General features: G+C 72.2%; 50 protein-coding genes and 2 pseudogenes (1 of these 52 only partly in view). 37 read left to right on the top strand and 15 right to left on the bottom strand.

What is annotated here, in order from left to right; translation table 11 throughout:
- Positions 1 to 4 precede the first annotated feature (4 nt).
- From ACFZDI_RS33855 to ACFZDI_RS33840, 4 genes are all read left to right on the top strand, one after another.
- The gene (locus tag ACFZDI_RS33855; RefSeq protein WP_234847132.1) at positions 5 to 1,036 is read left to right on the top strand and encodes an HAD hydrolase-like protein; all 1,032 of its coding nucleotides are present in this window, start codon (positions 5 to 7) and stop codon (positions 1,034 to 1,036) included.
- Positions 1,037 to 1,119: 83 nt separating this feature from the next.
- Entirely contained in the window at positions 1,120 to 2,163 is a 1,044-nt protein-coding gene (locus tag ACFZDI_RS33850) for an iron chelate uptake ABC transporter family permease subunit (RefSeq protein ID WP_361117476.1), read from the top strand.
- Complete coding sequence (locus ACFZDI_RS33845; protein ID WP_234847130.1) at positions 2,160 to 3,197, top strand: iron chelate uptake ABC transporter family permease subunit; 1,038 nt, start codon at positions 2,160 to 2,162, stop codon at positions 3,195 to 3,197. The genes ACFZDI_RS33850 and ACFZDI_RS33845 overlap by 4 nt, the downstream gene beginning before the upstream one ends.
- On the top strand, positions 3,194 to 4,117 hold the full coding sequence (locus ACFZDI_RS33840; RefSeq protein ID WP_391255927.1) for an ATP-binding cassette domain-containing protein: 924 nt from the start codon (positions 3,194 to 3,196) through the stop codon (positions 4,115 to 4,117). The genes ACFZDI_RS33845 and ACFZDI_RS33840 overlap by 4 nt, the downstream gene beginning before the upstream one ends.
- Here ACFZDI_RS33840 and ACFZDI_RS33835 read toward each other — a convergent pair.
- Positions 4,101 to 4,448, bottom strand: a complete 348-nt coding sequence (locus ACFZDI_RS33835) for an SCP2 sterol-binding domain-containing protein (protein ID WP_234847128.1) — start codon at positions 4,446 to 4,448, stop codon at positions 4,101 to 4,103. The genes ACFZDI_RS33840 and ACFZDI_RS33835 overlap by 17 nt on opposite strands.
- Positions 4,449 to 4,490: 42 nt before the next feature.
- On the opposite strand from ACFZDI_RS33835, the gene ACFZDI_RS33830 reads away from it, so the two are divergent.
- The 5 genes from ACFZDI_RS33830 (at position 4,491) to ACFZDI_RS33810 (ending at position 9,829) form a co-directional block, all read left to right on the top strand.
- A complete protein-coding gene (locus ACFZDI_RS33830) occupies positions 4,491 to 4,766 on the top strand; it encodes a hypothetical protein (protein WP_234847127.1) in 276 nt (91 codons plus the stop codon).
- A gap of 7 nt (positions 4,767 to 4,773) precedes the next feature.
- Positions 4,774 to 5,589: a TlyA family RNA methyltransferase gene (locus tag ACFZDI_RS33825; protein ID WP_344369900.1), complete on the top strand. Its 816-nt coding sequence runs from the start codon at positions 4,774 to 4,776 to the stop codon at positions 5,587 to 5,589.
- Positions 5,586 to 6,491, top strand: a complete 906-nt coding sequence (locus tag ACFZDI_RS33820; RefSeq protein ID WP_053672290.1) for an NAD kinase — start codon at positions 5,586 to 5,588, stop codon at positions 6,489 to 6,491. The genes ACFZDI_RS33825 and ACFZDI_RS33820 overlap by 4 nt, the downstream gene beginning before the upstream one ends.
- A 157-nt stretch (positions 6,492 to 6,648) precedes the next feature.
- Positions 6,649 to 8,367: a DNA repair protein RecN gene (recN, locus tag ACFZDI_RS33815; RefSeq protein ID WP_391255968.1), complete on the top strand. Its 1,719-nt coding sequence runs from the start codon at positions 6,649 to 6,651 to the stop codon at positions 8,365 to 8,367.
- Between the two features lie 319 nt (positions 8,368 to 8,686).
- Entirely contained in the window at positions 8,687 to 9,829 is a 1,143-nt protein-coding gene (locus ACFZDI_RS33810) for a glycosyltransferase (RefSeq protein WP_391255921.1), read from the top strand.
- A 4-nt stretch (positions 9,830 to 9,833) separates the two neighbouring features.
- On the opposite strand, the gene ACFZDI_RS33805 is transcribed toward ACFZDI_RS33810, so the two are convergent.
- Positions 9,834 to 11,480, bottom strand: a complete 1,647-nt coding sequence (locus ACFZDI_RS33805; RefSeq protein WP_234847124.1) for a PucR family transcriptional regulator — start codon at positions 11,478 to 11,480, stop codon at positions 9,834 to 9,836.
- Positions 11,481 to 11,605: 125 nt separating this feature from the next.
- On the opposite strand from ACFZDI_RS33805, the gene ACFZDI_RS33800 reads away from it, so the two are divergent.
- Positions 11,606 to 12,562: an LLM class F420-dependent oxidoreductase gene (locus ACFZDI_RS33800; RefSeq protein ID WP_391255919.1), complete on the top strand. Its 957-nt coding sequence runs from the start codon at positions 11,606 to 11,608 to the stop codon at positions 12,560 to 12,562.
- 381 nt (positions 12,563 to 12,943) lie between these two features.
- Here the strand turns inward: ACFZDI_RS33800 and ACFZDI_RS33795 are convergent, their stop codons facing one another.
- On the bottom strand, positions 12,944 to 14,746 hold the full coding sequence (locus ACFZDI_RS33795; protein WP_234847136.1) for a glycoside hydrolase family 15 protein: 1,803 nt from the start codon (positions 14,744 to 14,746) through the stop codon (positions 12,944 to 12,946).
- 527 nt (positions 14,747 to 15,273) lie between these two features.
- Here ACFZDI_RS33795 and ACFZDI_RS33790 point away from each other — a divergent pair.
- The 11 genes from ACFZDI_RS33790 to ACFZDI_RS33740 all read left to right on the top strand — a co-directional run bounded on the left by ACFZDI_RS33790 (position 15,274) and on the right by ACFZDI_RS33740 (position 28,347).
- Positions 15,274 to 16,932, top strand: a complete 1,659-nt coding sequence (locus ACFZDI_RS33790) for a CTP synthase (protein ID WP_234847135.1) — start codon at positions 15,274 to 15,276, stop codon at positions 16,930 to 16,932.
- Between the two features lie 94 nt (positions 16,933 to 17,026).
- Entirely contained in the window at positions 17,027 to 17,653 is a 627-nt protein-coding gene (locus tag ACFZDI_RS33785; RefSeq protein ID WP_234847122.1) for an NUDIX hydrolase, read from the top strand.
- Positions 17,654 to 18,016: 363 nt separating this feature from the next.
- Complete coding sequence (locus ACFZDI_RS33780; protein ID WP_391255916.1) at positions 18,017 to 20,056, top strand: tetratricopeptide repeat protein; 2,040 nt, start codon at positions 18,017 to 18,019, stop codon at positions 20,054 to 20,056.
- A 137-nt stretch (positions 20,057 to 20,193) separates the two neighbouring features.
- On the top strand, positions 20,194 to 21,318 hold the full coding sequence (gene ald / locus ACFZDI_RS33775) for an alanine dehydrogenase (RefSeq protein WP_391255913.1): 1,125 nt from the start codon (positions 20,194 to 20,196) through the stop codon (positions 21,316 to 21,318).
- A gap of 425 nt (positions 21,319 to 21,743) precedes the next feature.
- Entirely contained in the window at positions 21,744 to 22,871 is a 1,128-nt protein-coding gene (locus tag ACFZDI_RS33770; RefSeq protein WP_078625596.1) for a ParA family protein, read from the top strand.
- Entirely contained in the window at positions 22,856 to 23,440 is a 585-nt protein-coding gene (locus tag ACFZDI_RS33765; RefSeq protein WP_234847120.1) for a hypothetical protein, read from the top strand. The genes ACFZDI_RS33770 and ACFZDI_RS33765 overlap by 16 nt, the downstream gene beginning before the upstream one ends.
- An 18-nt stretch (positions 23,441 to 23,458) precedes the next feature.
- Complete coding sequence (locus ACFZDI_RS33760) at positions 23,459 to 24,748, top strand: segregation/condensation protein A (protein ID WP_391255910.1); 1,290 nt, start codon at positions 23,459 to 23,461, stop codon at positions 24,746 to 24,748.
- On the top strand, positions 24,745 to 25,431 hold the full coding sequence (scpB, locus tag ACFZDI_RS33755; RefSeq protein ID WP_234847118.1) for an SMC-Scp complex subunit ScpB: 687 nt from the start codon (positions 24,745 to 24,747) through the stop codon (positions 25,429 to 25,431). Before ACFZDI_RS33760 ends, scpB begins: the two co-directional genes overlap by 4 nt.
- A complete protein-coding gene (locus tag ACFZDI_RS33750; RefSeq protein WP_234847117.1) occupies positions 25,431 to 26,549 on the top strand; it encodes a pseudouridine synthase in 1,119 nt (372 codons plus the stop codon). Before scpB ends, ACFZDI_RS33750 begins: the two co-directional genes overlap by 1 nt.
- A gap of 53 nt (positions 26,550 to 26,602) precedes the next feature.
- Positions 26,603 to 27,331 carry an NUDIX domain-containing protein gene (locus ACFZDI_RS33745; RefSeq protein ID WP_391255906.1) on the top strand — a complete coding sequence of 243 codons (729 nt, stop codon included), beginning with the start codon at positions 26,603 to 26,605 and terminating at the stop codon, positions 27,329 to 27,331.
- Positions 27,328 to 28,347, top strand: a complete 1,020-nt coding sequence (locus ACFZDI_RS33740) for an ADP-ribosylglycohydrolase family protein (protein WP_391255904.1) — start codon at positions 27,328 to 27,330, stop codon at positions 28,345 to 28,347. Before ACFZDI_RS33745 ends, ACFZDI_RS33740 begins: the two co-directional genes overlap by 4 nt.
- 24 nt (positions 28,348 to 28,371) lie before the next feature.
- Here the strand turns inward: ACFZDI_RS33740 and ACFZDI_RS33735 are convergent, their stop codons facing one another.
- Positions 28,372 to 28,812 carry a Rieske (2Fe-2S) protein gene (locus tag ACFZDI_RS33735; RefSeq protein ID WP_234847114.1) on the bottom strand — a complete coding sequence of 147 codons (441 nt, stop codon included), beginning with the start codon at positions 28,810 to 28,812 and terminating at the stop codon, positions 28,372 to 28,374.
- Between the two features lie 177 nt (positions 28,813 to 28,989).
- Here ACFZDI_RS33735 and aroH point away from each other — a divergent pair, with 177 nt between their 5' ends.
- The 5 genes from aroH (at position 28,990) to der (ending at position 33,451) form a co-directional block, all read left to right on the top strand.
- A complete protein-coding gene (gene aroH, locus ACFZDI_RS33730; RefSeq protein WP_234847113.1) occupies positions 28,990 to 29,352 on the top strand; it encodes a chorismate mutase in 363 nt (120 codons plus the stop codon).
- Entirely contained in the window at positions 29,349 to 30,434 is a 1,086-nt protein-coding gene (locus ACFZDI_RS33725) for a prephenate dehydrogenase (protein WP_234847112.1), read from the top strand. Before aroH ends, ACFZDI_RS33725 begins: the two co-directional genes overlap by 4 nt.
- Positions 30,435 to 30,570: 136 nt before the next feature.
- Positions 30,571 to 31,233 (top strand): (d)CMP kinase, encoded by a 663-nt coding sequence (cmk, locus tag ACFZDI_RS33720; protein ID WP_372486612.1) that lies wholly within the window; start codon positions 30,571 to 30,573, stop codon positions 31,231 to 31,233.
- Positions 31,230 to 31,877 (top strand): 1-acyl-sn-glycerol-3-phosphate acyltransferase, encoded by a 648-nt coding sequence (locus tag ACFZDI_RS33715; protein ID WP_234847110.1) that lies wholly within the window; start codon positions 31,230 to 31,232, stop codon positions 31,875 to 31,877. The genes cmk and ACFZDI_RS33715 overlap by 4 nt, the downstream gene beginning before the upstream one ends.
- Before the next feature lie 80 nt (positions 31,878 to 31,957).
- A complete protein-coding gene (der, locus tag ACFZDI_RS33710) occupies positions 31,958 to 33,451 on the top strand; it encodes a ribosome biogenesis GTPase Der (protein ID WP_234847109.1) in 1,494 nt (497 codons plus the stop codon).
- A 61-nt stretch (positions 33,452 to 33,512) separates the two neighbouring features.
- On the opposite strand, the gene ACFZDI_RS33705 is transcribed toward der, so the two are convergent.
- On the bottom strand, positions 33,513 to 33,947 hold the full coding sequence (locus ACFZDI_RS33705) for a hypothetical protein (RefSeq protein WP_234847108.1): 435 nt from the start codon (positions 33,945 to 33,947) through the stop codon (positions 33,513 to 33,515).
- A gap of 85 nt (positions 33,948 to 34,032) precedes the next feature.
- The gene (locus ACFZDI_RS33700; RefSeq protein WP_391255897.1) at positions 34,033 to 34,815 is read right to left on the bottom strand and encodes a hypothetical protein; all 783 of its coding nucleotides are present in this window, start codon (positions 34,813 to 34,815) and stop codon (positions 34,033 to 34,035) included.
- A 543-nt stretch (positions 34,816 to 35,358) separates the two neighbouring features.
- Here ACFZDI_RS33700 and ACFZDI_RS33695 point away from each other — a divergent pair.
- A complete protein-coding gene (locus ACFZDI_RS33695) occupies positions 35,359 to 36,012 on the top strand; it encodes a transglycosylase family protein (protein WP_361117420.1) in 654 nt (217 codons plus the stop codon).
- 72 nt (positions 36,013 to 36,084) lie between these two features.
- Here the strand turns inward: ACFZDI_RS33695 and ACFZDI_RS33690 are convergent, their stop codons facing one another.
- From ACFZDI_RS33690 to ACFZDI_RS33680, 3 genes are read right to left on the bottom strand one after another with little or no spacing between them, the layout of a single operon-like run.
- Positions 36,085 to 36,726, bottom strand: a complete 642-nt coding sequence (locus ACFZDI_RS33690; RefSeq protein ID WP_391255895.1) for an ATP-binding cassette domain-containing protein — start codon at positions 36,724 to 36,726, stop codon at positions 36,085 to 36,087.
- Positions 36,723 to 39,650, bottom strand: a complete 2,928-nt coding sequence (locus tag ACFZDI_RS33685) for an ATP-binding cassette domain-containing protein (RefSeq protein ID WP_391255892.1) — start codon at positions 39,648 to 39,650, stop codon at positions 36,723 to 36,725. Before ACFZDI_RS33685 ends, ACFZDI_RS33690 begins: the two co-directional genes overlap by 4 nt.
- Positions 39,650 to 40,129, bottom strand: a complete 480-nt coding sequence (locus ACFZDI_RS33680; protein ID WP_234847103.1) for a hypothetical protein — start codon at positions 40,127 to 40,129, stop codon at positions 39,650 to 39,652. Before ACFZDI_RS33680 ends, ACFZDI_RS33685 begins: the two co-directional genes overlap by 1 nt.
- Before the next feature lie 145 nt (positions 40,130 to 40,274).
- Between ACFZDI_RS33680 and ACFZDI_RS33675 the strand changes: the two genes are divergently transcribed.
- The 3 genes from ACFZDI_RS33675 to ACFZDI_RS33665 are packed head-to-tail and all read left to right on the top strand — an operon-like array spanning position 40,275 to position 43,182.
- Complete coding sequence (locus tag ACFZDI_RS33675; protein ID WP_234847102.1) at positions 40,275 to 40,838, top strand: hypothetical protein; 564 nt, start codon at positions 40,275 to 40,277, stop codon at positions 40,836 to 40,838.
- Positions 40,813 to 42,102, top strand: a complete 1,290-nt coding sequence (locus tag ACFZDI_RS33670) for an ABC transporter substrate-binding protein (RefSeq protein ID WP_391255887.1) — start codon at positions 40,813 to 40,815, stop codon at positions 42,100 to 42,102. The genes ACFZDI_RS33675 and ACFZDI_RS33670 overlap by 26 nt, the downstream gene beginning before the upstream one ends.
- A 39-nt stretch (positions 42,103 to 42,141) precedes the next feature.
- Entirely contained in the window at positions 42,142 to 43,182 is a 1,041-nt protein-coding gene (locus tag ACFZDI_RS33665) for a YafY family protein (protein WP_308287408.1), read from the top strand.
- On the opposite strand, the pseudogene ctaD reads toward ACFZDI_RS33665, so the two are convergent.
- Positions 43,076 to 44,752: pseudogene (ctaD, locus tag ACFZDI_RS33660) on the bottom strand (cytochrome c oxidase subunit I); the annotation flags it as partial. The gene ACFZDI_RS33665 and the pseudogene ctaD sit on opposite strands and share 107 nt — an antisense overlap.
- A 463-nt stretch (positions 44,753 to 45,215) precedes the next feature.
- On the opposite strand from ctaD, the gene ACFZDI_RS33655 reads away from it, so the two are divergent.
- Entirely contained in the window at positions 45,216 to 45,431 is a 216-nt protein-coding gene (locus tag ACFZDI_RS33655; RefSeq protein WP_361117399.1) for an I78 family peptidase inhibitor, read from the top strand.
- Positions 45,432 to 45,507: 76 nt separating this feature from the next.
- On the opposite strand, the gene ACFZDI_RS33650 is transcribed toward ACFZDI_RS33655, so the two are convergent.
- Together ACFZDI_RS33650 and ACFZDI_RS33645 are read right to left on the bottom strand one after the other, a co-directional pair.
- Positions 45,508 to 46,503 carry a phosphatase PAP2 family protein gene (locus ACFZDI_RS33650; protein ID WP_234847098.1) on the bottom strand — a complete coding sequence of 332 codons (996 nt, stop codon included), beginning with the start codon at positions 46,501 to 46,503 and terminating at the stop codon, positions 45,508 to 45,510.
- A gap of 227 nt (positions 46,504 to 46,730) precedes the next feature.
- A complete protein-coding gene (locus ACFZDI_RS33645; protein ID WP_391255882.1) occupies positions 46,731 to 47,957 on the bottom strand; it encodes a hypothetical protein in 1,227 nt (408 codons plus the stop codon).
- A 264-nt stretch (positions 47,958 to 48,221) separates the two neighbouring features.
- Between ACFZDI_RS33645 and ACFZDI_RS33640 the strand changes: the two genes are divergently transcribed.
- Positions 48,222 to 49,823: an MFS transporter gene (locus ACFZDI_RS33640; RefSeq protein WP_234847096.1), complete on the top strand. Its 1,602-nt coding sequence runs from the start codon at positions 48,222 to 48,224 to the stop codon at positions 49,821 to 49,823.
- A 111-nt stretch (positions 49,824 to 49,934) separates the two neighbouring features.
- Complete coding sequence (locus tag ACFZDI_RS33635) at positions 49,935 to 51,125, top strand: acyl-CoA dehydrogenase family protein (protein ID WP_234847095.1); 1,191 nt, start codon at positions 49,935 to 49,937, stop codon at positions 51,123 to 51,125.
- Positions 51,126 to 51,174: 49 nt separating this feature from the next.
- Here the strand turns inward: ACFZDI_RS33635 and ACFZDI_RS33630 are convergent, their stop codons facing one another.
- On the bottom strand, positions 51,175 to 51,615 hold the full coding sequence (locus tag ACFZDI_RS33630) for a cell division protein SepF (RefSeq protein WP_234847094.1): 441 nt from the start codon (positions 51,613 to 51,615) through the stop codon (positions 51,175 to 51,177).
- A 288-nt stretch (positions 51,616 to 51,903) separates the two neighbouring features.
- Between ACFZDI_RS33630 and ACFZDI_RS33625 the strand changes: the two genes are divergently transcribed.
- From ACFZDI_RS33625 to ACFZDI_RS33615, 3 genes are all read left to right on the top strand, one after another.
- Positions 51,904 to 53,157, top strand: a complete 1,254-nt coding sequence (locus tag ACFZDI_RS33625) for a DUF5685 family protein (RefSeq protein ID WP_391255878.1) — start codon at positions 51,904 to 51,906, stop codon at positions 53,155 to 53,157.
- 411 nt (positions 53,158 to 53,568) lie between these two features.
- The gene (locus tag ACFZDI_RS33620) at positions 53,569 to 54,474 is read left to right on the top strand and encodes a trypsin-like serine protease (protein WP_391255875.1); all 906 of its coding nucleotides are present in this window, start codon (positions 53,569 to 53,571) and stop codon (positions 54,472 to 54,474) included.
- A 403-nt stretch (positions 54,475 to 54,877) separates the two neighbouring features.
- A complete protein-coding gene (locus tag ACFZDI_RS33615; protein WP_391255873.1) occupies positions 54,878 to 55,960 on the top strand; it encodes an alpha-lytic protease prodomain-containing protein in 1,083 nt (360 codons plus the stop codon).
- Positions 55,961 to 56,133: 173 nt separating this feature from the next.
- On the opposite strand, the gene ACFZDI_RS33610 is transcribed toward ACFZDI_RS33615, so the two are convergent.
- Both ACFZDI_RS33610 and ACFZDI_RS33605 read right to left on the bottom strand, forming a co-directional pair.
- A complete protein-coding gene (locus tag ACFZDI_RS33610) occupies positions 56,134 to 56,265 on the bottom strand; it encodes an MOSC domain-containing protein (protein ID WP_372486647.1) in 132 nt (43 codons plus the stop codon).
- Positions 56,225 to 56,428 (bottom strand): annotated as a pseudogene (locus ACFZDI_RS33605) (MOSC N-terminal beta barrel domain-containing protein); the annotation flags it as partial. The pseudogene ACFZDI_RS33605 and the gene ACFZDI_RS33610, both read right to left, overlap by 41 nt.
- Positions 56,429 to 56,637: 209 nt before the next feature.
- Here ACFZDI_RS33605 and ACFZDI_RS33600 point away from each other — a divergent pair.
- Positions 56,638 to 56,828: the 5' end (the start) of a DNA polymerase III subunit alpha gene (locus ACFZDI_RS33600; protein WP_391255870.1), read on the top strand. The gene runs 3,274 nt beyond the window's last position; only the first 191 of its 3,465 coding nucleotides appear in the window; its start codon is at positions 56,638 to 56,640; its stop codon lies off the right edge, out of view.

Genomic DNA, 56,828 nt, shown 5'->3' with positions numbered 1-56,828 from the left:
CGCGATGAGCCGAAGCGTCAGGACGAGGCCCGAGGGCAGTGGGCAGGCCCTGAGCGAGGCGTACGACACGGCGCTGCTCGATCTCGACGGTGTCGTGTACGCGGGCGGGAGCGCGATCGCGCACGCGGTCGAGTCGCTGGCCACGGCCCGGGAGGGCGGGATGCACCTGGCGTACGTGACGAACAACGCGCTGCGGACCCCGGACACCGTGGCGGCGCATCTGACCGAGCTGGGGATACCGACGGGCGCGGAGGACGTGATCACCTCGGCGCAGGCCGTCGCGCGGCTGATCAGCGAGCAGGTGCCACAGGGCGCCCGGGTGCTGGTGATCGGCGGTGAGGGGCTGCGGGTCGCGCTGCGCGAGCGCGGGCTGGTGCCCGTGGAGTCGGCGGACGACGATCCGGCGGCGGTGGTGCAGGGATTCGGCGGGCCCGATCTGCCGTGGGGCCGGTTCGCCGAGGCGTCCTACGCGGTGGCGCGGGGCGTGCCGTGGTTCGCGTCCAACACCGACCTGACGATTCCGAGCGGGCGGGGGATCGCGCCGGGCAACGGGGCCGCGGTGGAGGTCGTCCGGATCGCCACGGGTGCCGAGCCGCAGGTCGCGGGCAAGCCGCTGCCGCCGATGCACCGCGAGACCATCCTGCGGACCGGGGCGCGGCGGCCGCTGGTGGTCGGGGACCGGCTGGACACGGACATCGAGGGCGCGTTCAACGGCGAGGTCGACTCGCTGCTCGTCCTGACCGGCGTGACCGACGGTCCGCAGCTGCTGGCCGCGCCGCCGCAGCACCGGCCGACGTATGTGGACGCCGATCTGCGCGGGATGCTCGGGAGCCAGCCGGAGGTCGCCGACGCGGGCGAGGGCGCGTTCCGGTGCGGTGGCTGGACGGCGACGGCCGGTGCGGACCGGCTGGAGCTCGACGGGGAGGGTGAGGCCCTGGACGGGCTGCGCGCGCTGTGTGCCGTGGCGTGGACGGCGGCCGGTGAGGGTGTGTGCGAGCTGGACGGGGAGAAGGCACTGGCGCGGCTGGGCATCTGAGCCCCCGTCAGTGCCCGGGCGGGGCCGGGCCGGGGCGGGCATCCGCATCGTGCTCGAATGCGAGGGTAGGCTAACCTAACTGCGTGTTGGTCGAGAGTCCCCCCGAACCGAGCGCGGAGACCGCCCCCGCGCCCCCCAGCCGACGGGCGGTGCGCGCCTTCGGGCTGCTCCTGTCCGTGGCGATCCTGGTGCTCGTCGCGCTGGCGAGTATCGCGATCGGGGCGAAAGAGCTGACCTTCGGGCAGGTCTGGCACGGCCTGTTCGAGGACTCGGGGACCTACGGCGACGTCGTCGTGGCGGAGCGGGTGTCGCGGACGCTGCTCGGGCTGCTCGCCGGCGCCGCTCTCGGTCTGGCCGGGGCGGTGCTGCAGGCCCTCACCCGCAACCCGCTGGCCGACCCCGGACTGCTCGGCATCAACGCGGGAGCGTCCGCCGCGGTCGTCACGGCCATCACGTACTTCGGGGTCACCTCGCTCAGCGGCTACGTCTGGTTCGCGTTCTTCGGCGCGGCCGCGGTCGGGGCGCTGGTCTGGTTCCTCGGCGGCAGCAGGGGCGCCACGCCGGTGCGGCTCGCGCTCGCCGGCACGGCCATCAGCGCCGCGCTGTACGGCTACCTCCAGGCCGTGATGATCATGGACGAGGCGGCGCTCGGCAAGATGCGCTTCTGGACGGTCGGTTCGCTGTCCTCGGCCACGAACTCGACCATCACGCAGGTCTTGCCTTTCCTGCTGGCCGGCACGCTTCTGGCCCTCGCCCTGGCGCGGCCGCTCAACGCCATGGCCATGGGCGACGACACCGCCAAGGCCCTTGGCGCCGACCTCAACCGCACGCGGGCGCTGTCCATGCTGGCCGCGACCGTGCTGTGCGGGGCCGCGACCGCCGCCTGCGGGCCGATCGTGTTCGTGGGGCTGATGGTGCCGCACGTGGTGCGTTCGTTCACCGGGCCCGACCTGCGCTGGATCCTGCCGTACGCGGCGATCCTGTCGCCCGTGCTGCTGCTCGGCGCCGACGTCCTCGGCCGGATCGTGGCCCGGCCCTCGGAGCTTCAGGTGGGCATCGTCACCGCGATCCTCGGCGGACCGGTGTTCATCTTTCTCGTACGACGGCGGAGGACGGCACAGCTGTGAGGACCACCAACCGTGCCGTGCGGACCGGCGGGTTCTCGATACGCCTGGACGTGCGGGCCGTCACCGTCGTGCTTCTGCTGCTCGTCGCGGCGCTCGTGGCGAGTGTCGTGCTCATCGGCACCGGCGACTTCCCGATCCCGGCCGCCGACGTGCTGCGGACGCTGGCCGGCGAGGGCAATCCGGGCCAGGAGTTCATCGTCAACGAGCTGCGGCTGCCGCGGGTCCTGGTCGGGCTGCTGGTCGGCGCCTCGCTCGGACTCGGCGGCGCGCTGTTCCAGGCCATCTCCCGTAATCCGCTGGGCAGTCCGGACGTGCTCGGCCTCGGGCAGGGGGCGACGGCCGGCGCGCTCGCGGTGATCGTGCTGACCTCCGGCAGTGCGAACCAGGTCGCCGCCGGGGCGCTGGTGGGCGGCCTGGTGACCGGGCTCGCCATCTACGTGCTGGCCTGGAAGCGCGGCGTGCACGGCTACCGGCTGGTCCTGGTCGGCATCGGTGTCTCCGCGATCGTCACGGCGGTCAACGGCTTTCTGCTGACCAAGTCCGACATCGTGGATGCGGCCCGCGCGGTGGTGTGGATGACCGGGTCCCTCGACGGCCGCGACTGGGCCCAGGTGTGGCCGCTGCTCGCACTGACCGCCGTGCTGGTGCCGCTCGTCCTGGCCAACGCACGCGGGCTGCGGATGATGGAGATGGGCGACGACGTGTCGTACGCCCTCGGGGTGCGGGTGGAGCGGGTACGTCTGCTGCTCATGGTCGCGGCCGTGCTGCTCACCGCATCGGCCACCGCCGCGGCCGGGCCGGTGAGCTTCGTGGCGCTCACCGCGCCGCAGTTGGCCCGGCGTCTGACCCGCTCGCCCGGGCCGAACCTGCTGGCCTCGCTGTGCATGGGCGCCGCCCTGCTGGTCGTCGCCGACTGGGTCTCGCAGCGGGCGTTCGGTGCCGAACAGTTGCCCGTGGGCGTGGTGACCGGTGTGCTCGGCGGGGTCTACCTGCTGTGGCTGCTGGTCAGCGAGCGCAGGGCGGGCCGGATATGAGGGCGGCCCGGAACCCCGAGAACAGCACCAGCAGCGGACTGAACAACCAAGGGAGCACCGTGAACCGCCTGTCCGCCGAGAACGTCACCCTCGCCTACGACCAGCGGGTCATCGCCGAGCAGCTGTCGGTGGAGATTCCCGACCGGTCGTTCACGGTGATCGTCGGTCCCAACGCCTGTGGCAAGTCGACGCTGCTGCGGGCGCTGTCGCGGATGCTCAAGCCGAGCGAGGGCCGGGTCCTGCTCGACGGGAACGTCATCCAGTCGATGCCCGCGAAGAAGGTCGCGAGGACCCTCGGGCTGCTGCCCCAGTCATCCATCGCGCCCGACGGCATCACCGTCGCCGACCTGGTCGGCCGCGGCCGCTACCCGCACCAGGGCCTCCTGCGCCAGTGGTCGGCCTACGACGAGCGGGTCGTCCAGGAGTCCATGCGGCAGACCGGCGTCGCCGAGCTCGGCGACCGCTACGTGGACGAGCTCTCCGGCGGCCAGCGCCAGCGCGTGTGGATCGCCATGGCCCTCGCCCAGCAGACGCCGCTGCTGCTGCTCGACGAGCCGACGACGTACCTGGACATCCAGCACCAGATCGACGTGCTGGACCTGTGCGCGGAGCTGCACGAGGAGCAGGGCCGCACGCTCGTCGCCGTGCTGCACGACCTGAACCACGCCGCCCGCTACGCCACCCACCTCATCGCGCTGCGCGAGGGCCGGGTCGTCGCCGAGGGCGCTCCGAAGGACGTCGTCACGGCGGAGCTGGTCGAGGAGGTCTTCGGGCTGCGCTGTCAGGTCATCGACGACCCGGAGACGGGCACACCGCTGGTCGTGCCGGCGGCCCGCAAGACCCGCGTCCCCAGCACGGCAGGGCAGGGCACGGCAGGGCAGGGCACGGCCGGGAAGGCCGCGGCTACAGGAGCTTCCTGAGCTGGAACAGGTCCCGCACACCGGCGTGCAGCTTGACCCGGCCCGAGCCCCAGGCCTTGGCGAAGTTCAGCTCGCCGCCCACCAGGGCGACCAGGTCGTCGCCGGTCATGGCGAGTCTGATCTCGGCCCTTCCGGGCGGCGGTCCCTGCACGGTGTCGTGCACCTCGATCCGCCCGCCCCGCATGCGGCCGACGAAGGTGACGTCGAGGTCCGTGATGTGGCAGCTCACCGAGCGGTCCAGAGCCGCGGCGTCGCGGACGTCCCCTTCGGCGCGCTGCATGTTGTCCGAGAGCTTGTCGAGTGCGCTGCGGCACTCCTCGATCGTGGCCATCGCGGTCGACGGTACCGCAGCGGTTCGCGGTAGCGTCGGGGCATGGACGACGCAGTTCCCGAGGCCCCTCCGGCGGCGGAGGAGGAGCCAGCGTACGACCCCGCCGCCCCCGCGCCCCTGAACGTGCCCCGCACACCCACCGGCGACGCCGGTGTGGACGCCGCCCTGGACCGGCTCGGCGACGCCGACCACCTCGCCACGGACGGGCATGTCGAGGTGTACGAGGATGTACACCGGGGGCTGCGTGACGCGCTCACCGCGCTCGACGTACGCCCGGGACCTCCGGTGCCCCCGATGCCGCACGCACCTAGGAGCTGAACCGAACGTGGCAGGAGTCGCACGTCGCCGTCTGGACGCGGAGCTGGTCCGCCGCAAGCTCGCGCGCTCGCGTGAGCACGCCGCGCAGCTGATCGCCGCCGGTCGGGTCTCCGTCGGCAGGACCGTCGCGACCAAACCCGCCACGCAGGTGGAGACCGCGGCCGCGATCGTGGTCGCCCAGGACGACGACGACCCCGACTACGTCTCGCGCGGCGGCCACAAGCTGGCCGGCGCGCTCGCCGTCTTCGGGCCGCAGGGGCTGGCCGTCGAAGGGCGCAGGGCGCTCGACGCGGGCGCCTCCACCGGCGGTTTCACCGACGTGCTGCTGCGCGCGGGCGCGGCCCACGTCGTCGCCGTGGACGTCGGATACGGACAACTCGCGTGGTCCCTGCAGAAGGATGAACGCGTCACCGTCAAGGACCGTACGAACGTACGCGAGTTGACGCTTGAAGCGATCGATGGGGAGCCAGTGGATCTTGTCGTGGGGGATCTGTCCTTCATCCCGCTCGGGCTGGTCCTGCCCGCCCTGGTGCGGTGCGTGAAGCCGGACGCCGATCTGGTGATGATGGTCAAGCCACAGTTCGAGGTGGGCAAGGAGCGCCTCGGCAGCGGGGGAGTGGTACGCAGCACCCGGCTGCGGGCCGAAGCGGTCCGCGGGGTGGCCGAGAAGGCCTGGGGGCTGGGGCTCGGGGTGCGGGGCGTGACGGCCAGTCCGCTGCCCGGGCCGTCGGGGAATGTCGAATACTTCTTGTGGCTGCGGTCCGGGGCTCCGGAACTGGACCCGGCCGAGGCAGACCGTGCAGTGGCGGAGGGGCCGCGTTGACCGAGAACCGAGCTCGTACTGTTTTCCTGCTCGCCCACACGGGGCGGCCCGCCGCCGTGCGCAGTGCCGAGCTGGTGGTGAAGGGGCTGTTGCGCTCCGGGCTGGGCGTGCGCGTCCTGGAGGCCGAGGCGCGCGACCTGCCGTTGCCGTCGGAGGTGGAGCTGGTCAAGGAGGCCACCCCGCAGTGCCTCGACGGATGTGAGCTGCTGATCGTGCTGGGCGGCGACGGCACGCTGCTGCGCGGCGCCGAGTTCGCCCGGGCCTCGGGCGTGCCGATGCTCGGCGTCAACCTCGGGCGTGTCGGGTTCCTCGCGGAGGCCGAGCGGGACGACCTCGACAAGGTCGTCGACCGGGTGGTGACCAAGGCGTACGAGGTCGAGGAACGGATGACCGTCGACGTCGTCGTGCACCAGAACGGCGACATCGTGCACACGGACTGGGCGCTGAACGAGGCGGCCGTGCAGAAGGTGTCCGCCGAGCGGATGCTGGAGATCGTCCTGGAGATCGACGGCCGGCCGGTCACGGGCTTCGGCTGCGACGGGATCGTGTGCGCCACGCCCACGGGGTCGACGGCGTACGCCTTCTCGGCGGGCGGGCCGGTGGTGTGGCCGGAGGTCGAGGCGCTGCTGATGGTGCCGATCTCCGCGCACGCGCTGTTCGCCAAGCCGCTCGTGACCTCGCCGGATTCCGTGTTGGCCGTGGAGGTTCTGCCGCACATTCCGCCCGGGGTGCTGTGGTGTGACGGGCGGCGGACGGTGGAGTTGCCGGCCGGGGCTCGGGTGGAGGTGCGGCGGGGAGCGGTGCCGGTGCGGCTGGCCCGGTTGCACCACGCGTCCTTCACGGACCGTTTGGTGGCGAAGTTCGCGCTGCCCGTTTCCGGGTGGCGGGGGGCTCCTCACTAGTGTGGTGTTCGCCGTTCGGCGGGTGCGGGTCTGCTGTGGATCGTCGCGCAGTTCCCCGCGCCCCCAAGGGGGCGATCACCACACTCGTGGGTGACAGGGGCAGGCCGGTCGCAATTGCTCGCCCCGACCTCGTAAGGTCGTGTCCGTGTTGGAGGAGATGCGGATACGGTCGCTGGGCGTGATCGACGACGCTGTCGTCGAGCTGTCGCCCGGGTTCACCGCGGTCACCGGTGAGACGGGTGCGGGCAAGACCATGGTGGTCACCAGCCTGGGGTTGCTGCTGGGCGGGCGGGCCGACCCGGCGCTCGTGCGGATCGGCGCCGGCAAGGCCGTCGTGGAGGGGCGCATCACCGTCCCCCGGGACGCCTCGGTCGCCGTACGCGCCGAGGAGGCCGGGGCCGAGCTCGACGACGGGGCCCTGCTGATCAGCCGTACCGTCTCCGCCGAGGGGCGCTCCCGGGCGCACCTGGGCGGACGCAGCGTGCCCGTGGGTGTCCTGGCCGAGCTCGCCGACGAACTGGTGGCCGTGCACGGTCAGACCGACCAGCAGGGGTTGCTCAAGCTGTCCCGGCAGCGGCAGGCGCTCGACCGGTACGCGGGCGACGCGGTCGCCGGGCCGCTGGCCAAGTACGGCGAGGCGTACAAGCGGCTGCGGGCCGTGGCCGCCGAGCTGGACGAGATCACCACCCGGGCGCGGGAACGGGCCCAGGAGGCCGACCTGCTGCGCTTCGGGCTCGACGAGATCGCCGCCGTCGAACCCCGCGCCGGTGAGGACGCGGAACTGGCCGAGGAGGCCGAGCGGCTCGGGCACGCCGAGGCGCTGGCATCGGCCGCAGCGGCCGCGCACGCCGCCCTCGCGGGCAATCCGGAGGACCCGGAGGGCGTCGACGCCGGGACGCTCGTCGCGGGCGCCCAGCGGGCCCTGGACGCCGTACGGTCGCACGACTCGGCGCTGGCCGCGCTCGCCGACCGCGTCGGGGAGATCGGGATCCTGCTGCGGGACGCGGCGGGCGACCTGGCCGGGTACGCCGACGACTTGGACGCCGACCCGCTGCGGCTCGCGGCCGTCGAGGAGCGGCGCGCCGCGCTCACCGGGCTGACGCGCAAGTACGGCGAGGACATCGCCGCCGTGCTGGCCTGGGCCGAGCAGAGCGCCGCGCGGCTCACCGAACTCGAGGGCGACGACGAGCGGATCGGGGAGCTGACGGCCGAGCGGGACGCCCTGCGGTCCGAACTGGGCGGGCTGGCGCAGGCCCTGACGGACGCCCGGACGGAGGCCGCCGAGCGGTTCGCCGCCGCCGTGACCGCCGAGCTGGCCTCGCTCGCCATGCCGCACGCGCGCGTGTCCTTCGACATCCGGCAGACCGAGGACCCCGACGGCGTCGAGGTCGGCGGCCGTCCGGTCGCCTACGGTCCCGCGGGCGCCGACGAGGTCGAGCTGCTGCTGGCCCCGCACCCGGGCGCGCCGCCCCGGCCGATCGCCAAGGGCGCGTCCGGCGGTGAGCTGTCACGGGTGATGCTGGCCGTGGAGGTCGTCTTCGCGGGGACGGACCCGGTGCCGACGTACCTGTTCGACGAGGTCGACGCGGGCGTCGGCGGCAAAGCGGCCGTCGAGATCGGCCGTCGGCTCGCCCGCCTGGCCAAGTCCGCCCAGGTGGTGGTCGTGACGCACCTGCCGCAGGTCGCCGCCTTCGCCGACCGCCAGCTGCTGGTCGAGAAGACCAACGACGGGTCCGTGACCCGCTCCGGCGTCAAGGTCCTCGAGGGCGAGGACCGGGTCCGTGAGCTGTCCCGCATGCTCGCCGGCCAGGAGGACTCCGAGACGGCCCGCGCACACGCGGAGGAGCTGCTGGCAGCGGCCCGCGCGGACGGCTGACGCGCCCGGAAGGGCGGGTGCCGTCGCGGCACTCGCCCTCCGGCAGCGCCGCGCATCCCGGCGCACGCCACTGAGACCGGCGGGGATCGGTGGATGGGAACGGCTTCTTCGGGGTGAAGCGGGCGTCGGATGTGCGATGACTTCACTGCAAGGTCTTGTTCACTCGTGTGGGTGACCTGCTTCTGTCGGGCCCCCGTGCGCCCCGGCGCCCCCGCCCTTCCGGTGTTCCCGGAACCCCCCTATGTCCTGGCATCCTTGGCGGAGTACGTGTGCGAGAACCGTGTCGTGACCGCCCGACCCGAACCAGGAGCCCGGCCACGTGACCCCCGTGAGCAGCCACTCACCGCATGGCCAGTCGCCGCTGCGCACCGTGCAGGTGCTGGGCGGAGGCAATGCCGCCAGCAGTGCGCATGTGCGCTCGCTGGCCGCGGGGCTCGTCGCGCGGGGCGTGAAAGTCACGGTGTGCGCCCCCTACGAGGCCGACCGCGCCTATGACTTCAGCGGTGTCGGCGCCGATCACGTGCACGTGCCGCGCAGCAGTGACCCGGTGTCGGTGGCGGCTCTGCGCGCGGCCTGCGCCCACGCCGACCTGGTGCACGCGCACGGACTGCACGCCTCCTTCCGCGCCGTGCTCGCCCTCAGCGGCCGGCGCATGCGCACACCGCTGGTCGTGACCTGGCACGACCGGGCACACGCCGACGGGGCCCGTGCCCACATGCTGCGGGTGCTGGAACGCAGGGTCGTGAAGGCGGCCACCGTGGTGCTCGGGACGACCTCGCCGCTCGTCGACCGCGCACGGCTCACCGGCGCGCGGGACGCCCGGCTCGCCGCCGTCGCGCTGCCCGGCCCCACGAGGCCCGTCGAACCCGACGACCCCGACCGGCTCCGGGCCAAGGTGCGCGCCGAACTCGGCGCCATAGGACGGCCGTTGCTGATGGCCGTCGGCTCCCTGGAACGACACCGTGGTTACGACGTCCTGCTGGACGCCGCGCGCACCTGGCGCCGGCTCGATCCCGTACCCCTGGTTGTGATCGCCGGGGAGGGACCGCTGCGCGGTGAACTCCAGGTCCGTATCGAGGAGGAGGGCCTGCCCGTCCGGCTCATCGGGCGGCGCGACGATGTCACCGACCTGCTCGCCGCCGCCGACCTGGCCCTGCTGCCGAGCCGCTGGGAGGCTCGCTCCGTCCTCGCCCAGGAGGCCCTCCACGCGCGCGTGCCGCTCGTCGCGACCGACGTCGGCGGCATCCCCGAACTCGTCGGCGACGCGGCCGAACTCGTCCCGTACGGCGACACGAAGGCCCTCGCCGACGCCGTCGTAGGGCTGCTCGGCGACCGGGCGCGCCGGGACCTGCTGACGGCCCGGGGCACCCGGCAGGCCGCCACCTGGCCGACCGAGGACGAGACGGTCGCCCAAGTGCTGAGCGTGTACGACGAGCTGACCCAGCCCCGCCCCCTCGTCTAGAGCTCTACGGGACGTGCCTGCGCGCCCGCAGGGCCAGGCTCAGCGCCAGCACCGTCTGTGGGTCGTCGAGGTCCGTGCCCAGCAACTCCCCGATGCGCGCCAGGCGGTTGTACAGGGTCTGCCGGTTCAGGTGCAGCTCCCGGGCCGTCTCCGCCTTGCGCCCCGCATGGGCGAGGTAGGTCGTCAACGTGGGCAGCAGCGGCGGCCGGGAACGCCGGTCGTGCTCCAGCAGCGGGCCGACGGCCCGGTCCACGAACGCCGCCAGGTCCGGGTGGTCGCGCAGCCGCCACAGCAGCAGGTCGATGTCGAGACGGCGGGCGTCGTACCAGGGCCGGTCCGCGAGGCCCTGGGCCGCCGTGGCCGTCTCGGCCGCGTGCCGCAGGCCCGAGGCGGCGGCCTGCCAGCCACCGGCCATCCCCACGACCACCACGGGCGGCTGCCCGCCCGGCCGCGGCATCCCGGCCCGTTCCACACCGGCGCGCAGGGCCGCCGCGACCCGGTCCGCGACCGCAGCCCGATCCGACTCCGCTCGCAGGCCCAGCAGCACCAGCACCCGGCCCTCCACCGGCCGTACGCCGAGCAGGACCGGCACGCCGACCGCCGCCAGCTCCTCCGAGATGGACCGGGCCGGCACGCTCCAGCCGCCCCCGCTCGGTGCCAGGGCTTCCCCGAGCCGCATGACCACCGGCAGCAGCGGCCCCTCGCCCGGCCGGAAACCCAGCACCCGGGCCTGCGCCGGGGCGTCCTCGGGCGTGATGCGGCCCTCGGCCAGGTCGGTGAGGAAGTCGCCCCGCCCGCGCGCCGCCAGCTCCTCCTCCTGGCGGGCCTGCATCAGCACCACGGCCAGGATGCCCGCGGCCCGCTCGGCCGCCATCCGGTGCACCGGCGCCATGGACGTGCGCACCGGAAGCAGGACCAGACGCGCCCGGACGCCCCCACTGCCGGGCCCGCCGCCCGGCACGTCCACCAGGACCGACCCCGCGAGCGGCGGCTCGTCCTTGTGCTGGCCGCGCAGCCCCTCCCACACCTGGAGCGGGTCCGCGCCCTCGGGACCGGCCCCCGCTGCGTACAGCAACTGGCCGTCCGCCGTCTCCAGGAACACGGGGTTGGCGGCGAAGTCGGACAGGATGCCGAGCACCTGGGGCACCCCGCCGCCGCCCAGCACGGCCTGCGTGCACCGCCGGTGCACCTCCTCCGCCCGCTGCAGCAGCGCGTAGTGGCCGTTGACGATCTCGGTGTGCACCTCCTCCGTGACCGTGACGAACGCCACCTCGCGGTGCAGTTGGACCAGCGGCAGCCCGGCCGCGCGCGCCGTGTCGACGAGGGCCGCGGGCAGCCGGGCGAAGCGCGGGCCGAGCTCCACGACCAGGGCCGCGATGCCACGCTCGGCCAGGGTGCGGACGAACGCCCGCTGTTCGGCGGGGCGCGTGCCCAGGCCATAGCCCGTGGTCAGCAGCAGTTCACCGCCCTTGAGCAGCGAGGCGATGTGCGGCACCTCTCCGGCGTGCACCCAGCGCACGGTCCGCCCGAGCCGCTCGCCGCCCGCCAGCACCTCGGGGAGCCCGCTGCGCAGCCCCGGCAGCTCCAGCGCCCGCCGCACGGTGATCCCGGCGCCCTGGGTGTCGTGCGCGCTGTCCGTCCCGCTGTCCATGTGCCGGACGCTACCCGTGAGGGTGCCTCCCGGACATCTCCGGAGGGGCACCGGGACGATCATCGCCCGCATCACGCCCGGGATCTCCCGGATTACGGCGTGATCGACCGGGTACGGGCGCGGTCATGGACATGAGCGTGGTCGCCGTGGGGCGGGAGGACGACGGTCCGGTCGAGGAGCCGTTGCGGGTCGCGGTGCTCGCCGACCGGCTCGGGTACCGGGAGGTGTGGGCGGGCGAGGGACCCACGTGGGACTCGTTCGTCCTGGCGGCGGCGATCGGTGCGGCCACCGAGCAGGTCGCGCTGACCGCCGGGCCCGTGCCGGTGTCGGTGCGCGACCCTCTGACCATCGTCCGGGGCGCCGCGTCCACGGCGGCCGTGACCGGCCGGCCCGTGGGCGTGGCCCTGGGCACCTCCAGCAAGCGCGTCGTCGAGGGCGTGCACGGCCGGCCGCGCACGCGGCCCGCCGCCGCACTGGAGGAGTCGGCGGCGGCCGTGCGGGCGCTGATGCACAGTGTGCCGGGGGAGCCGATCGTGCCCGGCAGCGGCTTCCCGCGCCGGCTGCCGCCGCCCGGCGGCCCGGTCACGGTCGCCGCGTTCGGGGAGCGCGCGGTCGCCACGGCCGTCGCGCACGCCGACCGGATGCTGCTCGACATCGTCTCGCCCGAGCAGGTCCGGATGTTGCGGGCCCGGATGCTCGCCGCGGCCGAGAAGGCAGGCCGTACCCCGCCCCGGCTGGCCGCCTGGCTGCCCGCCGCCGTGGACCCGGAGCCGGAGTCGCTCACCCAGGTCCTGCGCAGCGTCGTCGGCTACCTCGCCGTGCCGGGCTACAGCGACATGTTCATCGACGCGGGGTTCGCCGAGGTAGTCGAGCTGGCCGCCAAGGGCGCCGACCCGGACACCCTGCTACGGGCCCTGCCGCCCGAGGCCGCCGGCACGGTCGCCCTGGTCGGCGACCCGGACACCGTCCGCGCCCGCACAGCCGCCTACGCCGAGGCCGGACTCGACGAGATAGCCCTCGTCCCGGCCACGGCGGGCGACCCGGCGGGAGAACGCACGCTGACGGCGCTCAGGCCGGCATGACTGGCCGACATTGCGTGAGGGGCCGAAGAGAGCCCTCAGGCCCGACGTGAGGCGCCCGAGCCGAAAGGGCCCTCGGCCCGTGTCATGTCAGGGCGGAACGGACCCGTCGGGCAGAGGTGGTGCCATCGTCGGAGCGACCTCTCAGGCCCGCGTGACGCGAGCCGAGCGGAAGCCGTCCGGGCGGTCGACGCCGTTGCCGAGAAGACAGCCCGGGCTTCGTCCTAGCCCGGATCCCCGGGGACGAGGACGTCCCCGGTCAGTTCCTCGTGGAGCGCGGTGAGGGCCGCGCCCGCCTTTGAGAGGGAAGCCATGACCGCCCCCTTTCACAAAGGGGCAATCTCGTGCCATCCAGCCTGGGCGGGAGCGGCACGACGGGCCCGCTCAGCCGCCGTAGGCGCCCGAAGCGGTCAGACGCAGCGCCGTGTCGATCAGCGGCACGTGGCTGAACGCCTGCGGGAAGTTGCCGACCTGGCGCTGCAGGCGCGGGTCCCACTCCTCGGCCAGCAGACCGAGGTCGTTGCGCAGGGACAGCAGCTTCTCGAACAGCTTGCGGGCCTCGTCCACGCGGCCGATCATCGCCAGGTCGTCGGCCATCCAGAACGAGCAGGCCAGGAACGCGCCCTCGTCGCCGGGCAGACCGTCGACGTTCTCGTCGCCGCTGGTGGTCGGGTAGCGCAGGATGAACCCGTCCGACGTGGACAGCTCACGCTGGATCGCCTCGATCGTGCCGATGACCCGCTTGTCGTCCGGCGGCAGGAAGCCCACCTGCGGGATCAGCAGCAGGGAGGCGTCCAGCTCCTTCGAGCCGTACGACTGCGTGAAGGTGTTGCGCTCCTTGTCGTACCCCTTCTCGCACACGTCGCGGTGGATGTCCTCGCGCAGTTCCTTCCAGCGCTCCAGCGGTCCGTCCGCGTCGCCGGACTCGATCAGCTTGATCGTGCGGTCGACCGCGACCCAGGCCATCACCTTGGAGTGCACGAAGTGGCGGCGCGGGCCCCGCACCTCCCAGATGCCCTCGTCCGGTTCCTGCCAGTGGTCCTCCAGGTAGCGGATCAGCTTCAGCTGGAGGAGGGAGGCGTAGTCGTTGCGGGCGAGACCCGTCATGTGGGCCAGGTGCAGGGCTTCGGTGACCTCGCCGTAGACGTCCAGCTGGAGCTGGTGCGCGGCGCCGTTGCCGACCCGGACCGGGGTGGAGTTCTCGTAGCCCGGCAGCCAGTCCAGCTCCGCCTCGCCGAGCTCGCGCTCACCGGCGATGCCGTACATGATCTGCAGGTTCTCCGGGTCGCCGGCCACCGCCCGCAGCAGCCACTCGCGCCAGGCGCGGGCCTCCTCGCGGTAGCCGGTGCGCAGCAGCGAGGACAGGGTGATGGCCGCGTCGCGCAGCCAGGTGTAGCGGTAGTCCCAGTTGCGGACGCCGCCGATGTCCTCCGGCAGGGAGGTGGTCGGCGCGGCGACGATGCCGCCGGTCGGGGCGTACGTCAGGGCCTTCAGCGTGATCAGCGAGCGGACCACGGCCTCCCGGTAGGGGCCGTGGTACGTACAGTGGTCGACCCACTCGCGCCAGAAGTCCTCCGTCGCCTCCAGGGACTGCTCCGGCTCGGGCAGCGGCGGCGGCTCCTTGTGCGAGGGCTGCCAGGAGATCGTGAACGCGATCCGGTCACCCGGGGCGACCGTGAAGTCCGCGTAGGTCGTCAGCGACTTGCCGTAGGTCTCCGCGGATGTGTCGAACCACACGGAGTCGGGACCCGCGACGGCCACCGTGCGCCCCTCGTGCTTGTGCACCCACGGCACCACCCGTCCGTAGGAGAACCGCATCCTGAGCGCCGAACGCATCGGCACGCGGCCCGAGACGCCCTCCACGATCCGGATCAGCTGCGGGGCGCCGTCACGCGGCGGCATGAAATCGGTCACCCGGACCGTGCCCCGCTGGGTGTCCCACTCGGACTCAAGGATCAGCGAGTCGCCCCGGTAGCTGCGCCGCGCCGCGGTGGGGGGCTGCTGGTCGGAGGCGTACGCGGGCCCGAGCCGCCAGAAGCCGTGCTCCTCGTTGCCCAGCAGGCCGGCGAAGATGGCGTGCGAGTCGAAGCGGGGCAGGCACAGCCAGTCGACTGTGCCGTCCCGGCAGACCAGGGCAGCGGTCTGCATGTCTCCGATGAGTGCGTAGTCTTCGATGCGCCCGGCCACGTGCAACTCCAGTCGAACGGCCACGTCACCCCACGAGGGGGCTGTCGCTAGTGCGGTCAAGGGGGGTTTCAGCAGGTCTTGCAATGCGTCATTCAGCGATGAAGCAAAACAGGTCGCCCAGCCGTGATGCAAAGCGCCAATTCTTGCTCAACGAACTGACGAGCTCACGTTGTTCCGGTGCTTACGGGCGGGGGGTGGTGCCGTGGGGCCGGACGGGCTCGGCAGCGAGTGTCCGAGCAGGATACGACGCACGCCGATGATCCGCGTGCCCGTGGCGGCAAGGCGGGTACGCCGAACGAGTGAGCAACGGGTGAGGGACCGGTGACCGGGACCGCCTCCGTGTCGGGATGTGTGCGGAGCGTGGCCGGAAGCCGTCGCCCCGCGGCGCTGATACGCTGGTAGCCCGTGGACCGGTGGGCCCCTTCCCGACAGGAAACCCCCGAACCGCAGCGACGGCACCCCGGAGCATTCCGGCGGGCAGCCGCACCGCACCCCCAGACCGCGACCACGGGAGCCCCGTCTTGGCCATGCCGCCCGCCGCATTTCGTAATTCGACGACCAAGCACATCTTCGTCACCGGGGGTGTCGCCTCCTCGCTCGGCAAGGGCCTGACGGCCTCCAGCCTCGGCATGCTGCTCAAGGCCCGCGGTCTGCGCGTCGTGATGCAGAAGCTCGACCCGTACCTCAACGTCGACCCGGGCACGATGAACCCCTTCCAGCACGGTGAGGTGTTCGTCACCAACGACGGCGCCGAGACCGACCTGGACATCGGCCACTACGAGCGATTCCTCGACCGTGACCTCGACGGCTCCGCCAACGTCACCACCGGCCAGGTGTACAACACCGTGATCGCCAAGGAGCGGCGCGGCGAGTACCTGGGTGACACCGTGCAGGTCATCCCGCACATCACCAACGAGATCAAGCACCGCATCCGCCGCATGGCGACGGACGAGGTCGACGTGGTGATCACCGAGGTCGGCGGCACCGTCGGCGACATCGAGTCGCTGCCGTTCCTGGAGACCGTCCGCCAGGTCCGTCACGAGGTCGGTCGTGACAACGTCTTCGTCGTCCACATCTCGCTCCTGCCGTACATCGGCCCGTCGGGTGAACTGAAGACGAAGCCCACCCAGCACTCGGTTGCGGCCCTGCGCAACATCGGTATCCAGCCGGACGCGATCGTGCTGCGCTGCGACCGCGAGGTGCCCACCGCGATCAAGCGGAAGATCTCGCTGATGTGCGACGTCGACGAGGCCGCCGTCGTGGCCTGTCCCGACGCCCGTTCGATCTACGACATCCCGAAGACCGTGCACGGCGAGGGGCTGGACGCCTACGTCGTCCGCAAGCTGGACCTGCCGTTCCGCGACGTCGACTGGACGACCTGGGACGACCTGCTCGACCGCGTCCACAACCCGGACCACGAGATCACCCTCGCGCTGGTCGGCAAGTACATCGACCTGCCCGACGCCTACCTGTCGGTCACCGAGGCCCTGCGCGCCGGCGGCTTCGCCAACCGGGCCCGCGTCAAGATCAAGTGGGTCACCTCCGACGACTGCAAGACCCCCGCGGGCGCGGCCCAGCAGCTCGGCGACGTCGACGGCATCTGCATCCCCGGCGGCTTCGGCGACCGCGGTGTGCTCGGCAAGGTCGGCGCGATCAAGTACGCCCGCGAGAACAAGATCCCGCTGCTCGGCCTCTGCCTCGGCCTGCAGTGCATCGTGATCGAGGCCGCGCGCAACCTGGCCGACATCACCGACGCCAACTCCACCGAGTTCGACCCGGCCACCGGCCACCCGGTCATCTCCACCATGGCCGAGCAGCTCGACATCGTCGCCGGCGAGGGTGACATGGGCGGCACCATGCGGCTCGGCATGTACCCGGCGAAGCTGGCCGAGGGCTCGATCGTGCGCGAGGTGTACGACGGCAAGGAGTACGTCGAGGAGCGGCACCGGCATCGCTACGAGGTGAACAACGCCTACCGCGCCGAGCTGGAGAAGAAGGCGGGCATCCTGTTCTCCGGCACCTCTCCGGACGGCAAGCTCGTCGAGTACGTCGAGTACCCGCGCGACGTCCACCCGTACCTGGTCGCCACGCAGGCCCACCCGGAGCTGCGCTCGCGCCCGACGCGTCCGCACCCGCTGTTCGCCGGGCTCGTCAAGGCCTCGGTCGAGCGGAAGACTTCGAAGTAACACACCAGTTGTACGGTGGCCGGGGTGCATCCCTTCAAAGGGTGTGCACCCCGGTTTCGTTTCAGCAGGTCGCACGGCACGTGGAAGGACAGGCATGACGATCAAGGACATCCCGGAGGAGTGGGAGATCCGGGCGACGGAGACCCCCTTCACGGGCAACAAGACCTCCGTGCGCACCGACGAGGTGGTCATGCCCGACGGCACCGTGGTCGGCCGTGACTACCAGGTCCACCCCGGCTCCGTGGCCGTCCTCGCCCTCGACGAGTCCGACCGCGTGCTGGTGCTGCGCCAGTACCGCCATCCGGTGCGCCACAAGCTGTGGGAGATCCCGGCCGGGCTGCTCGACGTCCCCGGCGAGAATCCGCTGCACGCCGCGCAGCGGGAGCTGTACGAGGAGGCGCACGTCAAGGCCGAGGACTGGCGGGTGCTGACCGACGTCTACACCACGCCCGGTGGCTGCGACGAGGCCGTGCGGATCTTCCTCGCGCGGGACCTGTCCGAGGCCGAGGGCGAGCGCTTCGCGGTCGCCGAGGAAGAGGCCGACATGGAGCTCGACCGGGTGCCGGTCCAGGACCTCGTGCGGGGTGTGCTGGCCGGTGAGCTCCACAACAATTGCCTCGTCGTGGGCGTGCTGTCCCTGGTCGCCGCGCGCGACGGAGACGGTCTGGACGCGCTGCGTCCGGCTCAGGCGCCGTGGCCGGCGCGTCCGTTCGAGGCGTAGCGCTGCGCGGGTGCCGTGCCCTGGGGGTGCCGCGGAGGTCGTCGGTCGGGTGCGGCGCCGTCGTGGTTTGTCGCGCGGTTCCCCGCGCCCCCTTCGGGTGCGGCGCCGTCGTGGTTTGTTGCGCGGTTCCCCGCGCCCCTTTCACGTGCGGCGCCGTCGTGGTTTGTTGCGCAGTTCCCCGCGCCCCCTTTGGGGCGCGTCTCAGGGATGGGGTCCTACGATCTGTTGATCCGATCGGGGGATGCGTGCGTCGTGCCCGCCCCGTGCCACCCGGAACGTTGCAGAGCGTGAACTAGGCTCTGTGGCACGCCCGAGCCGGAGTCCCGGCGGGCTTGCGTGTGCGGTGGGACGGGAGTGTGGCCCGTGACGGATCAGGTCGTGGAGACAGGCGACGCGCGGTCGGCCGGGCGCGTCACCGGAGCGAGCGAGTTCCTGGGCCGCACAAGGGAGTTGAAGGAACTGCGCGCCGACATCGAGCGCGCCGGACTGGACACCCTGGCCGGCCGCAAGACGCCCCGCGCGCGCGTGCTGCTCATCGCCGGCCGACCCGGTTCGGGCCGCACCGCGCTCGCCGAGGAACTCGTCCGGCAGGTCGCGGACGGTTACCCCGACGGGGTGCTGCGCGCCGGTCTGACCGACCCCGACGGCACCCCCGTCCCCGTCGGACGCGCCGCCCGTGACCTCCTGGCCGCCCTGGACCGACAGGCACCGGCCGGGGCCTGCGAGGACGACCTCATCGACGCCCTGCGCAGCGCCCTGGCCGATCGCCGAGCCCTGCTCCTGCTGGACGACGCGGCCGACGCCGAGCAGGTCGACGCCCTGCTGCCGGACACCCCCGACTGCCTCGTCGTCGCCGTCTCCGAAGGCCCGCTGACCGGGATCTCCGACGTCCGCCCCTGCACCCTGGGCGGCCTGGACGCCAAGTCCGGGGTGGAGCTGCTGACCCGGCACACCGGCTCGGTCCGCATCACCGTCGACCCCCGGGCCGCCGAGGGCCTCGCCGAGGAGTGCCAAGGGCAGCCCGCCGCGCTGATGCTGGCGGGCGGCTGGCTCGCGGCACGCCCCAAGGCCGCCGTCTCCGACCTGGCCAAGCAGCTGCGCGCCGACGACAGCGAAGGCACCGCCCTGACCCGCGTCTTCCGGCTCGCCCACGCCGCCCTGCCCGCCAACGCCGCCAGGATGCTGCGCCTGCTCGCCCTCGCCCCGGCCGGCCTCGTCGACCCGCAGACCGCCTCCGCGCTGGCCGGCTGCTCGGTCGACAGCGCCCGCACCACCCTCGACGACTTCGTCGCCCTGGGCTTCCTGCACGCGGTGGACTCCCCGCTGCCGCAGTACGAGGTGCCCGGCTGCCTGCACCCGCAGCTGCGGATCCTCGCCGAGCACCACGAGCGCCCCGCCGATCTCCAGCTGGCCCGCGCCCGCATGCTGGAGCGCACCGTCCGGCTGCTCCAGGCCTGCCGGGCGATCACCGAGACCGACAGTGCGACGGCCCGCCAGAAGCTGCTCGACATGCCCCGTGCGCTGCGCTTCCCCACGCCGCGGGCCGCCGCCGACTGGCTGCACCTGACGCGGCCCGCGCTGCTGGCCTCGGCCCGGCTCGCGGTCGCCGACGGGGAGCTGGACACCCTGGCCCGGCGGCTGATGTCCCAGCTGGTCCGGGCGATGGCGGCGCACATCGGCACCAAGGCCGCCGCGCCCGACCTGTACGAGATCCACGGCATGGTCCTCGACGTCGCGGAGCGCCGCCACCTGCCCCGGGAGCGTGCCGCCGCCCTGCTCAACCTCGGCGACCTCGACGCCCGCACCGGCCGCACGGCCGACGCCCTGGCGCGCTACCGGGCCGCGCTGGACGCCGGACGTGAGGTGAACGACCCGTACGCGACCGGCCGCGCGATGGAATCCGTAGGCGGCGCGTATCTGGACCTGGACGACTTCGACCGGGCCGCCGACTGGTTCGGGCGCGCCCTGGTCGAGCGGCTCGCCCGGGGCGAGCGGGCCGAGGCCGCCCGGCTCTACGGGCGGATCGCCGCCGCCCACACCTTCGCGGGCCGCTACGGCGAGGCCCTGCGGAACTGGCGCGCGGCGATCGCCGGCCATCGCAAGAACGGCGACGTGGCCGCCCAGGCCCGGGCCCTGAGCGAGCTGGCGCGGGTCCAGGAGTACGCGGGCCGTCCCGAGGAGTCGCTGCGCACCTGCCGGGAGGCCGTGGAATGGGCGCGGCGCGCGGAGGACCCCCGGCTGCAGGCCGCCCTGCACCTGCGGGTCGCCGACACCCTCGAACACCTGGGGGATCCCGCGTCCGCCGGGTTGCACCGGGGCGCCGCCGAGCGGATTCTCGACGACTCAAACCTTCAAAATGACCCTGACGCCTGCGAAATCCGTACCGCATCAGCTGAAGATTGATGCAATGAAAGGCTAGACAGCGAGAACACCTTCATTAGACTGGCTCTGCCGCACGTTCTCCTGCGGTCTCTCCCGGTGTGCCCGTGCGTGCCCGGGTATGTCTAAGAAATACCCCCATACCCTCTGAGCCAAGGACCGTGATCGACGTGAAGGTCGGCATCCCCCGCGAGGTCAAGAACAACGAGTTCCGGGTGGCCATCACCCCCGCCGGAGTGCACGAGCTGGTGCGCCACGGCCACCAGGTCGTCATCGAGCGCGGCGCCGGCGTCGGCTCCTCGATCCCCGACACCGAGTACGTCGCCGCCGGTGCGCAGATCCTGGACACCGCCGACGAGGTGTGGGCCGCCGCCGACCTGCTGCTGAAGGTCAAGGAGCCCATCGCCGAGGAGTACCACCGCCTCCGCAAGGACCAGACGCTCTTCACCTACCTGCACCTGGCCGCCTCCAAGGAGTGCACGGACGCCCTGCTGGAGTCCGGCACCACGGCCATCGCCTACGAGACCGTCGAGCTGCCGAACCGCGCGCTGCCGCTGCTCGCCCCGATGTCCGAGGTCGCGGGCCGGCTGGCCCCGCAGGTCGGCGCCTACCACCTGATGCGCGCCAACGGCGGCCGCGGTGTCCTGCCCGGCGGCGTCCCCGGCGTGCTGGCCGGCCGCGCCGTCGTGATCGGCGGCGGCGTCTCCGGCTGGAACGCCGCGCAGATCGCCATCGGCATGGGCTTCCACGTGACCCTGCTCGACAAGGACATCAACAAGCTCCGCGAGGCCGACAAGATCTTCGGTACGAAGATCCAGACCGTCGTCTCCAACGCCTTCGAACTGGAGAAGGCCTGCCTGGAGGCCGACCTCGTCATCGGCGCGGTGCTGATCCCCGGCGCCAAGGCCCCCAAGCTGGTCACCAACGAGCTCGTCTCGCGGATGAAGCCCGGAAGTGTCCTTGTCGACATCGCGATCGACCAGGGCGGCTGCTTCGAGGACTCCCGTCCGACCACCCACGCCGAGCCGACCTTCCCGGTGCACAACTCGGTCTTCTACTGCGTCGCCAACATGCCCGGCGCGGTGCCCAACACCTCCACCTACGCGCTGACCAACGCCACGCTGCCCTACATCGTCGAGCTGGCCAACCACGGCTGGGCGGACGCGCTGCGCCGCGACCCGGCGCTGGCCAAGGGCCTCAACACGCATGACGGCAAGGTCGTTTACCGCGAGGTCGCCGAGGCGCACGGCGTGGAGCACGTGGAGCTGTCCTCGCTGCTCGGCTGAACCGCCCACCTGCCCTCGGTGGCCGGTAAGTCGGCCAAGTGACCAACCGGCAATAGCGATACGTCAACACGGGTCGTCAACGCCTCGCACCCGGCCGGACCTTGCCCGACAAGGTCCGGCCGGATGTGTGTATGGTCACTTCGCGATTCTCGAGCAACTCGCCTCGAACGTAACCCTTCAACCGATTCGCACACCGGTGAAACCTGCCGTGCGACGGCCGTACGCCCTTGACAGCGGGATGTTTCATTGCCGACACATCGGGCCGGGTCCGGCGGATTGTGTTGCTGCGGACGCCCGACACGCCATAGAGTCGCCAACCGTCGGCATGGTGCCACGCTGACCTGTCTAGAAGTTTCCTGGTCACCAAGGAGGTAAGACGACTTGTGAATGAGTCGACATTTACTCCCAGGGGTGGCCAACCAGGAATGCCTGCACGGGACCAGGAGCCCGCGGGGTTCGCGGCTGTCGGCTCCGTCGCTGTGCGCACCTTCGCAGCCCACCAGAGTCAGCAGGCGACTCACACAGCACACCAGAAGATGGATGGCCATCACGTGAACGCCATGGCCGGCGACGGAAGTGGCGCGCCCCACAACCACTTCGCCGACTACGACGAACTGCCCGAGGGGCACTTCTACGACCCCGACGCCGAGTACGAGCCCGACCCCGAGTACGCGGCCACTCTCGCGCCCGACGCTGCCAGACAGCGCCGCGAGCGCGTCGGTCCGACCGGGCGCCCGCTGCCGTACTTCCCGATCCCGGGCCCGCTGCCCGAGCACGGACCCGCGAAGATCATCGCGATGTGCAACCAGAAGGGCGGCGTCGGCAAGACCACGTCGACCATCAACCTGGGTGCCGCGCTCGCGGAGTACGGACGCCGTGTCCTGCTCGTGGACTTCGACCCGCAGGGCGCGCTGTCGGTCGGACTCGGCGTCAACCCGATGGAACTCGACCTCACCGTCTACAACCTGCTCATGGAGCGGGGGATGGCGGCCGACGAGGTGCTGCTGAAGACCGCGGTCCCCAACATGGACCTGCTGCCCAGCAACATCGACCTGTCGGCGGCCGAGGTCCAGCTCGTCTCCGAGGTCGCCCGCGAGTCGACGCTGCAGCGCGCCCTGAAGCCGCTGCTGCCCGACTACGACTTCATCGTCATCGACTGTCAGCCCTCGCTCGGCCTGCTCACGGTGAACGCCCTGACGGCCGCGCACAAGGTGATAGTGCCCCTGGAGTGCGAGTTCTTCGCGCTGCGTGGTGTGGCCCTGCTGACGGAGACCATCGAGAAGGTCCAGGAGCGGCTCAACCCGGAGCTGGAGCTCGACGGCATCCTCGCCACCATGTACGACTCGCGCACGGTGCACAGCCGTGAGGTGCTCGCGCGTGTGGTGGAGGCGTTCGACGACCACGTCTACCACACGGTCATCGGGCGCACGGTCCGCTTCCCGGAGACCACGGTCGCCGGTGAGCCGATCACCACGTACGCCTCCAACTCCGTCGGTGCCGCCGCCTATCGCCAGCTCGCCAGGGAGGTGCTCGCCCGGTGTCACGCCGAGTGAGTCTGCCGGGGGCCGACGAACTCTTCCGTACGACAGGGGGGATGGCGCTTCAGTCGTCCCAGCCCAGGCGTCAGGCCAACGGCGACGCCCGGGTGCCCGCTCCGGCGGGGGAGGGCGACGCGGCGGCCGCCGCGGAGGACGCGCCGCAGGCGGTGCCCGCCCAGGGCGGCGACGGCGAGGGCGCCGAGCACGTCGCGGCGGACGCGGAGCCGGCCGAGACCGGGGAGGCCCACAGCCGTTCCGCGACGGCCGAGCGCTCCGGTTCCGCCCGTCGGCAGGGGGCGCAGGAGGGTTCTGCCGCCGCTGCCGCAGGGGCAGCGCCCCGCAAGCGCGGACGCAATCCCTCGCGCCGGCCCAGCGGCCGTGAGCGCCACGACGAAAAGATCACCGTCTACGTGTCGGCCGAGGAACTCATGGACCTCGAACACGCCCGCCTGGTGCTCCGCGGCGAGCACGGTCTGGCCGTGGACCGCGGCCGCATCGTCCGTGAGGCGGTCGCGGTGGTCCTCGCCGACCTGGAGACCCGCGGGGACGCCAGCATCCTCGTACGACGACTGCGCGGGCGGTAGCGGTAGCCTGCGGGGGCCATGACCTCGAACGCTTCCCCACCTCCCGCCGGCGGCCCGGCCGGCCGCCGGCGTGCGCTGGGGAGGGGACCGGGGGCTCCGCGAACGGCTCCTCCGGCTGAAGGGCAGGAAGCCGGGCCGCGGGAGGCCGAGCGGCAGGAGGTCCAGCCGCAGGAGGTCCAGCCGTCCCCTTCGGTGGAGGAAGCCGGTCCCGCGGCTGCGTGGCCCGGGAACGAGGAGGCCGAGCCGCCCGGGCCTCCCGCCGCGCGTGACGGGACGGCTCAGCCGGTCCAGGAGCCGCCGGAGACGGTCGCGTACGGGGCATCGCCGGTGAGTGCGGCGGTCGCGTCCGCGCTGCCCGCAGGCCCGGTGGCCGAGCCGAGCCACCCGCCGCGGACGGCCGGGCCCGAGGCTTCGCCGGCCGACCCCATGAACGACCGGGCGGCCCCCGGGGCCGTCCCGGGCTCCCAGCCTCCGGCCGGCGACGTCGAGTCCGCCGACGACGGCGTCTTCAAGGTCCGGCTCGCCAATTTCGAAGGGCCCTTCGATCTGCTGTTGCAGTTGATCTCGCGGCACAAGCTGGACGTCACCGAGGTCGCGCTGTCGAAGGTGACCGACGAGTTCATGGCCCACATCAGGGCGATGGGGCCGGACTGGGACCTGGACGAGACGACCGAGTTCCTGGTCGTCGCCGCCACCCTGCTCGACCTGAAGGCCGCGCGGCTGCTGCCCGCCGCCGAGGTGGAGGACGAGGGCGACCTCGCGCTCCTCGAAGCGCGCGACCTGCTGTTCGCCAGGCTGTTGCAGTACCGCGCGTACAAGCAGATCGCCGACATCTTCAGCGGGCGGCTCGACGACGAGGCCCGGCGCTACCCCCGGACCGTCGGACTCGAGGCGCACCACGCCGAGCTGCTGCCCGACGTGGTCATCAGCATCGGCGCGGAGGGCTTCGCCAAGCTCGCCGTGAAGGCGATGCAGCCCAGGCCCAAGCCGCAGGTCTACGTCGACCACATCCACGCCCCCCTGGTCAGCGTGCAGGAGCAGGCGCAGATCGTCGTGGCCCGGCTCAGGGAGCTCGGCGAGGCCGGCTTCCGGGACCTCGTGGCGGACACCGACGACACCCTCACCATCGTCGCGAGGTTCCTCGCCCTGCTGGAGCTGTACCGCGAGAAGGCCGTCGCGCTAGAGCAGGAGAGGGCGCTCGGGGACCTGCTCGTGCGGTGGACCGGCGGCGACGGGGACGAGACACCGACCGTCACCGACGAGTTCGACCGGCCGCCCGAGCCGCCCAAGGAGGAGAAGAAGGCGTGAGCGAGTCAACGACCGACCTGCCGGCCGGGACGCCCACCGTCGCCGGCCTCGACCTCAAGCCCGCCCTGGAGGCCGTCCTCATGGTCGTGGACGAGCCCGCGACCGAGGAACACCTCGCGAAGATACTGGAACGGCCGAGGCGGCAGATCGCGGACGCCCTGCGCGAGCTGGCCGACGAGTACACCGTCCAGGGGCGCGGCTTCGAGTTGCGGTACGTCGCGAACGGCTGGCGCTTCTACACGCGCGCCGCCTTCGCCCCGGCCGTCGAGCGCTTCGTCCTGGACGGCCAGCAGGCCCGCCTCACGCAGGCCGCCCTGGAGACCCTGGCCGTCGTCGCCTACCGCCAGCCGGTCAGCCGTGGCCGGGTCTCGGCCGTGCGCGGAGTCAACTGCGACGGCGTGATGCGCACCCTCCTCCAGCGAGGACTGATAGAGGAGGCGGGCACGGAACCCGAAACAGGTGCGATCCTGTACAGGACGACGAACTACTTCCTGGAGCGGATGGGCCTGCGCGGTCTGGACGAGCTCCCGGAGCTCGCGCCCTTCCTCCCGGAGGCGGAGGCGATCGAGGCCGAGACCCAGGAGGGCGTACCGTCGTTCGACCCGGACGCGCCCGACGACGACGTGCCGGGCAGCCCGGGGAGCCCGGGGACCCACGACGAAGACGACCAGACGGAACTTTGATGCGAAGCAGCAGCGGCAGGAACAGCAGCGGAAACAACGGCGGGAGCCGTGGTGGCAACAGCGGCGGCCGCGGCGGGAGTGGTGGTGGTCGCGGCAACTTCCGCGGCGCCGGCAACAACCGCGACGACAAGCAGGGCAGCGGCCGTCCGAAGAAGCCGCGCCCGGAGGAGCGGCGCTACGACGTGGGCCCCGGGGCGACGAAGGACGGCCCCAAGGCCGGACGTGGCGGTGCCGCGCGCGGCGGCGCCAAGGGCGGCCCCAAGCAGCCCCAGAGGCAGGGACGTACGACCCCGGCCCGCCCGCGTGAGTACGAGGCGCAGGTCGAGGAGCGCAACCGCGACCGGTACGCCGGGAAGAAGGAGGTCAAGCTCCCGAAGACCTTCCCCGGCGCCGAGCAGGAGGGCGAGCGGCTGCAGAAGGTCCTCGCCCGCGCGGGCTTCGGTTCCCGGCGTGCCTGCGAGGAGCTGATCGAGGAGGCCCGGGTCGAGATCAACGGCGAGATCGTCCTGGAGCAGGGGCGGCGCGTCGACCCGGAGAAGGACGAGATCAAGGTCGACGGGCTGACCGTCGCCACCCAGCGCTTCCAGTTCTTCTCGCTGAACAAGCCCGCCGGTGTCGTGTCGACGATGGAGGACCCCGAGGGCCGGCAGTGCCTCGGTGACTACGTCACCAACCGCGAGACGCGGCTCTTCCACGTCGGCCGGCTCGACACCGAGACCGAGGGCGTCATCCTGCTCACCAACCACGGCGAGCTGGCCCACCGGCTGACGCACCCGAAGTACGGCGTGAAGAAGACCTACCTCGCGCACATCGTCGGACCCATCCCGCGCGACCTGGGCAAGCAGCTCAAGGACGGCATCCAGCTGGAGGACGGCTACGCGCGCGCGGACCACTTCCGGGTCGTCCAGCAGACCGGCAAGAACTACCTCGTCGAGGTCACCCTGCACGAGGGCCGCAAGCACATCGTGCGCCGGATGCTCGCGGAGGCCGGCTTCCCGGTCGACAAGCTGGTCCGGGTCGCCTTCGGGCCGATCACCCTGGGCGACCAGAAGTCGGGCTGGCTGCGGCGGCTGTCGAACACGGAGGTCGGGATGCTGATGGCGGAGGTCGACCTCTAGACCTTGTGAACGACCGGCACCCCCTTTTATAGTCGGGCTGACTATTAAAGGGGGTGTTCGTCGTGGACGGCTACGACAAGTACGCCCATGAGCCCTTCGCCGTGACCGTCGACCTCGCGGTGTTCACTATCCGGGAGGGCGCGCTGCACGTGCTGCTCGTCGAGCGCGGGCAGGAGCCGTATGCCGGGCGGTGGGCCCTGCCCGGCGGGTTCGTGCAGCCGGACGAGTCGGCGGAGACGGCCGCCCGGCGTGAACTCGCCGAGGAGACCGGCCTGTCCGACGTCTCCGGGCTGCATCTGGAGCAGCTGCGGACCTACAGCGAACCCGGCCGCGACCCCCGGATGCGGGTCGTGTCGGTCGCCTTCACCGCCCTGCTGCCCGACGCTCCCGAGGCGCACGGCGGCAGCGACGCGGCGCAGGCCCGCTGGGTGCCGTACGGCACGGCCGGGCCGCTCGCCTTCGACCACGACGGCATCCTGGCCGACGCCCACGAACGCGTCGGCGCCAAGTTCGAGTACACCTGCCTCGCCACCGCCTTCTGCCCGCCCGAGTTCACCCTCGGCGAGTTGCAGCAGGTCTACGAGATCGTGTGGGGGACCGCGCTGGACCGGCCCAACTTCCGGCGCAAGGTGCTCGCCACACCCGGCTTCGTCGAAGCCGTCCCGGGCGCCGCCCGGCTCACCGGCGGACGCGGCAAGCCCGCCGCGCTGTACCGCGCCGGAATCGCCACCGCCCTCCACCCGCCTCTCCTCCGGCCCGTCCGGGAAGGACGCCCCGCATGACCACACTCGTCCACAAGCAGGCCGCCACCGGAGCGCTCACGGGTCTCGCGCTCGGGGATGCGCTGGGCTTTCCGACCGAGTTCGACGACGTCCCCTCGATCCTCGCCGAGTGCGGGCCGTGGCGGCAGATGGAGCTGCCGAAGCGCGCCATCGTCTCCGACGACACCCAGATGACGCTGGCGCTGGGCCGCGCGGTGCGGACGGCCATGGACCGGGGAGTGCTCGCCCCGCAGCGGCTGGTGCGGCCCCTGCGCGAGGAGTTCGTGAACTGGTACCAGTCCCCGGAGAACAACCGGGCTCCGGGCCGCACCTGCATGAAGGCCTGCCACCTGCTGAAAGACGAGTCCCGCCCCTGGCAGGACGCCAGCCAGACCGAATCCAAGGGCTGCGGGGCCAACATGCGCGTAGCGCCACTCGGCCTGGTGTCCGGCCTGAGCGACGAACAGCGCGCGGGCGCCGCCCAGTTGCAGTCCGCCCTCACCCACGGGCACCCCACCGCGCTCGCCGCGTCCGACCTCACCGCACACGCCGTACGCCTGCTCGCCCAGGGCGCCGAGCCGACCGGGCTGATCGGCCTGCTGCGCTCCTACGCCCTGGAGAACCGCAGCCGCTACCACGAGCGCTGGCTCGGCGACCTGTGGCGGCGGGCCGGCGACCCGGGCCCCGGGCAGTTCATCGCGCGCGGCTGGGACGAGTGTCTGGAGGCACTGGAGCGGCTGCGGCACGCCGTGCGCACCGTCTCGCCCGAGACCGACCCCTGTCTGGCCACCGGCGAGGGCTGGATCGCCGAGGAGGCCCTGGCGACCGGGCTGCTGTGCTTTCTGCTTTTCGTCGACGAGCCGGTGACCGCCCTGCGCCGCGCCGCCTGCACCGCGGGCGACTCGGACTCGATCGCCTGTCTGACGGGCGCCTTCGCGGGAGCGCACCTGGGCGCGGAGGCCTGGCCCACCGAGTGGGCCGACCGGGTCGAGTACCGGGGCGACCTGCTCACCCTCGGGGCGCTGTGGGACGCGTGACGGCCCGGTGCCGGGCGCGGGACGTCAGGTCATGCGGATCGAGTTCCCCTCCACGGTGATCTGCTCGGCCGGCAAGGGCCGGGTCGCCGGGCCGTGGGTCACCGCACCGTCGGCGATCTTGAACTTGCTGCCGTGGCAGGGGCAGTTGATCGTGCCGTCGGAGACCGAGCCCACCAGGCAGTGCTGATGAGTGCAGATCGCCGAGAAGGCCTTGAACCGGCCCTGCTCCGGCTGAGTCACCACGACCTTCTCGTCCTTGAAGATCTTGCCGCCGCCGACCGGGATCTCGTCGATGTTGGCCAGGACCCCGCCGCCGGGGCCGCTCGTCGCGCCCTCGCCCGTGGGGGAGCTCGTCGACTCGGAGCCGCTGTCGTCGCCGCCCCCGCCGCAGGCTGCGACGAGCGCCGCCACGCTCGTCGCACCCGTCGCGAGGAGAACCGTGCGGCGCGTGGTCTCGTGGGTCATGTCGTCGCTCCGAAGATGCCGAAGGGGTAAATCGGAATGTGCGTCATCTTGGCACCGAACTTACCCAAAACCTGCGTTTCCGGCGTCTCGCCGGGCGGGCGCCGCGCACCCGCGCCGCGCGGGCTGACTAGGCTGGTCGGACGTAGAGCGACACGCACGTCAACAAGGAGCATCGCCGTGGCGGTACGAGCGGTCCGGGGCGCCGTCCAACTCGAACGGGACGAGGCCGGACACATGGACGAGCAGGTCGGAGCCCTGCTCACGGAGATCCTGGAGCGCAACGGTCTCGCCGCCGACGACCTGATCAGCATCTGGTTCACGGCCACGCCCGATCTGCACAGCGACTTCCCGGCCGCCGCCGCCCGCAAGCTGGGCATCGTCGACGTGCCGCTGATCTGCGCCCAGGAACTGGACATCGAGGGCGCCATGCCCCGGGTCGTCCGCGTCCTCGCGCACATCGAGTCCGACCGGCCCCGCGCCGACATCGCCCACGTCTACCTCGGCGCCGCCGCCGCCCTGCGCAAGGACATCGCCCAGTGAGGACCGCACTCGTCATCGGCACCGGCCTCATCGGCACGTCCGCCGCCCTGGCCCTGTCCCAGCGGGGTGTCACCGTGCACCTCGCCGACCCGGACCCCGAACAGGCCCGTACGGCGGCCGCGCTCGGCGCCGGCACGGACGAGGTGCCCGACGGGCCCGTCGACCTGGTGATCGTCGCCGCCCCGCCCGCGCACGTGGCCGACGTCCTCGCCGACGCCATGCGCCGCGGGGCGGGACGCGGCTACCTCGACGTCGCCAGCGTCAAGGGCGGGCCGCGCCGCGAGCTGGAGGCGCGCGGTCTCGACCTGTCCGCCTACATCGGCTCGCACCCCATGTCCGGCCGGGAGAAGTCCGGCCCGCTGGCCGCGACCGGCGATCTCTTCGAGGGCCGCCCCTGGGTGCTCACCCCGACCCGGGACACCGACACCGAGGTGCTGAACCTCGCCCTGGAGCTGGTCTCGCACTGCCGGGCCGTGCCGGTGGTCATGGACGCCGACGCCCACGACCGTGCCGTCGCCCTCGTCTCCCACATGCCCCACCTGGTCTCCAGCCTGGTCGCCGCGCGTCTGGAGCACGCGGAGGAGGCCGCCGTACGGCTGTGCGGGCAGGGCATCCGGGACGTGACGCGGATCGCCGCCTCCGACCCCCGGATGTGGATCGACATCCTCTCCGCGAACCCCGCGCCGGTCGCCGACCTGCTCACGGACGTCGCCGCGGACCTGGAGGAGACCGTGCGGGCCCTGCGCGCCCTGCAGTCCTCCGACGACCACAAGCGCCGAGAAGGCGCCGGCGGGATCGAGGACGTGCTGCGGCGCGGCAACGCCGGGCAGGTCCGCGTCCCCGGCAAGCACGGGTCCGCGCCCCGGGCCTACGAGGTCGTGGCCGTGCTCATCGACGACCAGCCGGGACAACTGGCCCGGATCTTCGCCGACGCAGGCCTGGCCGGCGTCAACATCGAGGACGTACGCATCGAGCACGCGACGGGACAGCAGGCCGGTCTGGTGCAGCTGATGGTGGAGCCGAAGGCGGCCCCGGTCCTGAGCGCCGCCCTGCGGGAACGGGGCTGGGCGCTCCGGCAGTAGAGCGGGCCGGAGGAGGCCGGCCGACGCGCGGCCGGACGAGTGACGCGCACCCAGTAACCTGGTGCGGGGCACTCGCGCCCTCACCCCCCGCAGAGCCCGGTTCAGGAAGGTCCCCACTGTGGAAAGCGCCACGCCAGTGATTGTCGCCATCGACGGCCCCGCCGGCACCGGCAAGTCGAGCACCTCGAAGGCCGTGGCGGCCCAGCTCGGGCTGAGCTACCTGGACACCGGCGCCCAGTACCGGGCGATCACCTGGTGGATGGTGAGCAACGGCATCGACATAGGCGACCCGTCCGCCATCGCCGCCGCCGCGGGCAAGCCCGAGATCGTCTCGGGCACCGACCCGCAGGGCCCGACCATCACGGTCGACGGCGTGGACGTGGCGGCCCCGATCCGCACCCAGGAGGTCTCCTCGAAGGTCAGCGCGGTCAGCGCGGTGCCCGAGGTGCGTGCCCGGATCACCGAGCTGCAGCGCTCGATCGCCGCCTCCGCGGAGCAGGGCATCGTCGTCGAGGGCCGCGACATCGGCACGACCGTGCTGCCCGACGCCGACCTCAAGATCTTCCTCACCGCCTCCCCGGAGGCGCGTGCCGCCCGCCGCAGCGGCGAGCTGAAGGGCTCCGACGTCCACTCCACCCGCGAGGCCCTGATCAAGCGGGACGCGGCCGACTCCAGCCGCAAGACCTCCCCGCTCGCCAAGGCGGACGACGCCGTCGAGGTGGACACCACCGAGCTCACGCTGGCCCAGGTCATCGAGTGCGTCGTCACCCTCGTCGAGGAGAAGCGGGCCGGGAAGTGACCGAGCTGCCTTCGGCCCGGGGCGCCGAGGTCGGGCGGCGCATCGGCGTCGGCCTGATGTACGGGCTGTGGAAGCCGCGCGTGCTCGGCGCCTGGCGGGTGCCCGCGAGCGGCCCGGTGATCCTCGCGGTCAACCACTCCCACAACATCGACGGCCCGATGGTCATGGGCGTGGCGCCCCGGCCGACGCACTTCCTGATCAAGAAGGAAGCCTTCGTCGGTCCGCTGGACCCCTTCCTGCTGGGCATCGGGCAGGTGAAGGTCGACCGCGACACCACCGACCGCTCCGCGATCACCCGGGCGCTCGGCGTCCTGGACGGCGGCGGCGTGCTCGGCATCTTCCCGGAGGGCACCCGGGGCGAGGGCGACTTCGCCTCGCTGCGCGCCGGCCTCTCCTACTTCGCGGTGCGCAGCGGTGCCCCGATCGTCCCGGTGGCCGTGCTGGGAAGTTCCGAGCGGCGGGGACGGTTGATAAAGGGGCTGCCTCCTTTGCGCTCCCGCGTCGACGTCGTCTTCGGGGAGCCCTTCGAGGCGGGCGACGGCAGCGGTCGCCGGACGCGCAAGGCGCTGGACGAGGCGACCGGGCGCATCCAGAAGCAGCTCGCGGCCCACCTGGAAAACGCCAGGCGTCTCACCGGGCGCTAGGCGACACTGAGTAGTGGATCAGCCCCGCACACGGCGGGCACTCCACCGACCACCACGATGAACGACGAGGTACGGACTTCATGAACGACCACATCCAGCCCGACGGCTCGGACGCCTCCGGGGGCGCCCACGAGCACGACCACGGGGCGCTCGGCGACGCCGAGTTCGCGGAGTTCATGGAGCTCGCCGCGGAGGAGGGCTTCGACCTCGAGGACGTCGAGGGCGCCATCGAGGAGGCGGGTCACGGCCCGCTCCCCGTGCTCGCCGTCGTCGGCCGCCCCAATGTCGGCAAGTCGACCCTGGTGAACCGCATCATCGGGCGCCGCGAGGCCGTCGTCGAGGACAAGCCCGGCGTCACCCGCGACCGGGTGACCTACGAGGCCGAGTGGGCGGGCCGCCGCTTCAAGGTCGTCGACACCGGTGGCTGGGAGCAGGACGTCCTCGGCATCGACGCCTCCGTGGCCGCCCAGGCCGAGTACGCGATCGAGGCCGCCGACGCGGTCGTCTTCGTCGTCGACGCCAAGGTCGGCGCCACCGACACCGACGAGGCCGTCGTCCGGCTGCTGCGCAAGGCCGGCAAGCCGGTCGTGCTGTGCGCCAACAAGGTGGACGGCCCCAGCGGCGAGGCCGACGCGGCGTACCTGTGGTCGCTGGGCCTGGGGGAGCCGCACCCGGTCTCCGCGCTGCACGGCCGGGGCACCGGCGACATGCTCGACCAGGTCCTGGAGGTGCTCCCCGACGCGCCGCGCCAGACCTTCGGCGGGGGCGGCATCGGCGGCCCGCGGCGCGTCGCCCTGATCGGCCGCCCGAACGTCGGCAAGTCCTCCCTGCTGAACAAGGTGGCGGGCGAGGAGCGCGTCGTCGTCAACGAACTGGCGGGCACCACCCGTGACCCGGTCGACGAGCTGATCGAACTCGGCGGTGTCACCTGGAAGTTCGTCGACACGGCCGGCATCCGCAAGCGCGTCCACCTCCAGCAGGGCGCCGACTACTACGCCTCGCTGCGCACGGCGGCCGCCGTCGAGAAGGCGGAGGTCGCGGTCATCCTGATCGACGGCTCCGAGTCCGTCTCGGTGCAGGACCAGCGGATCGTCACCATGGCCGTCGAGGCGGGCCGCGCGATCGTCATGGCGTACAACAAGTGGGACACCCTCGACGAGGAGCGCCGCTACTACCTGGAGCGGGAGATCGAGACCGAGCTCGGCCAGGTGGCCTGGGCGCCGCGGGTCAACGTCTCGGCGCGCACCGGCCGGCACATGGAGAAGCTGGTCCCGGCGATCGAGACCGCCCTGGCGGGCTGGGAGACCCGGGTCCCGACGGGCCGGCTGAACGCCTTCCTCGGTGAGCTCGTCGCCGCCCACCCGCACCCCGTCCGGGGCGGCAAGCAGCCGCGCATCCTGTTCGGCACGCAGGCGGGCACCAAGCCGCCGCGGTTCGTCCTGTTCGCCTCCGGCTTCATCGAGGCCGGCTACCGGCGCTTCATCGAGCGCCGCCTGCGCGAGGAGTTCGGCTTCGAAGGGACGCCGATCCACATCTCCGTGCGGGTGCGCGAGAAGCGCGGCAAGAAGAAGTAGCGCGAAGCACCGGAAAGGGCGGCCCCGATCGGAGCCGCCCTTTCCGGTGTCCGGTGTTCGCTCAGATGCCGCCCCGCCGTCCGGGTGGCAGCGCGGCCGGGACGTGGTGCATGCCCGTGCTGTGCATCCCCGTGTCGTGCCCGCTGGTGGTGTGCGAACCCGTGGTGGGCGAGCTGATGCTCCCGATGCGTTGCCACTGCGGCTGCTGCCCGGCGGCGTGGCGGGCGCTCTGGGCGCCCGCGCTGTAGGCACTGTACGAGCTGCCGTACGTCCCTCCGTAGGAGCCCGAGGCGTGCGGGGTGTTCCCGAAGGCGGTGAAGCCCAGCTTCTCCTCGCCGCTGCGGTCCCCGGGCAGTGCGCGGAAGGACTTGACGTACTCGGCGTAGAGCGCGTCGTAGATCGGCGTGGCCGATGGGCCGCCCTGGGAGTCCTGAGCCGACCGCGCGGACGGGATCGGCGAGAAGGACTGGCGGCGGGGAACGTCATATGCGTGCACGTATGTCCAAACGACCCCGCGGGTCAAGGGATGCGGCCCGGGTGCGGCTTTCGCAGGTGTACGGCGTGTACGGGTGACGCGCCGCTCAGGTGCCGGCCAGCGGCAGCGCCGAGGCGACCAGCTTTCCGTTCGCCGCCGCCTTGTCCAGCGCGTCCCGCAGCAGGTCCTCGCGCGGCTGGCGGCCGATGGAGCCGACCGGCGCGGCGAACATCAGCACCTGCCGGTGCTTGTTGGCGGCCGCGCGCCAGCCTTCGGTCACGTGCAGCGGCTGGTGCGCCTGCCACCAGGCCACCGGCTGGCCGCCGCCCGGCCCCGGCTGGAGCACCGCGTGCAGCTGGCCCACGGCGAGCAGCACCGACCAGCCGTGCAGCACCGGCGGTACGGCGGACAGCTCTGTCAGCGGCACGAAGCCCTGCTCGATGAGCAGCGGCAGGAAGTCGTCGCCGCCGCCGGTCGTGCCGGGCCGGGCGATGGGCCCGGTCGGCTCGACCACCAGGGCGGGGTGCAGTTCGCCGCCGATCAGGACGAGTCCGCTGGTCACGCCGAGCACCGCCTGCTCGGGCACCACCATGTCCGGCTCCAGGTCGACGGTGTCGCCGGTGATGGACTTCACGGCGCCCCGCAGCTGCTCCTCGGTGACCTGCACGACCTGTGAGGGCAGGCAGCCGGCGTGGGCGAAGGCGAGGACGGCGGTCTCGTCACCGATGAACAGGACGGTGCTGGTGCGCTCCTGCTCGGAGTCGCCCGGAGTGCGGCAGGACGTGCAGTCGTAACTGCCCGGGGCGGTCTCTCCAGCGAGCAGGCGGTCGGCTTCTTCGTCGCCGATCTCGGCGCGTACCTCGTCGCTGACGTCGAGCATGCGCGGCACGGGTGGCTCCCTCGGGGATGCGGTGGGGCAAAGCCGGGTGGGTCCCGGCCCGTGGTCCGGGTAGGTCCCGGCTCATGCAGAAGACAACGGGCGATCTGTGGCGGGAGTCACGCCCCAGGGCGAACGTAATCGAACCAACCTGCGCACAGGGTCACGCAGGGCGCGGAATCGCACACTCACCGTCAACTCACCGACATGGCAAGGGTGTTGATGGGGTGAGGTGGGTCACAGGTCATCGGGTCCGTTGGTCGAAAAATCCGGAAATCAACGAATGAAGTGGGTGTCTGGAAACTGCCGTTACCCGAGGTATCGGTGAACTGGCCTGCCCGAACGGGAGATTCCTTGATGCCGAGCCCTCGGCCTCCTTAGATTCCTCGGCCGTGTGCAACGAGCACCGCTCGGGTACGTCCACCGGCCGCCGGGTTCCCAGGAACCGGGCACAGCACCGCTCCGGTGGGCGGGGTGAGCGCGGCCCTCGCGTCCCATGGCGCGGGAGTGGCGTTCCGCCTTGGGGGATCCCCGGGTGTTTCGAGAGGGACCTACATGTCCGAATGTGCCGATACCACTCGCCCGAGCGCCCGTAAGCACCAGGTTCGTACGACGGCGGTCCTCGCCGGCGCGGCACTGCTCGCGCCCCTAGGACTGCTGGCCGCGACCGGAAACGCAGCGGCGGCCGACAGCGGAGTGTGGGACCGCATCGCCCAGTGCGAGAGCGGCGGCGACTGGCACATCAACACCGGCAACGGCTACTACGGCGGACTCCAGTTCGCCCCCTCCACCTGGAACGCCTACGGCGGCACGGCCTACGCGCCCACCGCCGACCGGGCGAGCAGGTCCCAGCAGATCGCCGTCGCCACCAAGGTCCAGCGCGCCCAGGGGTGGGGCGCCTGGCCCGTCTGTTCGGCACGCGCCGGAGCGAGCGGCGGCGCACCCGCGGCCGACCCGGCCACCTCCACCCGGCAGGCCCCGGCCAAGCCGTCCAAGGCCCCTGCGAAGCCGTCCAAGGCCCCGGCGCGGGCCACGGAGCACGCGGACCGCGGCTCCTCCCGCGGCGACTACACGGTCCGCCGGGGCGACACCCTCAGCGGCGTCGCCGCCCGGCACGGGACCACCTGGCAGCACCTCTACGCCACCAACAAGGCCGCCATCGGGGCCGACCCCGATGTGATCGTGCCCGGCCTGCGCCTCGAGTTCTGAGCCGCTGCTCCCCCTCGCCGGGACACGGGCCCCGTCCGGTCGGCCGACCGGACGGGGCCTCGGCGCGCCCGGTCAGCCCCTCAGCTCACCCGCCTCCCCGGCGAACACGACGGCCCCGCGGCGCAGTTCGTAGACGAGCGCGGGCCGCCCCCGCAGGGCGGGCGGCAGCCGCTGCTCGGCGAGCACCACGCACGCGTCGAGCGCGGCGAGCAGCTCGTACGTGCGGGCCGCCACCGGGGGCGACATGCCCTGGGCGGGCTCGTCGACGAGGACCACGCGCGCGCGTGCGAGCAACGCCCGGGACAGGGCGAGCATGCGCTGCTCCCCGCCGGAGAGGGTGCCGGCGCGCCGCTCCAGCAGAGGCCGCAGCTGTGGGTAGGCGTCCAGGGCCGCGGTGGGGTCCCGCGCGGCGAGCCGCAGGTTCTCGCGCACGGTGAGCGAGGCGAACACGGCCTGACGTTCCGGCACCAGGCACATCCCGCGCCGGGCCCGTTCGTACGCCGGGACACGGGTCACGTCCCGGCCGTCCCACACCACCGCGCCGCCCGCCAGGGGGACCGTGCCGGCCAGGGCGCGCAGGGCGGTGGTACGGCCGGAGCCGTTGCGGCCCAGCAGCACGGTGAGGCCCGGGCCGGGGGCGGCGAGGGTGATGCCGTGCAGGGCCTCCACGGGGCCGTAGCGCACGCGCGCGTGGCGCAGGGACAGCGTCGTCATCGGCCGGTCTCCCGTTCCAGGGCTTCCAGGACGTGCCCGGGAGGACCGGTGGCGACGATCCGGCCCGCGGCCATCACCTGCACGACGTCGGCGAGGCCGGCGACCAGGTCCAGGTCGTGCTCGACGACGAGGAGCGCCGTGCCGTCGGCGGCCAGGGCCTTCAGGACCCGGGCCAGGGCCGTCACTTCGGCGGTGTCGAGCCCGGCGGCCGGCTCGTCCAGGAGGAGGACACGGGGGCCGCCCGCGAGGACCCGGGCCAGTTCGACGCGGCGCAGCGTCCCGGTGGGCAGTCCGGCGGCGGGCCGGGCACGCACGGGCCCGTCGAGCCCGAGCAGCCTGAGCGTGCGCTCCACGGCGCCCGGGTCGGCCACCCGGCCCTGCTCGGCGCCCACCCGGATGTTCTCGGCGACGGTCAGCGTGGGGAAGACGGCCAGTTCCTGGAAGGTCCGCGCCACGCCGAGCCGGGTGCGGGTGTGGGCGGGCAGCGCGGTGATGTCCCGCCCGCCGAGCCGTACGGTCCCGCCCGCGGGCCGCAGTGTCCCGGCCAGACAGTGGAACAAGGTGCTCTTCCCGGCCCCGTTGGGCCCCACGACGGCGGTGATCCGGCCGGCGGAGAGCTCCAGATCCACTCCGTCGAGAGCGGTGAAGCCGCCGTAGCGGACGTGGAGGTGACGGGCGGTGAGGAGGGGGCGAGCGGCGGAGGGGGCGGGTGCGGCGGCGGCCCGGCCCGCGGGTGGCGGAGCCACCCCGCCGGGTGTCGCCCTGCTCGGTCGGCGGCCCGGGGAGGGCCCGGTGGGCATCTCGGATCCGGTGCTGGGCGGGCGGCTGCCCCCGCCCGGCAGGCCGGGGACGGCCCGGCCCGCCGGGCCGTGTTCCGTGCGCCCACGCCGCTCGCCCGCTCCCGGCCCGCCGACCGTGCCGGGGGCAGCCCGGCCCGCCGGGTGGTGTTCCGGGCGACTCCCGCCGTCCTCGCGCCGCTCGCCCGCTCCCGGCGTTCGCGGTCCCTCCGCCCCGTGCGACACCCGCGTCGCCCCGGTCGGTACCGGTGCTCTTCTCGCCCCTTGCGGCCGTGCCGGGTGCAGCCGGTCGCGGGACCGTGCGCCGGTCTGCGTCAGCGCCGGGGTGCCGCGAGGCCGCAGACGTCGCGCCGTCGTGCGCAGCGCCTCGTACGGGCCGCCCGGGAAGCGGCCCACCAGGATCGCCAGGACGCCGATGAGGGCCGCCGCGACACCGCCGCGGGTGCCCGCGTCCAGCCCGACCAGGAGGGCCGCGGCCGCGAGGGCCCCGAGCGTGCTGTCGGCGCCCAGCACCACCACGGCCGCGAACCACAACAGGCCCCGCACGGGGTCGTAGGCCGCGGCGTCGAAGGCACGCAGGCCCATGCCGAGCATGCCGCCGCCCAGCGCGGCCAGCGCGGCGCCCGCGACGAAGGCCAGCAGCTTGAGGGAGGGCACGCCGATGCCCGCCGCCTGCGCGCCCCGTTCGTGATCCCGCATGGCGGCGAGGGCCCGGCCCGTCCGCCCCCGGCGCAGCGCGTGGGCCGCCAGCAGCGCGGCCGCCAGCAGGAGCAGCTCCAGGACGTAGTACGCCCGGTCCCCGTCGAAGCCCGCGGGGCGCCCCAGTGACAGACCCGAGGTGGCGTACGGCTGAGTGAAGACGAAGCGGCTCACCCCCACGCCGACCGCGAACGTCGCCAGCGCCAGGGCCAGACCCCGGCGGCCGATCGCGGGCCAGCCCGTCAGCAGACCGAGCGGTGCCACCAGGACCACCGACACCGCGAGGGCCGCCAGCTCCGGCAGCGCGGGCAGCCCCGGGAGACGGCCCGCCGCCAGCAGGGCCGTGAACAGGGCACCGAGACCCGCGTACGCCGCCTGCCCCAGCGAGATCTGGCCGCCGCGGCCGGTGACCACCACCAGGGACAGCAGGATCACGGCCAGCGCCGGGACCTGGACCGAGGTGTGCAGGTCCCGGCCCGCGAGCCCCAGCGGCAGCAGGAACAGCACGAGCACCACGATCCAGACGCCCGGCGGGGTCGGCACGCGCGCCGTGGCCGTGCGGGGCAGCGCGTCCCGCTCCCCGACGCCCGGCAGCACCAGGGCCGCGACCAGCAGCGCGACGACGAACAGGTTCGTGGCGGCCGCCTGGAGCAGCGGTTCGGCCCAGCCCGAGGGGTGCAGCCGCGTCAGCTGGCTCTGCGCCACCCCGATGCCCAGCGCCACCACCACCGCGACGGCCAGGCTCCGCATCCGCGCCGCCACCGCGACCGCCACGACCTCCATCACGAGCAGCGGGAGACCGTACGGGTCGAGCCGCACGTACGGCGCCAGCAGCACCCCCGTCAGCCCGGCCGTGAACGCACCGAACGCCCAGCCGGTGGCCGCGACCCGGTCCGCGTCGATACCGCCCAGCACGGCGAGCCGCCGGTCGTCGACCACGGCCCGCAGTTCCCGGCCGAAGCGCGTCCAGCGGATCACCGCCGTGACCCCGGCGGCCAGCACCAGCACCACCGCCAGCTGACCCCACGGTTCATCGGGCACCAGCACCGGCGCGTCGTCCCGCGCCCCCTGCCCCCACAGCAGTGCCGCCCCGCCCACCAGCAGCACGAACGCTCCGATGGACGCCACCAGCGTCTGCGCCGGATCGCCGCCGAGGACCGCCAGCGGCCGGAAGACGAACCGCTCCAGCACCGCCCCCAGTCCCGGGGCCAGCACCAGCAGCGTCACCGCCGCCCCGAGCCACAGCGGCCAACCCCACTCGACCACGCACTGCCGCAGCACATACGCGCACACCATCGCGATCGCGCCGTGCGCGAAGTTCAGCACCCCCGTCGCGCGGTACGTGACGATCAGGCCGATCCCGGTCAGCGCCGCCGCGCTGCCGACCGAGAGGCCGGCGAGAGTGAGGTCGTACGTCAGCGACGACATCAGTCGGTTTCTCGGGCCGGCTCGCAGATCGGGCAGGGGTCCAGTTCGCCGCCCGCCACCAGCTTGGAGTCCACCGGAACCGCCTCCGCCTTGCCCGCGACCAGCGGGCAGTCCGCGCGGTGCCACAGCGTGCCGCCCGGCACCATCAGCAGGTCGCCGCTGACCGCGAGCGGCGCGAGCGCGGCCCGGCCGGTCGTCGCCTCCGGCTCGGCCGGCCCGTCCTCCACCAGCAATCCGTACAGCTCCTCCACGCGCGCGGCGGCGACCGAGTCCCGGCCGCGGGCCAGCAGCACCGCCCCGGCGATGATCAGGGCGGCCCCGGGGACCGTGCACGAGGCGAGGTAGGGCAGCTGCCGTTCGGCGTAACGCTCGCCGGAGATCCCGTACCAGCCCACGACGCACAGCACCGCGCCGGCGGCCAGGGCGGCCCAACCCGCCCACAGGACGGGATGCACGGTCCGCAGTCGGCTGGTCCGCATCGCTGGCTCCCACACGTCGGATTCGGCTGTGCGTGCGTCGGGCTGCCTGTTCAAGTCCGCCGATCGCTTGCACTATGCCCTGTGGAAGCTGACCCTGAAAGCACCGGGCGCTCATGGCCCGGACCGACACCCGGTGGTGAGCCAGATGGTTCTCGGCAGCGACCTCAGGCGGGGGAACACGACGGGGGGTCCACGCACCGCGGGACGGGGCACGGCGATCGCGGCCGCCCTGGTCCTGGCCCTCGCCCCGGCCCTCGCGGCGTGCAGTGACGACAACGGCGGCGGCAGCGCGAGCACGCCCCCCACACCGACCGCGGAGCAGACCACGAGTGCGCCGGCCAGCGCACCGGCGGACCGGGCCGCGGCGGAGACGGAGATCAAGCAGAACTGGGAGAAGTTCTTCGACCCGCAGACCTCGACCGAGGAGAAGCAGGCCGTCCTGCAGAACGGCGACCGTATGGGGCCGGTCCTTCAGGCCTTCAGCGGTGACGAGCGCGGCGGTCAGGTCCAGGCGAAGGTCACCAAGGTCGAGTTCACCTCGGCGACCGAGGCGGACGTGACGTACACGCTCACCCTGAAGGGCGCCACCGTTCTGCCGAACGCCTCCGGGACAGCCGTCGAGGAGGAGGGCACCTGGAAGGTGTCCGTCAAGGCGCTGTGCTCGCTGGTGCAGATGAGCGGCAATGGGTCGCCGGTCCCTGGTTGCTGAGATCCTCGCCGCGGTGCTGTTGCTCTCCCTGAGCGCGGCCTGCGGAAGCCGGCTCCCGGAGAGCGACTTCCGGCACGACGACCGCGGCACCCCGCCGCCCCGCGACTCCGCACCCCTGCGGGTCGGCATCATCACCAGCGCCACCAGCCCCGTCGGCGGCAGCGCCTTCACCGGCCCGCGCGACGGCGCCGTGGCCTTCTTCGAACGGCTCAACGCGCACGGCGGCATCGACGGGCGCCGGGTGGAGGTACGCCGCTGCGACGACGGCGGCAGCGGCGTCGGCAACAACGAGTGCGTGCACAAGCTCGTCGAGGAGGACGAGGTCGTCGCCCTGGTCGCCACCACCGCCCTGGACTACGCGGGCGCGCCCCGTGTCGCACGCGCGCACGTGCCCGACATCGGCGGCCAGCCCATCGGCGCCGCCTACGACACCTACCCGCACCTCTACGGCATCTACGGCAGCCTCGCACCCCGCCACGGCACCCCCGGCTGGGACGGCAGGCTGTACGGCGGCACCGAGGTCTACCGCTACTTCAAACGCGAGCACGGCGCCCGCACCGCCGCCGTCGTCTCCTACAACCAGTCCGCCTCGGCCGCCTACGCCCGGCTCGTCGAACGCGGCCTGCGCGCCGAGGGCTACAAGGTCGTCACCGAGCAGGTCGACTTCGCCCTGCCCAACTTCCGCGCCGTCGCCGCCGACCTCAAGGAGCAGGGCGCCGACCTGGTCTTCGACGCCATCGACGCGCACGGCAACGCCCAGCTGTGCCGGGCGATGGACGAGGCCGGCGCCGACGTCACCGCCAAGGTGACCAACGTGCAGAACTGGACGTCCACCGTCACCGACGACTACAAGGACGCCCCGCGCTGCCGCAACGCCCTCTGGGCGACCGGCGCCAGCCGCAACTTCGAGGACACCGGCGACGCGGCCGTACGGGAGTTCCGCGAGGCGACGAAAGGGCTGAAGACGCACTCCCAGTGGCAGCTCGAAGGGTGGGCGGCCGCGCGGTGGTTCACGGACGCGGCGGCATCCTGCGCGGCGACCGGCATCACGCGCGCGTGCGTCGACTCGTACATGAATCGCAGCCGGGGCTACACCGCCCGGGGACTGCTGCTCCCCGTCCGGTTCGAGCGCCTGCCCGAGCCGCCCAGGACGAACCGGACCTGCCTGTCGGTGGCCCGCTGGCAGGACGACAAGGGCTGGGTGAGCCAGGGCGACATGAACCGCACCTGCTTCACCGTCCCCCAACTGGCCTACACGCCTTGAGGACAGTCGTTGTCCGCAAGGCCTGGCAGACTCGCCCCCATGGTGGAGACCTCGGCCCGTCTGCTGCGTCTGCTGTCCCTGCTCCAAGCCCACCGCGAGTGGTCCGGCGCCGACCTGGCCGACCGGCTCGGGATCAGCGCCCGCACCCTGCGCCGGGACGTCGACCGGCTGCGCGAACTCGGCTACCCGGTCAACGCCAGCCCCGGCACCGGCGGCGGCTACCAGCTGGGCGCCGGCGCCGAACTGCCGCCGCTGCTCCTGGACGACGACGAGGCCGTCGCCGTGGCGGTCGGCCTGCGCACCGCCGCCGGGCAGGGCATCGACGGCATCGGGGAGACCTCCGTCCGGGCCCTCGCCAAGCTGGAACAGGTGCTCCCCAACCGGCTGCGCCGCCGCGTGGGCGCCCTGAACGCCTTCACCGTGCCGATGCTGCGCAGCACACTGCCCTCCTCGGTCGACCCGGCCGTCCTCACCGAACTCGCCCATCTGTGCCGGGACGCCGAGCGGCTGCGCTTCGAGTACCGCGGCCACGACGGCGCCCTGTCCCGCCGCACCGTCGAACCGCACCGGCTGGTGTGCACCGAACGCCGCTGGTACCTCGTCGCCTGGGACCTCGACCGGGACGACTGGCGCACCTTCCGCGTGGACCGCGTCACGCCCAGGCCGCCGCACGGCCCGCGCTTCGCTCCCCGCAAGCCGCCCGCCGAGGACCTCGCCGCCTACGTCTCCCAGGGCGTCTCCACGCGCGCGTACGCCACCCACGCCGTCGTACGCCTCCTGGCGCCCCTGGAGGAGGCCGCCGGGCACATCTCGCCCTCGGCCGGGGTACTGGAGGCCGAGGGCCCGGACACCTGCCTGCTGCGCTGCGGCGCCGGCAGCCTCGACGTGATGGTCATCCACGTCGTCATGCTGGGCTTCGAGTTCGAGGTGGTGGAGCCGGTCGAGCTGGTCGAGGCGATCAGGAGGACCCGGGACCGGCTTGATGGCGCTCTGGCTCGGGCTGCGACGTCACCGCCGCGTACTCCGGATGGTGCAGGTCGAACGCCGGGGACTCGGAGCGGATCCGCGGCAACGTCGTGAAGTTGTGCCGCGGGGGCGGACACGAGGTCGCCCACTCCAGGGAGCGGCCGTAGCCCCAGGGGTCGTCGACCTCGACCTTCACGCCGTACTTCGCCGTCTTCCACACGTTGTAGAGGAACGGCAGCGTCGACATGCCGAGCAGGAACGCGCCGATCGTCGACACCGTGTTGAGCGCGGTGAAGCCGTCCGCCGCGAGGTAGTCCGCGTAGCGGCGGGGCATGCCCTCGGCGCCCAGCCAGTGCTGCACCAGGAACGTGGTGTGGAAGCCGACGAACAGCGTCCAGAACTGGATCTTGCCGAGCCGCTCGTCGAGCATCTTCCCGGTGAACTTCGGCCACCAGAAGTAGAAGCCGGCGAAGATCGCGAAGACGACCGTGCCGAAGACGACGTAGTGGAAGTGCGCGACCACGAAGTACGAGTCCGTCACGTGGAAGTCCATCGGCGGCGACGCCAGGATCACCCCGGTCAGCCCGCCGAACAGGAAGGTCACCAGGAAGCCCGTCGCCCAGAGCATCGGCGTCTCGAAGGACAACGAGCCCTTCAGCATGGTGCCGGCCCAGTTGAAGAACTTCACACCGGTCGGCACCGCGATCAGGAAGCTCATGAAGGAGAAGAACGGCAGCAGCACCGCACCCGTGGCGAACATGTGGTGCGCCCACACGATCATCGACAGACCGGTGATCGCCATCGTCGCGCCGACCAGCGTCAGATAGCCGAACAGCGGCTTGCGGCTGAAGACCGGGATGATCTCCGTGATGATGCCGAAGAACGGCAGCGCGATGATGTACACCTCGGGGTGGCCGAAGAACCAGAACAGGTGCTGCCACAGGATCGCGCCGCCGTTGGCCGCGTCGAAGACCTGCGCGCCGAACCGCCGGTCCGCCTCCAGCACCTGCAGCGCCGCCGCCAGCACCGGGAACGCCATCAGGATCAGGATCGACGTGAACAGGGTGTTCCACACGAAGATCGGCATCCGGAACATCGTCATGCCCGGGGCGCGCATCCCGATGATCGTGGTGATGAAGTTGACCGCGCCGAGGATCGTGCCGAAGCCCGACAGGGCCAGCCCCATGATCCACAGGTCGGGCCCGAGACCCGGTGACCGCTCCGCGCTGTTGAGCGGGGCGTAGGCGAACCAGCCGAAGTCGGCCGGCCCGGAGGGCACCAGCAGCGAGCCCAGCACGATCAGCCCGCCGAACAGGAACAGCCAGTACGAGAACATGTTCAGCCGCGGGAAGGCGACGTCGGGCGCGCCGATCTGCAACGGCATCAGCTCGTTGGCGAAGCCCGCGAAGCTCGGCGTCGCGAACAGCAGCAGCATGATCGTGCCGTGCATCGTGAACGCCTGGTTGAACTGTTCGTTGTCGATGATCTGCAGGCCCGGACGGGCGAGCTCGGCGCGCATCAGCAGCGCCATCACCCCGGCGATCAGGAAGAACACGAACGAGGTGACCAGGTAGAGGTGGCCGATCTTCTTGTGGTCCGTCGTCGTCAGCCAGTCGACCACCACCCGCCCGTGCCGTGTGCGCGGCTCGTGCGGCGTCGCCGCCTGTACGGTCTGCGTCCCCATCGCTCGCTCGCCCCTTCGCTCATCGCGTACCGGGCCCGCCGTCGCCCGCGCCTCACGTACCCGCGAGCTCTCGCCATGATGCTCGCGTCACCGCAGGCTCCGACAGGGGGCGAACAGGCCTCCGGGTGCAGAAGCCATGCATTTCCTGTATCGCGCCGACTTCACCGGGCCGGCCCGGCACGGGAAAGGAACCGAGCTCAGAAGGCACTTCTGCCGGAACTTTCCGACGGGCTTTTCCATCAGCTCATCCGACACGCGGGAATTACGACCGAATGCCTGCGGAAGGCGTACGGAACCGCTCGTCCGTGTGACGGACAGCTCCCGAAACGCCTGTCGTGATCTTGTGACAGAAGCGTGACGGGAAGCGGACGGTGACCGGTCGCCGGCCGGGCTCCCTCGGTCGCCGGGCCCGGTCGCCGGCCCGGACTTCCCCGGTCGCCCGGGCAGGACATAGCGTGGCGGTATGGCACCGACTCCGACACCTTCCGCGGAACCCGACGACAGCCCGGACACCTACGTCGGCCTGGAGGCCGGCCGGGCCGAACGCCTCGCGCGTGAGCGCGGCTGGCCGACGGTGCGCGCACTGCCGCCGGGGGCGGTCATCACGATGGAGTACCGCGTGGGCCGGCTGAACTTCGAGGTCAAGGGCGGCCGCGTGGCGCGGGCCTGGAAGGGCTGAGACCCGCCGAAGGCCCCGGTCCGCTTCGGGACCGGGGCCTTCGTCATGCCGGATGAGGGGGGCGTACCACCCCTGGTCAGCCGCCCGTCACGGGCCGGGCCGACGGTGTCGAACCGCGCGGGTGGCGCTCGGGGTGGGGCGGGCGGCGGCTGCCGGCCGGGGTGACCGGCGAGCGCTCCGAACGGGCGGTGTGCGGGCCCGGCGCCAGATGGACCGGCGCCCGCGAGGAGCGGGCCGCTACGTCCTCGCGGTCGGCGGGCAGGGGCGTGATCACCACGGGCGGCGTTCCGAGCGGCACGGCCGAGGTGCGGCGCCTGCGGGCCCGGACACGGTCGCGCAGGTCGAAGAGGGCGTCCTCGGCGCGGGCGATCAGCGGCTCGAACCACGGCAGGCCGAGCATGATCAGCAGGCCCGCGGTCCAGCCGAGGAGCACATCGCTGAGCCAGTGCGTACCGAGGTAGACGGTGGCCATGCCGACGCCGAGCGAGGTCACCGCGGACACGGCGGACAGCCAGCGCTGGGCTCTCGCGCTGGAGGCCAGGTAGGCCAGGATTCCCCAGGTCACCACGGCGTTGGCGGTGTGACCGCTCGGAAATATATCGCCGCCGAGCCACATCTCGTTCGAGCCGATGATGGTCGCGTAGTGCGGCCCCAGCCGGCCCATGCCGTACTTGGCGGCGCCGACCGTGATGTTCAGCAGCAGCAGCGAGACGCCGAGCGCGAGCAGCGGGCGCAGGGTGTGCTGCCGCCAGGAGCGCCAGCCCAGCCAGGCCGCGACCATGACGGCGGTCGGGCCGCGCTGGCCGAGGACCACGTAGTAGTCGACGAACCAGTGGATCTCCGACCACTGCTGGTACGGGCGGAAGAACATGACCTGCCAGTCGAGCCGCACCAGCCAGGACGTGATCACCACGGCCCACACGATCGCGCCGTAGAAGGCCAGGGTCGCCGCGAAGAGCACGATGCGGTGCCTGCTCATCTTCGGCACATCGATGTGGGCCGGTCGTTCCGGCTCACGGTCCAGCCGGGCGAACACCCGGTCCAGACGGGTGAGCTTCGGTTCGGTACGCACCCAATCGACGTTACAGCGAGTGAGCTCGGATCCCGGGCGAATCAACGGCTTTGTGATGACGATGTGATGTGGGATTCCTCTCAGGAGGACGTTTATTTCCAGCGAATCTGCAATCGTCGGGCGCTGCGGCCTTCAATTCCTTTGATCATTCCGGATGGGGGTTTTATTGCGCTTTTGAATTCGTTCACCCGGGGATGGTGCGGAATTCCCCCGGCGCTCACAGCGGGTCAAGGTGGACCGGAACCGTTCAGCCAGTACGCCCCGTACACCGCCGAGGCAACCGCGACGGACCCCAACACCACCGCTGACCTGCGAGGACGCGCCTGGGACAAGGCCACGGCGAGGGGCAGCAGCAGCGGGAAGGCGGGCAGCAGCAGACGCGGTTTCGAGCCGAAGTAGCTCGACGCGCACAGCGCGAGCGCGGTCACGACCCCGGTGTAGACCAGCAACGGAAGCGGCTGGCGCCGACGTACTCCGGTCACGTACAGCCAGACGACTGACGCGACCCCCAGGATCAGCCCCACGCCGGCCAGGGCCGCGGGGAACGACGTGAACTTCTCGGCGACGAACCGGCCGAAGGCGTAACCGCCGTCGAAGCCGTTGCGCCATCCGGCCTGGACGTCCAGATAGCCCAGCGGGCCCCTGCCGGTGTGGTGGCCGACCCACAGCACGTACCCGGCGGTGCCGAGAGGGGCCAGGACCATGGCGAGAGCACGGCGGGCGCGGGCCGTGGGGTCGGCCGGGGTGCCCGTGGTGCCCGGGGCGTCCGGACCGGGCGTGGGGTCGGCCGGGGCGTCCGGAGCGGTCGCGCGTCCCTCCCGTACGAAGGAGACCACCGCCGCCGTCCACACCGCCGCCACCACGGCCAGCCCCACCGGGCGGGTCAGTCCCGCGAAAAGAGCCAGCGAGCCCGCCGTCACCCACCGGCCGGTCAGCACCGCGTACAGCGACCAGGCCGCCAGCGCCGTGAACAGGGACTCGCTGTACGCCATCGACTGCACGATCCCGACCGGCAGGACGGCCCACAGCAGCACCGCGCACACGCCCGCCCTGCTGCCGTACACATGGTCCGCCACCGCGAAGATCCCCCACGCCGCCGCGAGGGAGGCGACCAGAGCGACGAGGAACCCCCCGTCCGCGTACGACAGCGGCGACACCGCCGCCACGAGCCGCTCCAGCCAGGGCAGCAACGGGAAGAACGCCAGGTTCGAGTGCACGTCCCCGTTCGCCAGCCGCACCTCGTAGCCGTAACCGCGCTCGGCGACCCTGACGTACCAGAGCGCGTCCCAGCGGGCGGTCAGCAGCGTGTACGCGCTCTTGTCCCGCGCCGCGCTCCACAGGAACAGCGTCAGCAGGCCCAGGGCGCGGACGGCCGCGTACCCGGCGAGCGCCGGGGCCGCGCGGCGCAGCGCCCCGGCGCGGGACGGGGCCGCGCGCGTGTCGAGATCGGTCACGCGCCCGATTATCGACCGGAGCCGGAACCGCGCGGCCGGCAAGGGCGTGGACGACACCGGAGGGAGTGGCGTACGCCACATCCTTCCGCCGGAGGTCTGAGAGGTCCGCCACTGGTCTGTGCCCGGGACTCGCGTACGCTGACGTGTCACTCGCTTTTCGTTTGCGCGGGCCGGAGGCCTTCCGCTCCTCTCCGGCCGAGTCGCGGGGGCGTCCCCCACCCCGTGAACCCGCCGATCGCGAGGGAACATCTGGGAGGTACGTACATGTCCGGGACGACCACGGCCGCCGCTGCGCTGCGCCGTCGGACGGCCGGGGCCGGTGCCAACCGCTGGGTGGTCCTCGTCGTCCTCTGCGTCAGCCTGCTGCTGGTCGCCGTCGACGCCACCGTGCTGCACGTGGCGGTCCCTGCCGTCACCGAGGACCTCAAGCCCGGCGGGATGGAGCTGCTCTGGATCGTCGACGTCTACCCGCTGGTCTGCGCCTCGCTGCTGATCCTGTTCGGCACGCTGGGCGACCGCATCGGCCGCCGCAGAGTCCTGCTCCTCGGGTACGCGCTGTTCGGCGTCGCCTCCGGGCTCGCGGCCCTGGCCGACAGCGCCCAGGTGCTGATCGTGGCGCGGGCGCTGCTCGGGGTGGGCGGCGCGATGATCATGCCCGCGACCCTGTCCATCCTGCGGCAGGTCTTCCCGGACCGGCGCGAGCGGGCGCTCGCGATCGGCATCTGGAGCGCCGTGGCCGCGGTCGGCGCGGCGATCGGTCCGCTGCTCGGCGGCTTCCTGCTGGAGCACTTCTGGTGGGGCTCGGTGTTCCTCGTCAACATCCCGCTGATGCTGGTCAGCCTCCCGGTGGGACGCGTGCTGCTGCCCGAGTCGAAGGGCGACGGCAAGGGTCCCTGGGACGTCGTCGGTGCGCTGATGGCGGCCGCCGGGCTGTTCGGTGTCGTGCTGGGAGTGAAGCGGCTCGGCAGCGGGGAGTCCCTGGGCAGTCTGCTCACGGTGCCGTCGTTGGTGGTCGGCGCCGCGCTGCTGGTCGCCTTCGTACGGCGGCAGCGGCGGCGGACGTATCCGCTGGTGGACCTCAAGATGTTCGCGCGGCCGGCGTTCAGCACGTCCGTCGGGTGCATCGTGCTGGCGATGCTCGCGCTGGTGGGTCTGGAACTGATCGCGGCGCAGTACCTGCAGCTGGTGCTGGGGCTGTCGCCCCTGGAGACCGGGCTGCGGCTGCTGCCGCTGACGTTCGCGGCGATGGCGGCCGGGCTGGCCGGGGCGCGGATGCTGCGGCGGTTCGGGCCGCGCCGGATGGTGTGCGCCGGGTTCTGCCTCACGGCGTTCGCAGTGGTGCTGCTGACCGCGCTGGGGAGGACGGACGACTGCGCGCTGATGCTGAGCGGGTTCGTGCTGCTCGGCTTCGGGCTGGAGACGACGCTGTTCGGTGCGTATGAGTCGATGCTGAGCGAGGCGCCGCAGGAGCAGGCCGGTGGGGCGGCGGCGATCGGGGAGACGTCGTACCAGCTCGGGGCAGGCATCGGGATCGCGCTGCTCGGCACGGTGATGAACGCGGCGTACGCGCCCGGACTGTCGGGCGTGCCCGGGGTCCCGGCGTCGGCGTCCGCGTCCGCCGGGCATTCGCTGGGGGAGGCGTACGAGGTCGCCGCGCAGCTCGGCGGGTCGGCCGGTGCGGCCCTCCGGCATGCCGCCCGGGACGCGTTCGTGCACGGCCTGCACGTGACGCTGCTGGTCAGTGCGGGGTTGCTCTTGCTGGGCGCGGCGATGGCGCTGCGACTGCCGCGGGTGATGCAGTGTGAGCCGGAGCAGGTGGAACTGCCCGCTCCCAGGGATGCCGCGGACTCCCGCGTCTCGGTGTGAGAGGCCTTCGCATTCCCTTTCCCTGGGCAGCCAAGGGTGGTGCGCGGGTGGGCCGGCGTCGTAGCGTCTTGGTTAGCACTGCTAGTTAAAGAGCTTCGGAGGGTGTCGATCATGTCCGGTTCATCCAAGCTGCCCGCTTTCGACCCCGCCGATCCCCTCGGCCTCGACGACCTGCTGGAGCCGGAGGACCTGGGGATCAGGGACACCGTGCGGGCCTGGGCCGCGGACCGGGTGCTGCCCTACGTCGCCGACTGGTACGAGAAGGGCGAGCTGCCCGGGATCCGCGAGCTGGCCAGGGAGCTCGGCGGCATCGGAGCCCTCGGCATGTCCCTGGAGGGCTACGGGTGCGCCGGCGCGTCCGCCGTGCAGTACGGGCTGGCCTGCCTGGAGCTGGAGGCCGCCGACTCCGGAATCCGTTCCCTCGTCTCCGTGCAGGGCTCCCTCGCCATGTACGCCATCCACCGCTTCGGCAGCGAGGAGCAGAAGCAGCAGTGGCTGCCCCGCATGGCCGCCGGCGAGGTCATCGGCTGCTTCGGGCTCACCGAGCCCGACCACGGATCCGACCCCGCCTCCATGCGGACCTACGCCAAGCGCGACGGCTCCGACTGGATCCTCAACGGCCGCAAGATGTGGATCACCAACGGGTCGGTCGCCGGTGTCGCCGTGGTCTGGGCGCAGACCGACGAAGGGATCCGAGGCTTCGCGGTGCCCACCGACAGCGGCGGGTTCTCCGCTCCCGAGATCAAGCACAAGTGGTCCCTGCGGGCCTCCGTCACCAGCGAACTCGTGCTCGACGACGTGCGGCTGCCCGCCGACGCCGTCCTGCCGGACGTCACCGGTCTGCGCGGACCCCTCAGCTGTCTGTCCCACGCCCGGTACGGGATCGTCTGGGGCGCCATGGGCGCGGCCCGCAGCAGTTTCGAGGCGGCGGTCGACTACGCGAAGTCGCGGGAGCAGTTCGGACGGCCCATCGGCGGCTTCCAGCTCACCCAGGCCAAACTCGCCGACATGGCGGTCGAACTGCACAAGGGGATTCTGCTCGCCCATCATCTGGGCCGGCGTATGGACGCCGGCCGCCTGCGTCCCGAGCAGGTCAGCTTCGGCAAACTCAACAACGTCCGGGAGGCGATCGAGATCTGCCGTACGGCCCGGACCATTCTCGGCGCCAACGGAATCTCGCTCGAATATCCCGTGATGCGGCACGCGACGAACCTCGAGTCGGTGCTCACCTACGAGGGCACCGTCGAGATGCACCAGCTCGTGCTGGGCAAGGCGCTCACCGGACTCGACGCCTTCCGGTAGGCCGGTCCGGGGACCCCGCGCGGAGGCAGGGCCGGTGAGCGGCCCTGCCTCAGCTCTGGTTGAAGAAGCCGTCCGTACGGTGCCCGGCCGGGTCGCCGTTGACGATCTCCGTGTGGGCCGGGGTCAACAGGAACACCCGCGTCGACACTCTCTCGATCGAACCGCGCAGGCCGAAGATCAGCCCGGCCGCGAAGTCGACCACGCGCTTGGCGTCGGATGCCTCCATGGCCGTGAGGTTCATGATGACCGGCACGCCATCGCGGAACAGCTCGCCGATGGCGCGCGCGTCCCGGAAGCTGTCCGGGGTCACCGTGCCGATCCGGCGGCCCTTCTCCTCGGCGACGTCCGAGGCCACCTTGACGCGCGGATCGGTGACCCAGGCCTCCCCGGGCTCGTTCCCGTCGGAGTAGTCGTCGTCGTCGTAGTAACGCTCGTCTTCGTTGTCGTCGACGAGGCCAAGCCAGGCACTCGCCTTGCGTACCGATCCCATGGACGCCTCCTCTCACAGCGGTCTTTCTGCTTTCCGCATCCCTATGGTCGTCCATGATGCGGATGGCGCGCCAAGTGGATAGACGCCGCACGGGGGGTTTGTGACGGTACTGGTGCACAGCGAATCCGTCGAGAGTCCGTGTGTCCCAAGGGCCGTTTCTCAAACGGCTGCTGACTGTGAGTGAAATATGATTCTTCTCGGCGTACGGGTGACGGGCGGCGCGTACGGGTGAATGCGGGCCGATACGATGCCGCAGCTCAACGTCGTTACGAGGTTCGGGGGAGCGTTGTGTTCGGAATCGTCAGGCCCTGTAGGCACCGGCTCGGGGAGAAGCTCACAAGCCAGTGGATGGCGCATTTGTGCGGGCTCTGCCTCGCACTGCGCGGCGACCACGGGCAGTTCGCCCGAGTCGTCACGAATTATGACGGGCTGCTCATCTCTGTTCTGACGGAGGCTCAGGCCGGGCACGATGCGACCGGCCGGCGTACGGCCGGGCCCTGTCCGCTGCGCGGCATGCGCACCGCCTCTGTCGCGCACGGCGAGGGAGCCCGGCTCGCGGCGGCCGTCTCCCTGGTTCTGGCCTCCGCGAAAGTGCGCGATCACGTCACCGACGGTGACGGGCTGTTGGCCCGCAAGCCGGTGGCCCGGGCCGCGCGCCGGGTCGCCGCGAGCTGGGACTCGGCCGGTGCCCGGAGCGGCACCGCTGTGGGATTCGACACTTCGCTGCTGGTCGATGCGGTGGACCGGCAGGCCGGGATCGAGGCGCTGGCCGGGCCCGGGACGCCGATCCTGGCGGTCACCGAGCCGACCGAGACCGCGACCGCCGCGGCCTTCGCGCACACGGCGGTCCTCGCGGGCCGGCCGGGCAACGCCGGGCCGCTCGCCGAGGCCGGCCGGCTCTTCGGACGCCTCGCCCACCTCCTGGACGCCGTGGAGGACCGGCACGCTGACGCCGTTTCAGGCGCCTGGAACCCGATCACCGCGACCGGCACCTCCCTCGCGGAGGTCCGGCGGCTCGCCGACGACGCGGTGCACGGGGTGCGGCTCGCGCTGCGCGACGCGGAGTTCGCCGACGAGCAGCTCGTGCATCTGCTGCTCGTGCACGAACTGCGGCGCTCGGTGGACCGGGCGTTCGGCACGGTGCCGGTGTGTGCCTCCCATCTGGGCGGCGGCCCTCAGGGGGCGGGGCAAGGACCGGGGCCTTACGGGCAGCAGCCGCAGGGGGTCCACGGTTCCCCGCAGAATCCGTACGCGGGCGGTGGCGGGAATCCGTACGCCGGTGGGGGAGGGGCGTACGGCGGTGGGGGTGGCGCGTACGGCGGTGGCGGGTTCGGTGGAGGCGGTTTCGGTGCGCCGGCGCCCCAGCCGCCGCGCAGGCGTGGATTCTGGGCCGGCTGCGGGATGTTCTGGCTCCTGTTCTGCACCTGCCAGTTGTGCTGCGCCAAGGAGTACGAGGGGCCGTGGTCCCGTAAGAAGCGCGAGGGCGTCTGCCGGGACTGCGACTGCGACGGGTGCGACTGCTGCTGCCCGTGCGACGGCTGACCCGCCCGTGTGAGGACCGGTCCGCCCCTGAGGACCGGCCCGAATATCCGGACGGTCGACTTCCGGACATGGCCGGCCAGAGTCCCGCGAGCGACGCTGGTCGTGCGGGTGCGTGAAGGGGCGTGCGGTGTGCGGGGGCTTTCCCCCGCCGTCCACGTGCGCCGGGCGTTCTGTGGTGTCTTCGCGCCCCCTGGGGCTGAAAAGCGCCTGCGGGGCGACTTCGTAAAGATCCATCAAAAGGTTGAAGTCCTAAAGGCACTCTTGCGCCGACCGGCCGTTCGGCCGAATACTCCCCCTCAGCGCTTGTCAGGGGCACGGCGTGTTCGGAATCCGGACGGCCGGTCCCAGGCTGCGCCTCACGGGCCCGAAACCCCACGAGGGCCCCCGACTTCCTTTGTGGAGGAACGAAAAGTGAGGATCAAGCGCACCACCCCCCGCAGTGGCATCTCGAGACGGACCCGGCTGATCGCCGTTTCCACCGGCCTCGTTGCCGCCGCAGCGATCGCGATCCCCAGCGCGAACGCCTCCGACACCCCCACCACCTTCAGCGCCGCCGAGCTCAAGAGCGTCGGCGGCTCGCTGCTGAAGGCCGACATCCCGGGCACCGCCTGGGCCGTCGACAGCAAGACCAATCGCGTGCTGCTGACCGTGGACAGCACGGTCACGCAGGCCGAGATCGCGAAGATCAAGCAGCAGGCCGGCGCCAACGCCGACGCGCTCACGATCAAGCGCACCCCCGGCAAGTTCAGCAAGCTGATCCAGGGCGGCGACGCCATCTATGCGAGTAGCTGGCGCTGCTCCCTGGGCTTCAACGTCCAGAACAGCAGCGGTCAGCAGTTCTTCCTGACCGCCGGTCACTGCACCGACGGCGCGGGTACCTGGTACTCCAACTCGGGCCGCACCACGGTCATCGGCTCGACCGCCGGCTCCAGCTTCCCGGGCAACGACTACGGCCTCGTGCGCTACAGCGGGTCCGTCAGCCGTCCCGGCACCGCGAACGGCGTGGACATCACGCGCGCGGCCACCCCGAGCGTGGGCACCACCGTCATCCGTGACGGTTCCACGACCGGTACGCACAGCGGCCGTGTCACCGCCCTCAACGCCACTGTCAACTACGGTGGCGGTGACGTCGTCTCCGGCCTGATCCAGACCACCGTCTGCGCCGAGCCCGGTGACTCCGGCGGTTCGCTCTACGGCAGCAACGGCACGGCGTACGGGCTGACCTCGGGCGGCAGCGGCAACTGCTCCTCCGGCGGTACGACGTTCTTCCAGCCCGTCACGGAGGCCCTGAGCGCCTACGGCCTCAGCGTCTACTAGGCCCCCGGCGGCAGTTCGCAGCATTTCGAAGCCCCCGCATGTGTCGTGCGGGGGCTTCCGCGTTGCGCAGGGCTTCGTGGTGTCCGTGGGTGTCTGTGGGTGTCTGTGGGATCCCTCTCAACCGGCTTTGCGGGGGGCGAAATTCAGCCACGGCCAGACGTCACAGAGTGGGCACACATTACTCACGCGTAATGTTTGCAGTGTGAACGCACGGGAGTTGGGTCCGATTTGATCGCGGACGGTCAGAATGAGGGGGCCTGCGAAACGCTGTCTACGCGCGTCTCGAACTCACCCTTGTGTGCTCCCCTGCGGCGTCGGAATAGTGGGCGCTCGTCAACGAAGCCTTCCGGCTCGTGGAGGTCCCCACAACCTCCCGTGCCGACCCCCCACAGGAGGACGAAAGTTGAAGCACCGACGCATACCCAAGCGGCGTGCAGTCATGGCCGGTGCGGGCATTGCCGCGCTGGTCGCCGCGGGAGTGACGTTCCAGACCGCGAACGCCAGTGAGACCCCGGAGGCGTCAGCGCCCCGGGCCCTGTCGGTCACCGCGGCCGGAAAGCTCGCCTCGTCGCTGGCCGAGGACCTGGGTGGCGACGCAGCCGGGACGTACTACGACACCAAGAGCAAGAGCCTCGTGGTGAACGTGCTCGACGAGAGTGCCGCGCAGGCCGTGGAGAAGGCCGGCGCCAAGGCGAGAGTCGTGGCGAACTCGCTCGCGGAACTCAAGAGTGCCCGCAGCACGCTGAAGCAGGACGCGACGATCCCGGGTACCGCCTGGGTGACGGACCCGACGACGAACAAGGTCGTCGTGACCGCCGACCGCACGGTCTCCCAGGCCGAGTGGGCGACGCTGACGAAGGTCGTGGACGGGCTCGGCGCGAAGGCCGAACTCAAGCGGTCCAAGGGGGAGTACAAGCCCTTCGTCGCCGGTGGTGACGCGATCACCGGTGGCAGCGGGCGCTGCTCGCTGGGCTTCAACGTGGTCAAGGGCGGGGAGCCGTTCTTCCTGACCGCCGGTCACTGCACCGAGGGCATCTCCACGTGGTCGGACTCCAGCGGCAAGGAGATCGGCACCAACGCGGACTCGCAGTTCCCGGGGAACGACTACGGGCTGGTCAAGTACACCGCGGAGGTCGACCACCCGAGTGAGGTGAACCTGTACAACGGGTCCACCCAGAAGATCTCGGGCGCCGCGGAGGCGACCGTCGGTATGGCGGTCACCCGGAGCGGGTCGACCACGCAGGTGCACGACGGCAAGGTCACGGGGCTGGACGCCACCGTGAACTACGGCAACGGCGACATCGTGAACGGGCTGATCCAGACCGACGTGTGCGCGGAGCCGGGTGACAGCGGCGGGTCGTTGTTCGCCGGGGACAAGGCGGTCGGGCTCACGTCCGGCGGCAGCGGTGACTGCACCTCGGGCGGGGAGACGTTCTTCCAGCCGGTGACCGAGGCGCTGTCGGCCACCGGGACGCAGATCGGCTGACGTGGTGCGTGTGTGAAGTCCCGCCCCTTGTGCGAGGGGCGGGGCTTTCGCGTGGGTGCGGCGACGGGTGCACGGGGCCTCCTTCCCGCCGTACGCCGGTGCGGGCGGCTGTGGATACGGGCTTGGGGGCGTTCGTCCGGCGTACGCGTATGCGATGGGCGCCGAGCCGCCGTTCATCGCAAGCGGACCGGATCCCCCACTCGGACCCGACCGGGCTGCAGCACCTGCGCGTACGCGCCGGCGCACGGTTGGCTTCGCGCTGGCCACCTTGCCCGTGCTCCGGTCGACCAGGCCGTAGCCGCGATCGCGTGAGAGGCCGCGTGCGTCGACGCGCACCTCGGACACGTCCTCACCGAGCATCGATTTCACGGGGTAGCGACGCAGGGTGCCCACGCGTCCGAGCACGTGTCGCCACCTCCTGCCGGCGGACTCCCGGGGCCGGGTCGTCACTCGTCCGGGATCGTGCATTCCCGCCGTGCCTCCTCGCCACACGTCATTGCCGTGAAGGGGGCGGAGATCTCGCCGCCGGTCTTTTTCCGTCACGCTCCGTGACGTGAGCGGCCACCCTCCCCTGAATCGCATAAACGTTCGATGCTGGTCTAGGGTGGTGTCATCACCCCGGAGGGGCCGGAGTGGCGACGTGGAGACGGGGGGCAGGCAGTGGCGAGGTGGTCGGGATGCGCGGTTTTACGCATCTGCACGCCGTCTCCGGGTTCTCCCTGCGGTACGGCGCCTCGCACCCCGAGCGGCTTGTGGAGCGGACCGTCGAGCGGGGGATGGACGCGGTCGCCCTGACCGACCGGGACACCCTCGGCGGGGCCGTCCGGTTTGCCAAGGCCGCAGGTCAGGCCGGTGTCCGCCCGCTGTT

The organism is Streptomyces sp. NPDC007907 (assembly GCF_042959365.1).
In the GTDB taxonomy this organism is placed as follows: Bacteria; Actinomycetota; Actinomycetes; order Streptomycetales; family Streptomycetaceae; genus Streptomyces; species Streptomyces indiaensis.
Note: the sequence above shows the minus strand (reverse complement) of the source record. Positions and strands in the feature narration are given on the sequence as shown.

What these genes read in the sequence shown, in the direction of transcription:
- ACFZDI_RS33790 (WP_234847135.1), top strand. Translation starts at nt 15,274, where the DNA reads ATGCCGCCCGCCGCATTTCGTAATTCGACGACCAAGCACATCTTCGTC.
- ACFZDI_RS33750 (WP_234847117.1), top strand. Translation starts at nt 25,431, where the DNA reads ATGCGAAGCAGCAGCGGCAGGAACAGCAGCGGAAACAACGGCGGGAGC.
- ACFZDI_RS33805 (WP_234847124.1), bottom strand. Translation starts at nt 11,480, where the DNA reads ATGGACAGCGGGACGGACAGCGCGCACGACACCCAGGGCGCCGGGATC.
- recN (WP_391255968.1), top strand. Translation starts at nt 6,649, where the DNA reads ATGCGGATACGGTCGCTGGGCGTGATCGACGACGCTGTCGTCGAGCTG.
- ACFZDI_RS33740 (WP_391255904.1), top strand. Translation starts at nt 27,328, where the DNA reads ATGACCACACTCGTCCACAAGCAGGCCGCCACCGGAGCGCTCACGGGT.
- ACFZDI_RS33695 (WP_361117420.1), top strand. Translation starts at nt 35,359, where the DNA reads ATGTCCGAATGTGCCGATACCACTCGCCCGAGCGCCCGTAAGCACCAG.
- ACFZDI_RS33680 (WP_234847103.1), bottom strand. Translation starts at nt 40,129, where the DNA reads ATGCGGACCAGCCGACTGCGGACCGTGCATCCCGTCCTGTGGGCGGGT.
- ACFZDI_RS33635 (WP_234847095.1), top strand. Translation starts at nt 49,935, where the DNA reads ATGTCCGGTTCATCCAAGCTGCCCGCTTTCGACCCCGCCGATCCCCTC.
- ACFZDI_RS33670 (WP_391255887.1), top strand. Translation starts at nt 40,813, where the DNA reads ATGGGTCGCCGGTCCCTGGTTGCTGAGATCCTCGCCGCGGTGCTGTTG.
- ACFZDI_RS33760 (WP_391255910.1), top strand. Translation starts at nt 23,459, where the DNA reads ATGACCTCGAACGCTTCCCCACCTCCCGCCGGCGGCCCGGCCGGCCGC.
- ACFZDI_RS33685 (WP_391255892.1), bottom strand. Translation starts at nt 39,650, where the DNA reads ATGTCGTCGCTGACGTACGACCTCACTCTCGCCGGCCTCTCGGTCGGC.
- ACFZDI_RS33835 (WP_234847128.1), bottom strand. Translation starts at nt 4,448, where the DNA reads ATGGCCACGATCGAGGAGTGCCGCAGCGCACTCGACAAGCTCTCGGAC.
- ACFZDI_RS33655 (WP_361117399.1), top strand. Translation starts at nt 45,216, where the DNA reads ATGGCACCGACTCCGACACCTTCCGCGGAACCCGACGACAGCCCGGAC.
- ACFZDI_RS33630 (WP_234847094.1), bottom strand. Translation starts at nt 51,615, where the DNA reads ATGGGATCGGTACGCAAGGCGAGTGCCTGGCTTGGCCTCGTCGACGAC.
- der (WP_234847109.1), top strand. Translation starts at nt 31,958, where the DNA reads ATGAACGACCACATCCAGCCCGACGGCTCGGACGCCTCCGGGGGCGCC.
- ACFZDI_RS33735 (WP_234847114.1), bottom strand. Translation starts at nt 28,812, where the DNA reads ATGACCCACGAGACCACGCGCCGCACGGTTCTCCTCGCGACGGGTGCG.
- ACFZDI_RS33640 (WP_234847096.1), top strand. Translation starts at nt 48,222, where the DNA reads ATGTCCGGGACGACCACGGCCGCCGCTGCGCTGCGCCGTCGGACGGCC.
- ACFZDI_RS33800 (WP_391255919.1), top strand. Translation starts at nt 11,606, where the DNA reads ATGGACATGAGCGTGGTCGCCGTGGGGCGGGAGGACGACGGTCCGGTC.
- ACFZDI_RS33785 (WP_234847122.1), top strand. Translation starts at nt 17,027, where the DNA reads ATGACGATCAAGGACATCCCGGAGGAGTGGGAGATCCGGGCGACGGAG.
- ACFZDI_RS33830 (WP_234847127.1), top strand. Translation starts at nt 4,491, where the DNA reads ATGGACGACGCAGTTCCCGAGGCCCCTCCGGCGGCGGAGGAGGAGCCA.
- ACFZDI_RS33690 (WP_391255895.1), bottom strand. Translation starts at nt 36,726, where the DNA reads ATGACGACGCTGTCCCTGCGCCACGCGCGCGTGCGCTACGGCCCCGTG.
- ACFZDI_RS33855 (WP_234847132.1), top strand. Translation starts at nt 5, where the DNA reads ATGAGCCGAAGCGTCAGGACGAGGCCCGAGGGCAGTGGGCAGGCCCTG.
- ACFZDI_RS33840 (WP_391255927.1), top strand. Translation starts at nt 3,194, where the DNA reads ATGAGGGCGGCCCGGAACCCCGAGAACAGCACCAGCAGCGGACTGAAC.
- ACFZDI_RS33665 (WP_308287408.1), top strand. Translation starts at nt 42,142, where the DNA reads ATGGTGGAGACCTCGGCCCGTCTGCTGCGTCTGCTGTCCCTGCTCCAA.
- ACFZDI_RS33675 (WP_234847102.1), top strand. Translation starts at nt 40,275, where the DNA reads ATGGTTCTCGGCAGCGACCTCAGGCGGGGGAACACGACGGGGGGTCCA.
- ACFZDI_RS33770 (WP_078625596.1), top strand. Translation starts at nt 21,744, where the DNA reads ATGCCTGCACGGGACCAGGAGCCCGCGGGGTTCGCGGCTGTCGGCTCC.